Origin of the sequence: Pseudomonas sp. NPDC090592 (genome assembly GCF_044769185.1) — a bacterium.
Lineage (GTDB): Bacteria > Pseudomonadota > Gammaproteobacteria > Pseudomonadales > Pseudomonadaceae > Aquipseudomonas.
Genome location: NZ_JBIVXJ010000016.1, coordinates 1 through 55,840, shown reverse-complemented (window position 1 = coordinate 55,840; position 55,840 = coordinate 1). Strand labels below are relative to the sequence as shown.

The following is a 55,840-nucleotide window of genomic DNA, read 5'->3' as shown; positions in this document are numbered from 1 at the left end:
AGCAACGCAAAGGGAGGTCGACATGCCGGCCACACAAATCGACCGAATTTTCGGGGTGCTGGAATCTGCGGGCTACCCACGGGAATTTCAGCATTCCCTCCTCCCTGAATGGGTGACTCCTGACGTATTACAGGACTCCGGTGCGACTCTTGAGGTTGCATCCATTCTGGCCAAACGCTTGGGGCTTCGCGTCAGCCCTCTGGTCTCGGAGTCTCCTGGACTCGAAGATTTGCGCCGGCGCGACGTCAAGTACAAGCGGTCGATTCCAAATCGCTCCCGCAATCTGAGTGCTGCGACTTCTTTGGCGATGTTTGCGGCCGAGTCTGCCGCTTACGCCACGCCCGTCCCCTACACGCCGTTTCCTAAAGATCCTCTGGAACTACGGGCGGAGATACTCAAGCATGAGCCCGGTAAGTGGCTGGGGCTGCGGAATTTGCTTCAAGCTTGCTGGCGGCACGGTGTTCCAGTCATCTATCTCGATAATGTTGGTGACGGGCTTCCCAAGATGGATGGGATGGTCACTCACGTCGAGGGCCGTCCCGTCATCATTCTCTCGAAGAAAAGCACTTCTTGGGCCTGGCAATCGTTCATCATCTCTCATGAAATCGGTCACTGTGCTCTTGGGCATATTGAACCGGACGAAATCCTGGTCGACGAGACATTAGGCACCGAGTCCTACGCGCTGGACGACCCCGATGAAGATGAGCAAGCAGCTGATCGATTTGCGATCACAATGCTAAATGGTCGCGAAAACGCTACCTACGGTGCAGAGGGTAGACGCGCAAGCGCTGGCGGCCTCGTCGAAGCCGCCATGGCCTACGGGACCGCGAACCAGGTGGACCCAGGGCACATCGTGCTCAATTACGCCAAGCACAACGACGCATGGCCGATGGCGATTGCAGCGCTCAACATGATGCAAGCCGGACTGGAGCCAGCAGGCACAATCGTCAACCACCTTGCATGGCGTTGCCTCAGGGAAAACGTGCTTCCCAGCGACACAGCAGCGTTACTTCACCGCGTTATGCCAGGTTGAAAAGGATTTCGTAATGGCGCTCAAACTCTTCGTCGACAACGATGTGATCTTGAAGCTGGCTCAATACGGAATTCTGGAACACCTGATATCTCTCTTTCCAGGCCCGGCTGATTTGATCGCGCTGGACTCTGCAAGATACAAGCTGCTCCCTAAACGGAATCGCCTGGAGCTGTGCAAAACAGAAGAAGTCGCTGGCCGAGTCGAGGCATTTCTGGATGCCGCGGTGCCCGCCTCGACAGAGCCTGTTGACGTTGAACTCCTTGAGAGACTGAACGGCTCGCCCGGCATTGATACCGGGGAGGCTCTTCTCTTCGCGACAGCTGCCAGCGCGGACAACGCAAGAGTGCTTACCGGCGATAAACGAGCACTTGCCGGGCTTGGCGGGCTACAAGACGCCTACTGTTCTCAAGCTTTAGCGGGCAAGATCATCATGCTGGAGGCACTCTTGCAAGGGTTCACCCAGATAGACCCTGGACACACCCAGCACGCCGTTCGATCAAATCCAACGGTCGACAAGGCACTGACCAACGTTTTCGGCGTTTCTGCACCTGCCGCACCTGACAGTGTTCTCGCCGGGCTTGAATCGTATAAGGGGCATGTGAAGAAAACACTGGGTGATCTGCTGAACGATGGTCCACCGTTTTAGGGGGGCAATCGTTCAAGCTAGACCTGCAAGGAGCAATACCCATTCAGTGACTCACTCGCTAACAGTAAAGGCTTCATAGCCTCGACCAGATAAGCGTCGAAATCCTCTTTGTTTACCCCCGCGTGCAGCAGCTGCATCGCTGAGATGGGAGTCGGCCGGATTACAGCACCGATAATGACGCGGTGTCCTTTTCTCGCGGACGATATCTGCAAAATATGGATCGCGTATCAGATTCTCAAGGTGCGGCCAAGACCAGATGGCAACACCTTGAGAGTAATCTTCCTCAATAAAATGCTCCGCATATCGGAAGGCTTAGCAAGAGCCGGTATGGGAAATCTCACCGGCTCCTGCGACAGCTTTAATTCTCTCAAATTAGTCCACCATGTGTCCGGTTCACACCATCGGTAAAAGATACCATCATAATTTTTCTTGGGTTTTACACGATACATTCCTGTGATTTTTTAGAGGCCGATCCTTCGCTGTGACAACATTTATTAAACGAAAAACCCCGAGAATTTCTGAAGCACGATGCTTTGTGACAACCTTTATTATCGCTTTACCCGGAGGAACATCCCTGCTAAGCCGCGAAAATCAAGGGTATTTGTGACAAAGTTTATTAATCAGCAACAGCGGCTGCCGGCAGTGATGCCAGCAGCCGCTTTTTTGTTTCAGCGCATTATTGATCGCACATGCGCATCAATTGATGAGAATTCAACGATTATCCCCAGCGCGACTTTGCCCGATCATTCCAGCAACAAGCACTTACAAATTTCAAGAAACGCTGGAGATGCACCTATGAGTCTGCCGTCACATCCGCTGCCTGCGGGTAAGTCCAGGGCCGGGATGGTCTTTCGAGTCACATCCGGAAACTTCCTCGAACAGTTCGATTTCTTCCTGTTCGGCTTCTATGCCACCCATATCGCTGCCGCATTCTTCCCGGCATCCAACGAGTTCGCCTCGCTGATGATGACCTTCGCAGCCTTTGGCGCAGGCTTCCTCATGCGTCCGCTGGGGGCGGTGATCCTGGGTGCCTACATCGATGATGTCGGCCGCCGCAAAGGGCTGATCGTGACCTTGGCGATCATGGCCAGCGGCACACTGCTGATCGTGCTGGTGCCCGGCTACGCCAGCATTGGCCTATGGGCGCCGGCACTGGTACTGCTAGGGCGTTTGCTGCAGGGCTTTTCCGCCGGTGCCGAACTTGGCGGGGTTTCAGTTTACCTGGCCGAAATGGCAACGCCTGGGCATAAAGGTTTCTATGCCAGTTGGCAGTCCGCCAGTCAGCAGGTGGCGATTGTCGTCGCCGCAGCGCTCGGGTTTGCCCTCAACCAGTGGCTGAGTGCCGCCGAGATCGCCCAGTGGGGCTGGCGCGTACCGTTCGCCCTGGGCTGCCTGATCATCCCGATGATCTTCCTGTTGCGCCGTAATCTTCAGGAGACCGAAGAATTCACCGCCCGCAAGCATCGACCGAGCATGAAGCAAGTGCTGGCCACCCTGTTCGCCAACGCTAGCGTGGTGTTGCTCGGCATGCTGATGGTGGCGATGACCACCACTGCCTTCTACATGATCACCGTGTATGCCCCGACCTTCGGCAAGACCGTGCTGCAACTGAGCACCAGCGATGCGCTGATCGTGACCTTGCTGGTGGGGGTGTCGAATTTCGTCTGGTTGCCCATTGGTGGCATGCTCAGCGACCGCTTCGGGCGCAAGCCGCTGCTCGCTGCGATGTCGCTACTGACCGTGCTCACGGCGTATCCTGCGCTGTCGTTTCTGGCGCAGGCACCAAGCTTTGGGCATATGCTCGAAGTGCTGTTGTGGTTCTCGTTCCTTTATGGCCTGTACAACGGTGCGATGATTCCGGCGCTGACCGAAATCATGCCCGTGGAAGTACGGGTGGCCGGCTTCTCGCTGGCGTACAGCTTGGCAACTGCCATCTTCGGCGGCTTCACCCCTGCCATCTCGACCTGGATGATTCACGCAACCGGTGACAAGGCTGCCCCTGCTTACTGGCTCATGTTTGCCGCTTTCTGTGCGTTCGTCGCTACCTGGCTGCTGTACCATCGGTTGGCCACTCGTGCAGCGGTGGCCGCATGAAACGATCGATCGGTGCTTTGCTGTGTGTTGCCTTGCTGGCCGGCTGTGGCCTTGCCCAGGCGGCCGAGCTTACGGTGATGACTTCGGGTGGCTTCACGGCTGCCTACAAGCAGCTTGGGCCGCAGTACGCAGCCCGCAGCGGTGATACGTTGGTCACGGTTCTGGGCCCGTCCATGGGCAAGGCCGCCGAGGCCATTCCCAATCGACTGGCACGGGGTGAGCACGCTGATGTGGTCATCATGGTCGGCTACGCGCTGGATGAGCTGATTCGCCAGGGTAAGGTCGATCCGGTATCGCGTGTGGAACTGGCCGACTCGCGTATTGGCCTGGTGGTTCGGGAAGGGCAGGCGAAACCTGCGATCGGCACCGCCGCCGAGTTGAAGCAGACGTTGCTTGCAGCCACATCCGTGGCCTACTCGGACAGCGCCAGCGGTGTGTACATCGAGAACCAGCTTTACAAAAAGTTGGGTATCCACGACCAGTTGGCGGGCAAGAGCACCATGGTCGAGCGCGTACCCGTGGCGGCGCAGGTCGCCAAGGGCGACTACCAACTGGGCTTCCAGCAGGTTGCCGAATTGCTGCCGGTGCCGGGCGTTACATACGTTGGCAAGATTCCAGAAAGCTTGCAGTCGGTAACACGCTTCGCTGCTGGCATTCCGAAGAACGCACGGCACCCTGCCGAGGCCAGGCAGTTGCTGAACTACCTGGCTTCCCCCGACGTGCAACCCACCGTGCGTGCTACCGGGCTGGATTCAGTGGCCCGGTAGAACCCCGGGGAGTTCGCGAATCAGCCTTATCATTTCAAGTGCCGCGGGCGTCAATGTGCGGCCGCGGCGCTTGAGCAGGCCCATCTTGCGGGTTACCTCCGGCTCGACCAGTGCAACGCTGGCGAGTATCGGGTGCGGCGTCATCGGCAAGGCAATCGACGGAACCGCGGCGATACCCAGGCCGGCTTCGATAAGACCCAGCAGGGTCGTCACGTGCCTGGCCTCGCACACGCTGTTCTTGCTGACGGGCATCCCGGCCAGCGCCCGGTCCAGCACCAGGCGGTTCCCTGATGATTTACCCAATGTGATGTAGTCATGCGCATAGGCTTGCGCCCAGGTCACCTGCGTTTGCCCGGCCAGCGGGTGATCCTGCCGGCAGGCGATGACGTAGCGCTCTTCGAGCAAGACACTGAACTCGATTTCTGGGGCGAGGTTGCCGGTGAAGCTCAGGCCGAAGTCGGCTTCGCCTGAGGCCACGGCGGCGCTGACATCATTGGCGGAGGCGTCGTGCAGGTTGATGCGCACCTTCGGGTACTGCGAGTGAAAGGCGCGGATCGCGTGGGGCATGAAATAATAAGCAGCTGAAGGCACGCAGGCGATAGTCAGGGAACCGGTGCGCAGCGCACCCCCGTCGCCGACGCTGAGCAAGGCCAGGTCCAGGTCGTCGAGCAGGCGTTCGACCTGGGGCAGGAAGGCGCGCCCAAGGTTGGTCAGCGACACCTTGCGCGTGGTGCGTTCAAGCAGCTTCACGCCAAGCGCTGATTCCAGCTTTTCGATGCGCCGGCTCAAGGCCGACTGGGTGATGCGGATGGTATCCGCAGCGCGGCGGAAGCTGCCTTGTTCGACCACGGCGCGGAAGGCCTGCAAGTCGTTCAGGTCGAAATTGATGCTCACCCAAGGCTCCGCTGGTTTGATCGAAAGCGTGCATCAATGGTATTTCGAAAAAACCGGCGGAGCTAGCAGCATCAGATCTGCATCGCCATGCCATCCACATTCATCGCCGCCTGGCGCAGGGCCTCGGAGCGGGTGGGGTGCGGGTGGCAGGTGAGGGCGATGTCTTCTGCCGAGGCCGAGAACTCCATGGCCACGCAGAACTCGCCGATCATCTCGCTGACGCTTGGGCCCACCAGATGCACGCCGAGGACTTCATCGGTTTCGGCATCGGCGATGACCTTGGCGAAGCCTTCGGTCTCATGGTTGATCTTGGCACGGCTGTTGGCGGTGAAGGGGAACTTGCCTACTTTATAGGCACGCCCTTCGGCTTTGAGCTGCTCTTCGGTCTTGCCCACGGTGGCCAGCTCCGGGCGGGTATAGATCACCCCAGGGATGAGGTTGTAGTTGACCTCGTGCGGCTTGCCGGCAATCCGCTCGATGCAGGCTACCGCCTCGTCTTCGGCCTTGTGCGCCAGCATCGGGCCGGAAGTGACGTCACCAATCACCCATACACCTGGCACTGAGGTGCGGTGGTGCTGGTTGCCGAGCATGCCGCGCTTGTCGGTTTCCAGGCCCACGCTTTCAAGGTTCAGCCCTTTGGTATAAGGGCGGCGGCCGATAGCTACCAGCACGTAGTCGGCCTGCAGCGATTCTGCGCTGCCGCCGGCGGCAGGCTCCAGCGTCAGGCTAACCCCATCGGCAGTAGCAGTGGCTTGGGTGACTTTGCTACCCAGCTTGAACTCCATGCCTTGCTTGGCGAGTGCCTTTTGCAGGGTCTTGGCGGTTTCCGTGTCGGTACCTGGGCAGATGCGGTCGAGGTATTCGATAACGGTTACCTGGCTACCCAGGCGACGCCACACCGAACCCAGCTCCAGGCCGATCACGCCGGCACCTATCACTACCAGGTGCTTGGGCACTTGCGGCAGCGACAGCGCGCCGGTCGAATCGATGATGCGCTGGTTATCGATGGTCACGCCCGGCAGAGGGGTAGGCTCGGAGCCGGTGGCAATGACCACGTCCTTGGCTTGCAGCACCGTTTCGCTGCCATCTTCAGCTTTCACCACAACCTTGCCGACGCCATCCAGGCGGCCCCAGCCTTTGACCCAGTCGACCTTGTTCTTGCGGAACAGGTATTCGATGCCCTTGGTCAGGCCGGTCACGCTCTCGTCCTTCTGTTTCATCATCTGGGCGAGGTTGAGGGTGGGCTTTACTTCAATGCCGAGGTGGGCGAACTCTTCACCGCTGGCGGCCTCGTACAGTTCGGAGGCATGCAGCAGTGCCTTGGAGGGCATGCAGCCCACGTTCAGGCAGGTGCCGCCCAAGGTCGAGCGGCCTTCAACACAAGCGACGCTCAGGCCCAACTGGCCCGCTCGGATGGCTGCGTTGTAGCCGCCAGGGCCACCGCCGATGATCACCACGTCATAGGATTTCATGGGTTCAACTCCAGGATGAGAAAGCGAGAGGGGCACAAGGTTAAGCCGAGACGCAAGAATTGTATACAATCCACTGTGTGGATAAGATCAGTTGGTTCTAGACCATGGTCTTGTTTAGAGGAAAGCTCCCACGAATGAACTACTCTGATCCGGCGACGTTCGAAATATCAGGCGTCGTGGCCAATTTCGGACAGGAGGGTCGTTCATGCTTGCGCAACTTCCACCGGCACTTCAGAGCTTGCACCTGCCGCTGCGGCTGAAACTGTGGGACGGTAACCAGTTCGATCTGGGACCAAGCCCCCAGGTCACTATCCTGGTCAAGGAGCCACAGCTGATCGGCCAGCTGACCCACCCAAGCATGGAACAGCTGGGCACTGCATTCGTCGAAGGCAAGCTGGAGCTGGAAGGCGATATTGGTGAAGCCATCCGTGTATGCGACGAGCTGAGTGAAGCGCTGTTCACCGAGGAAGATGAACAGCTGCCGCAACGCCTGTCTCATGACAAGCACACTGACGCCGAAGCCATTTCCTATCACTACGATGTTTCCAACGCGTTCTACCAGCTATGGCTGGATCAGGACATGGCCTATTCGTGCGCCTACTTCCGTGAACCTGACAACACGCTGGATCAAGCGCAGCAGGATAAATTCGACCACCTTTGCCGCAAGCTGCGGTTGGACGCGGGTGACTACCTGCTCGATGTCGGTTGCGGTTGGGGTGGGCTGGCACGGTTCGCTGCACGCGAATATGGCGCCAAGGTATTCGGCATTACCTTGAGCAAGGAGCAATTAAAGCTCGGCCGCCAGCGAGTCAAAGCCGAAGGCCTGGCCGACAAGGTCGAGCTGCAGATTCTGGACTACCGCGACCTGCCACAGGATGGACGCTTCGACAAGGTTGTGAGTGTTGGCATGTTCGAACACGTCGGGCATGCCAACTTACCGTTGTATTGCCAAAAGCTGTTCGGGGCAGTGAGGGAAGGGGGGCTGGTAATGAACCATGGCATCACTGCCAAGCACGTTGATGGCAGGCCGGTTGGGCGCGGTGCGGGTGAGTTTATCGACCGCTATGTATTCCCCCATGGCGAGCTACCCCACTTGTCGATGATCACCGCCAGCATCTGTGAAGCAGGGCTGGAGGTGGTGGACGTGGAAAGCCTGCGTTTGCATTACGCCAAAACCCTGCACCACTGGAGCGAGAACCTGGAGAACCAGCTGCACAAGGCGGCGGCGCTGGTGCCGGAGAAGACCTTGCGAATCTGGCGGCTGTACCTGGCCGGGTGTGCTTATGCGTTCCAGAAGGGATGGATCAATCTGCATCAGATTCTGGCGGTCAAGCCGTATGCCGATGGGCATCATGACCTGCCCTGGACCCGCGAGGACCTGTATCGCGGATAACGCATCCCGCACTCATAGGACTGCACATCACTTACTGATTTAGCAGGGACCCTGTGGGAGCGGGCAAGCCCGCGAACACCGGCGCAGCCGGTGCCATGCACCGCGCTGGATTCTTCGCGGGCAAGCCCGCTCCCACAGGTATCTGCTTAAAACCTGGGCTTATCGATGCTTAAAGAATCGGCGAAATCAGCCGTGCAATCCGCATCCCCAATTGCTGCAGCCGATGAGTGTCGCGGCTATCCTCCGCCGTAATTTCCCGCGACTGCTCAAAGTCATTTATCAACATGTGCTCAACCTGGTCTGCAAAGCTGCGGTCGACGGTCAGCAGGGTGATCTCGAAATTCAGACGGAACGAGCGGTTGTCCAGGTTGGCACTGCCGATGGCGCTGACGTCATCATCCACCAGCACCACCTTCTGGTGCAGAAAGCCCGGCTGATAGCGGAACATACGCACCCCCGCGCGTACCGCTTCGAAGGCGAACAGGCTGGAGGCGGCATAGACAACACGATGGTCTGGCCGCGAAGGGATCAGTACCCGCACATCAACCCCACGCAGTACCGCCAGCCGCAGGGCGGCGAACACTGCCTCGTCTGGGATGAAATAGGGGCTGGTGATCCACACCCGTCGGGTAGCCGAATGGATCGCTTCGAGGAAGAACAGTGAGCAGGTTTCCTGTGGATCGGCCGGGCCGCTGGCCAAGGCCTGGCAAAGCACGCCGTTATCTGGGTAGGTATCCGGCAGGATCAGCGGCGGTAACTGGCGCGTGGCCCAGTACCAGTCTTCGGCGAATGACTCCTGCAGGCAGGCCAGCACTGGCCCGCTGATCTGCACATGGGTATCACGCCAGGGGGAAAGCTGTGGGTGCTCGCCGAGGTATTCGTCGCCCACGTTATGGCCACCGATGAAACCGAGCAGGCCGTCCACCACCACAATCTTGCGATGGTTACGGAAGTTCACCTGGAAGCGGTTGAACCAGCCGCGGCGAGTGGCGAAGGCATGGATTTGTACACCACCGTCACGCAGTTGCTGGCTGTAGTTGGCTGGCAATGCATGGCTGCCGACTCGGTCGTAAAGCACGAAGACTAGCACCCCTTCGGCAGCCTTGCGCAACAGCAGTTGCTGTAATGCCTTGCCGAGGTTGTCGTCATGGATGATGAAGAACTGCACCAGCACCACATCGCGGGCTTTGTCGATGGCGGCGAAGATGGCATCGAAAGTGGCTTTTCCATCAATCAGCAATTTCACTTCGTTGTTGGCCAGGCAAGGCATGCGCCCCAGTTTGGGCATGGCGCGCAAGGCTGCGTAGCTTTCTGATTCACGGGCGGTGAGGGCCTCTTCCACCCAAGGCCGCCAGTTGAGGTTGGCCATGGCCACGTGCATTTCCTGGTTGGCCTGGCGCCTGGCCTTGATGTAGGCATAGAACGAACGGGCGCCAAAAACCAGATAGGGGATCAACGTAAGGTAGGGGATGAAGAACAAGGGCATGGCCCAGGCGATGGCGCCTTGGGCGGTACGCACGGTAAAGATCGCGTGCAGTGCGGCGACGATACCCAGTAGGTGAATCAGGCCGAGTAGGTAACCAAAAAAGTAGGGGCTGTGGTAATCCATATGCATCCTGCTTGCCGAGTACACTTGAGCTAACAGAACACGTTCCCGGTCCGCCTTGCAACCTGAAGGTGGATTTGGCGTCCAAGGTTCAGCCCGGCCCGCTTGGCCGGCTTTTTCCAGGAGCGATCGTCCATGAAGATTCGTCTGCCAGTGTTGGCGTTGGCCCTAGCTGTGAGCAGCCCGCTGGTGCATGCCCAGATGCTGCAACCAGGTTTGTGGGAGCTGACTACCAGCAACATGCAGGTCGATGGCAAGCCGTTACCCGACATGCAGTTCATGCTCAGTCAGTTGAAAAACCTGCCGCCAGAGCAGCGCGCGATGATGGAGGGGGTGTTGGCCAAACAAGGGGTGGCTGTGGGTGGCAACGGCGTGCGTTCCTGCCTGACGCCCGAGCAGGTGGCGACCAACGATATCCCTTTGCAGGACCCGAAGTCAGGTTGTACCCAGAAGATCACCGACCGTACAGGTAATGTTTGGAAGTTTCAGTTCAGCTGCCCCAAGGCGCAGGGTACTGGCCAGGCTACCTTCCTGAGCGATCGGGAATTCACCACTCAGGTCAGTGGTACCTTCAACGCTTCGGGTGTGCAGCAGCAAGGCAGCATGAACACCCGTGCGGTGTGGCTGGGCAATGATTGTGGCACGGTCAAACCGCGCAGCTGACATCCCATTGCCATTGGCTGGTGGCGACGGCGTCGTGAGCATGCAGGCTTTCTGCATGCTCAACGCGCAGCTTGAAGGCCGTGCTCCATTCCATTTGCCGTAGTGCTTTGTGTAGCCTTCGTGCGGCGTCTTCACAGAACATCAGGTTCTGCCCGTTGGCCAAGGCGAAGGCTTGTTCGTCCGCTCGTTTCACCGCAGTCTGCACAGCGGTCCCCAAGCTTGCTTCAACGCAATTGATCAGTTCAGTGATAGGTAAAACGTGTTGGTTGCTGCGTAGCCGCATCTGGATTTGCGCGGTACTCCTTTGACTGTGGGGCGTCGCCACAATACCTTCGGCGCTACCAAGCCACCGCAATATTGCGGACTTTTCAACCTGCTCCTCGCTGAAGTCGTCCATGAATTGCTGCTGAATCAACTGCCGTGCAAGCGCAGCCGAGCATGGACAGGTAGAGGAATAGGGTACGGAAACAGATAGTTCCACGTGGAACATTTCATTTTCTATCCGTGCATCGACCGTTACGGCGTAGCTTTTCCAGCCTGCCAGTGGGCTGATCAAGGCCGGCCTTTTCAGCAGATGCTCAAAGCGCAGGCGCAGGTAGGCTGCCGAAGAAAGTCCTTCATGGCTGCTCAGGAAATCAGCCAGTAGCTGCCTGATTGTTAGCGGGGTGAGGGGCTGGTGCTCCAATGACTCCAGGGCAAGGTAAAGCCGCGACATATGGATGCCGCGTGAGCTGCCGTCTACCAGGCTTACCCCCGCATCGATTTTGGCGGCTGCGGTGCGCCCTTCGAAGTGCACAGGCAAGGCGATCCCGCACATGCCCACCCAGTCCAATGGCAAGGTGTACTCCAGGGTTTGTGCAGCGATGTCGGGGAGCTTGAGCTGAGTCATCTGGAATTCCAAACAAAAAGAGTCATCACTGGCAACCGCCTACCAAGCTGCAATGCAGCTTGAAGCGCTGCCCGCTGGAGCTGGATACGCGGTTCAGGGTTGTCCAGCCAACGCGACGGCTGTAACCCACCCAGGCTTCGCCATCGCTGGCCAGGCCGGTAAAAAAGGTCAACGTGCCATAGCGGCTGTTGGTTTGTGCCCACAGGCGCCGGCTGCCGAAGTCATAGCCGCGCAGGTAGAACGTGCTGCCATCGCTGCGTACGCTGTAGTAACTGCCCTTGCCATCCTGGCAGGCAAGCAATGTCGCACTGCGGGTACACATCGCCAACGGGCTGCTCTTTGGCATGGCGAACAGCGAAGTGGGCATGGTGAGCATCAGCAACACCATGGCGCGTGGCAGGTTCATTTTTCACCCCCGGTGAATACGCGTCCGTCGAGAACGGCTTGGCGAAATTGTATTGTTACTTTATAACATTGTGCAATGCATCGTTTCGAATGCGCTCGCCTGAAGAGGTTTCGCCATGTCCAATCGTCTCCCCGTCACCGTGCTGTCCGGCTTTCTTGGCGCCGGCAAGAGCACTTTGCTCAACCATGTGCTGCGTAATCGCGACAACCTGCGGGTTGCGGTGATCGTCAACGACATGAGTGAAATCAACATCGACGCCAGCGAGGTGCAGCGCAACGTCAGCCTTAACCGCGCTGAAGAGAAACTGGTCGAGATGAGCAACGGCTGCATCTGCTGCACACTGCGTGAAGACCTGCTCGAAGAGGTGGCACGGCTGGCAGAAGAAGGCCGTTTCGATTATTTGCTCATCGAGTCCACCGGGATCTCGGAGCCGTTGCCGGTTGCCGAGACGTTCACGTTTCGCGACGAGCAGGGCCGCAGCCTGTCCGACATGGCACGCCTGGACACCATGGTCACTGTGGTCGATGGCCTGAATTTCATGCGCGATTACCAGGCAGCAGACAGCCTGGCCAGCCGTGGCGAAACGTTAGGTGAGGAAGACGAGCGCTCGATCAGCGACCTGCTGATCGAACAAGTCGAGTTCGCCGACGTGCTGCTGCTGAGCAAGATCGACCTGATCAGCCAGCACGAGCGCGATGAGCTCATGGCCATTTTGCGCAGCCTCAATGCCCGGGCGCAGATCGTGCCCATGGTCATGGGCCAGGTGCCGTTGGCACGCATCCTGGACACTGGCCTGTTCGACTTCGATCAGGCTGCCCAGGCGCCTGGCTGGTTGCAAGAATTGCGCGGCGAGCATGTACCGGAGACTGAGGAGTACGGCATTGCGGCCACCACCTGGCAGGCCCGGCGACCGCTTCATCCACAACGCTTTTTCGACTTTATCCACAAGCCCTGGAGCAATGGTCGGCTGCTGCGTTCAAAGGGCTTTTTCTGGCTGGCCAGCAAGTATCAGGAAGCCGGTAGCTGGTCCCAGGCGGGTGGCATGATGCGCCATGGCCTGGCGGGTCGCTGGTGGCGATTTGTACCGCGAGAGCAGTGGCCCCAGGATGTGGATAACACCACTGAGATCTTGAAACACTGGACCGCAGAGACCGGTGACTGCCGGCAGGAACTGGTGTTCATCGGGCAGAATATCGACTTCGAAAAGTTATCCACAATGCTTGATGCATGCCTGTTGACGGATGAAGAAATGGGCTTGGGCCACATGGGTTGGTTGCGCCTGGACGATCCATTTGGCCCTTGGCACCAGGAGCAAGCTGCATGAACCCGGCGCTACGGCCTGTGGACATCTTTCAGGTGTTCGGTGAAACGCCTCAGGTGCTTACCGAAGTATTACGAGATGGCGTGAACCTGGCGGTTTGGCGCCGGCGCTTGCCGCCACAGCTGGAGGATTTTGCCGAATTGGTGGTCAGCCTTGGCCAACCGCTTGCAGATCAGCGCGTAATCGATGTGGACGAGCAACGGATGCCGGTTTTGCCAGACCTTCTGCGTGAAGCGGCCGACTTGCAGGGCTACGAAGCCTTCGTAGCCGATGTGACCTGGCTGGTGGCTGCCTACGCCTGCCTGGTGGGTGCGCGGCGGGTCGGTTTGCGCTTGCGGGTACTGGCCGGCCCCATGTGCCCGCGTTTCCATGTGGATAACGTGCCTGTGCGGCTGCTCACCACTTACATAGGGCCGGGTAGCGAGTGGCTGCGAGAGCAGGAGAGCCCACGGGGTGAGTTACACACAGCACTTTCGCCTGTGGATAACATTCAGCATCTGCACGCTGGCGAGGTGGCTGTGCTTAAAGGCGAGAAGTGGCAGGGCAATGAGGGCGCGGGCCTGGTACACCGCTCACCCTCGGGCCAGCAGGGGCGCCTGCTGCTCAGCCTTGACTGGCTAGCCTGACGGCGCATAGTGAGCTACCACCCCGCCTGAAGCCATCCCATGCTGCAGAACATTCCCACCCATGTGATTGCCGGCCCACTGGGGGCCGGCAAGACCACCCTGATCCGCCACTTGCTGGCCCAGCGCCCGGACAACGAACGCTGGGCGGTATTGATCAACGAATTCGGCCTGGTTGGGCTGGATGCGGCTTTGCTCAGGCGTGACGAAGATGGCATCGCCATCGGAGAGGTTGCAGGCGGCTGCCTGTGTTGCGTCAACGGTATGCCGTTCCAGGTGGGCCTGGGCCGGTTGTTGCGCAAAGCCCGGCCTGACCGGCTGTTTATCGAGCCGTCCGGGCTGGGTCACCCGCTGCAGTTACTTGCTCAATTACAGCAGGCCCCTTGGGCTGGAGTGCTGACAATCCAGCCATTGCTGATGGTTGTCGATGCGCAATCCATGGCGCGAAATGAGCCGCTTCCGGAGGCCCAGCAAGAGGCTTTCAACGCGTCCCCAAGCGTGGTTTTCAATAAGTCAGAGGCTGTGGATGAAATATCTAAGTTGTTGATAACTAATAAATTTAATGACAAGCACATACTCTGGTCCGTACAAGGTCAGGTGCCTTTATCAAGCCTTCCAGGTGGGTGCGCAAAGATTGTCGACAGCCCATTTGATGAAAACAGGATTGTCGACAATCTTGGGCGAGCCCCATCAATAGTGTGGACAGACCCCGGCCAGCCGATCTGTCTTGCCCAGGAGGGGGAGGGAGGTTGGAGCATTGGCTGGCGCTGGCACCCTGCGCAGCGTTTTTATCCACAGCGCCTACAGGCGTTTTTGCGCGCTTGGCCATGGCGCCGCGCAAAGGGTGTTATCCACAGCAAGGAAGGCTGGCAATCATTCAACGGGCTGAACGGAACCATGCCTGACTGGCAGCCTAGCGACTGGCGCAGGGATACACGTATCGAGCTGATTTTTGATCAGCCGCAATCGCAACCCGCATTGCAGGCCGGGTTGAGCGAATGCCGCGTCAACTGATCAGTTGCGCCAGCGATTGTGTTCCTGTCGCCACTGCTGCATCTCGATGACGTTGTCGGTACGTGGCGGGGTCTTGATTTCGAACGGGTAGGGCGCCAGCTCAATCTGCACGCTGTGCGCGCCGAACTGGGTCACGGTACCGGGGTGGCGTTGCTCGCCGGTGACGGTGAACTCGAAGGCATAGATGCGTGCCAGGCGCTTGCGGCCATTGGCATCACGGACAAAGCCGATGCGCTTCAGCGCGACGGCGTCGTCGAGCAGCTCAAGGTCGAGCTTGGCGCAATGCTGTTTGACCCGGTCCAGGGCTTTTTCGCGCAACCCATGGTTGTGCCACAACCAGGCGCCTGCCGTGGCTACCAGCATCAGGACGAAGAGGTTCTCCAGGGTCAACATTTGCATATGCTCCAAACAGGTAGATCCAGCTTAACTGCGTCCCTGGCCTGTCGTACAGGTGGCAATCGAGTTCATACTGCGTTGCGCACAATCCTTTGAAACAGCTTTGGAAACCTCCCGCATGAAACGTACCCCGCACCTGCTCGCCATCCAGTCTCATGTGGTGTTCGGCCACGCCGGCAACAGCGCCGCGGTGTTCCCCATGCAGCGTATCGGGGTCAATGTCTGGCCGCTCAATACCGTGCAGTTCTCCAATCACACTCAGTATGGCCAGTGGGCGGGCGAAGTGCTTGCCCCGGCGCAAATTCCTGCGTTGGTAGAAGGTATTTCCAACATCGGCGAGCTGGGGCACTGCGATGCGGTGCTTTCCGGCTACCTGGGCAGTGCCGAGCAGGGGCGGGCGATCCTGGCCGGGGTCGAGCGGATCAGGGCGGTGAACCCGAAGGCTTTGTACTTGTGTGACCCGGTCATGGGGCACCCGGAGAAGGGCTGCATCGTGCCACAGGAAGTCAGCGAGTTCCTGCTCGACGAGGCGGCGGCCCGGGCCGATATCCTGTGCCCCAACCAGCTGGAGCTGGACAGCTTCTGTGGGCGCCGCGCGCAGTCGCTGGAGGATTGCGTGGGCATGGCGCGCAGCCTGCTGCAGCGTGGGCCGCAGGTGGTGCTGGTCAAGCACCTGGCTTACCCCGGGCGGGGCGAAGACCAGTTCGAGATGCTGCTGGTGACCGCCGAGCAAAGCTGGCACCTGCGCCGTCCGCTGTTGGCGTTCCCACGGCAGCCGGTGGGGGTGGGCGACCTTACCTCGGGCCTGTTCCTGGCGCGCGTGCTGCTCGGCGACAGCTGGGTACAGGCATTCGAGTACACCGCTGCCGCAGTGCATGAGGTTTTGCTGGAAACCCAGGCCTGCGCCAGCTACGAACTGCAGCTGGTGCGGGCCCAGGACCGCATCGCCCATCCACGGGTACGCTTCGAGGCGCAGTTGCTGGCGTTTTAAATAGCGTCGGTTTTCAGGTCCTGGTAGCGCTTCTCCAGTTCCTGGCGGATCTGGCGGCGCTGCTGGCCTTGCAGGAAGCGGCGCTTTTCTTCGCTGCTGTGCGGCTGGCGCGGCGGTACCGGAACCGGGCGGCGGTTGTCGTCGACCGCGACCATGGTAAAGAAGCAGCTGTTGGAATGGCGCACCGAGCGCTCGCGGATGTTCTCGGTCACCACCTTGATGCCGACCTCCATCGAGGTGTTGCCGGTGTAGTTGACCGACGCCAGGAAGGTCACCAGTTCACCCACGTGCACGGGCTCGCGGAAGATTACCTGGTCGACCGACAAGGTCACCACATAGCTGCCGGCATAGCGGCTGGCGCACGCATAGGCCACTTCGTCGAGGTACTTGAGCAGGGTGCCGCCATGTACGTTGCCAGAAAAGTTGGCCATGTCCGGGGTCATCAGGACGGTCATGCTCAGCTGGGCGTTTCCAGGTTCCATAGTGTGCTCACGGTGAGGTTGCGCTGAATCGGGCGAATGGAGGGCGTTATCTGCTGACACTTCTGTTCCCCTCTTTTGAATTTGCCTTGCTGATACGGGACGTTGGCTGACGCGCCATCGTCACGCTGATCATGCCATCAGCGGCGCGTTTCCAGCCGATCTGTTTCTGCATATTGCACCGGCTTTTTGCGGCGGGGTGCGATGTTAACCTGAGTACGCCCATGCAACATGGGGTTTCCTGCATTCAATACAGTATGTACTTGCTGCTCGCTCGGGTTTGCCTTGGCAGAGGAGCGGTCTGCCCAGGCATCCAGAAAAAGACGAGAAAAGGAGTATCACGCCATGCATGCCATCAGCTTCATCCAGGACCTGGCAGTCATCATGCTGGTCGCTGGCGTGGTCACCATTCTTTTTCACCGGCTCAAGCAGCCCGTGGTGCTGGGTTACATCGTCGCCGGCTTCATCATTGGCCCGCACACCCCGCCGTTCGGCTTGATCCATGACGAGGACACCATCAAGACCCTCGCCGAGCTGGGGGTGATCTTCCTGATGTTCTGCCTGGGGCTCGAGTTCAGCCTGCGCAAGTTGTTCAAGGTGGGCGCTACCGCGTTTATCGCGGCGTTCCTGGAAATCGTGCTGATGATCTGGATCGGCTTCGAGATCGGCCGCTGGTTCGGCTGGAACACCATGGATTCACTGTTCCTCGGTGCCATCCTGGCCATTTCCTCGACCACCATCATCGTCAAGGCGCTGAATGACCTGAAGATGAAGAACGAGCGCTTTGCCCAGCTGATCTTCGGCGTACTGATTGTCGAGGACATCCTGGGTATCGGTATCATCGCGCTGTTGTCGGGCATCGCCGTCAGCGGCACGGTCAGCTCGGGCGAGGTGTTTTCCACCGTCGGCAAGCTGTCACTGTTCATGATCGTCGCCTTGGTCATTGGCATCCTGCTGGTGCCGCGCCTGCTGGCCTATGTGGCCAAGTTCGAAAGCAACGAAATGTTGCTGATTACCGTGCTGGGCCTGTGCTTCGGCTTCTGCCTGCTGGTGGTGAAGCTTGAATACAGCATGGTGCTGGGCGCCTTCCTGATTGGCGCGATCATGGCCGAGTCGCGTCAGCTGCTGAAAATCGAGCGCCTGATCGAGCCGGTGCGCGACATGTTCAGCGCCATCTTCTTCGTTGCCATCGGCCTGATGATCGACCCTCAGGTGCTGGTCGATTACGCCTGGCCGATCGTGGTCATCACCTTGGCGGTAGTGCTGGGCAAGATGCTGTCCTGCGGCATGGGGGCGTTTATTGCCGGCAATGATGGGCGTACCTCGTTGCGGGTCGGCATGGGGCTTTCGCAGATTGGCGAGTTCTCGTTCATCATCGCCGCGCTGGGCATGACCTTGCAGGTGACCAGCGACTTCCTTTACCCCGTGGCGGTGGCCGTATCGGCTATCACCACGCTGTTGACGCCGTACCTGATCCGCGCGGCCGACCCGTTGTCGCAAAAGCTTGGCAATATAGTGCCCAGCCGCCTGGCGCGGGTGCTCTCGTTGTATGGCGAGTGGCTGCGCAACATCCAGCCACAGGGCGAGGGTGCCATGCTGGCGGCGATGATCCGGCGCATCCTGTTGCAAGTGGGCGTGAACCTGGCGCTGGTGGTCGCCATCTTCTTCAGTGGTGGCTACTTCGCAGGGCGTATCGGCAACTGGCTCAGTCAGTGGGTTGGCGATGTCAGCCAGCAGAAGGCGATGATCTGGGGGGCGGCGCTGTTGCTGTCGCTGCCCTTCCTGATTGCCGCCTATCGCAAGCTCAAGGCACTGTCGATGCTGCTGGCGGAGATGGGCGTGAAGCCGGAAATGGCCGGGCGGCATACCCAGCGTGTGCGCCGTGTGATTGCCGAGGTCATCCCGCTATTGTCGCTGCTGGTGATTTTCCTGCTGCTTTCGGCATTGTCGGCGAGCATTCTGCCGACCAGTGAGTTGCTGTTGGTGATTGCCGTGGTGGCTGCGGTGGTGGTGGCGTTGTTGTGGCGCTGGTTCATCCGCGTGCATACGCGCATGCAGATTGCCTTGCTGGAGACACTGGAGAACAGTCGCGAGAACACGCACTGAGGGGGCAATGCTCCCTGCGCAAGATTTCATCGTCGTCCGAGGGGATGGAGCGGTAGCAATGTCGCCAGGCGCAGAAAGCCTGGCGATTCTAGCTTCATTGATGGCATTGGGCCATGAGTTTTCCTGCGCCTGTACCGGCCCTATCGCTGGCAAGCCAGCTCCCACAGGTTTACCACTTGCCTGAACTTTGTGGGGTCCCTGTGGGAGCCGGCTTGCCGGCGATAGGGCCAGTACAGGCAACGGCTCAATAGAGGGTGAAGATCAGCTCTCCAGCCAAACATCTCGCGCCCAGTGCCACACCGATTCCCAGCTGTCTTCGCCAACAATTTCCTCTTCCGCTTCCCACAACACCACGGTGCCGTCTTCCTCGACGCAGTAGTAGTTGTCGCCGTCCTGGCACAGCGGGATCAGCTCACGTGGCACGCCGGCATCCCAGGCGTTGGCGGCGACGTCCGGCAGGTAGGTATGCGACTGCGGGTCGGTGACAGTCACCGGCTCCAGCGAGCCATACACCACGTCACTGACGGTCAGTAGGAACTCTTTGAACACGAACGGAATGTTGATGAACAGCTCTTCTTCGATCTCGACCAGCTGGTCCTCGTCGGGAAGCTCCAGGGGCACCGGTACCGGTTCATTGGCTTCACGGAGTTGTTCGATCACTTCTTCCACGGTTCACTTCCTCTGACCTAGATGAAAACGCTGCGCGTTATACCCTAGTAGGCCACTCTGGCAAAAGCAAAAACCCCGGGACAGGCCCGGGGTTTTTTGTGCAGCACGCAGCAGTTAGCCGTTTTGACGGATACCGGCCACCAGCCAAGGCTGGTTCTCGCCTGGGGCGCGAACCATGTGCCAGCTTTCGCTGAACGCTTCGCCCTGGTCGAAGCGCGAGTTCTTCGACACACCACGGAAGGTCAGGGTGGCGTCGGTGCGGTCAGCGCGGTCGTCGACACCGTCGAGTTGTACTTCGAGGTTGTCGATGTAGGTGGACTGGAAGCCGTCACCCAGTTCAGCGCGCTCGCGCTTGAGGAACTCGAGCATTTGCGGTGTAACGAACTCGGCGATCTTATCCATTTCGTTGGCATCCCAGTGCTGCTGCAGCGACTGGAAGTGGTTACGGGCGGCAGCCAGGAAGCTTTGCTCGTTGAACCATGCCGGGGCGTTGATCACCGGAGCGGCTGCGGCGGCAGGCGCAGCGGAACCACCAAAGATCGACGGCTGGGCAGGCTGCGCGTGAGTCTCACGCTGCATCGGCGCATGGCCTGGCATGGCCATTTGTGGCTGTTGCTGGCGACGACGTGCGGCGATGAAGCGGAACACCAGGAAGGCGATGAGCGCCACGATCAGGAAGTCCATGATCTGGAAGCCTTCGAAACCGTCGCCCATGAACATGGACGCCAGCAGACCACCGGCGGCCAGGCCGGCCAGTGGGCCCAACCACCGCGAAGCACCGCTGGCGGCCGGGGCTGCACGACCAGGTGCGGTCGGCGCGGCGGCAGGCGCGGTTGGCGTAGCCTGACGGGTCTGGTGGATAGGCGCGGAGCCCGAGCTCTTGCCGCCGCCGAAACGCTTGGCGTTGGCGTCCAGGCTCAGCGTCAGGCCGACGCAGAGCGCCAGTGCGATGCTAAGAAAACGTTGCATAGTTGGGATATCCCCTGTTGTGGATTGCACGCGCGTCATGGTGCACAGGTTCCCGTGCACATGACCAGCGACATAATGTTTCGAGCTTTTGCCTGGATGTTACCAAGTGAGCAGGACTGGCACTCTGAATGTTGGCGCAATCCCTGTGGGAGCGGGCAAGCCCGCGAAGCAGGCAACTCGGTGTATGGCACCGGCTTCGCCGGTGTTCGCGGGCATGCCCGCTCCCACAAGAGGTCGGTGCGGGAGCTTACAAGGCCTCGAGCTTGGCATACCCCAGCATCAGCCACTTGCTGCCTTCGGCAAAGTTCACCTGCACCCGCGCTTGGGCTCCGGAGCCCTCGAAGTTGAGGATCACACCCTCGCCAAACACCGCATGCTGAACACGCTGGCCAAGGTTGAAAGCCGTCTGCGGAATGTTGGCATTGGCGAACAGGTTGCTGTTGGTGGCTGTCTTGGCCCCACCGAACGGGCGACTGACACTGTTGGACAGGCGCACTTCCTGGATCAGGCCTGCGGGGATTTCACGTACGAAACGCGACACCTTGTTGTAGGTCTCGCTGCCATAGAGGCGACGTGTCTCGGCATAGGTCATGATCAGCTGACGCATGGCGCGGGTAATCCCGACATAGGCCAGGCGGCGTTCCTCTTCCAGGCGGCCGGGTTCTTCCAGGCTCATCTTGTGCGGGAACAGGCCTTCTTCCATGCCCACCAGGAACACGTAGGGGAATTCCAGGCCCTTGGCGCTGTGCAAGGTCATCAGCTGGATGCTGTCTTCGTGCTCGTCTGCCTGGGCGTCGCCAGCCTCCAGCGAGGCATGGCCGAGGAAGGCCGAAAGCGGCGAGAGATCGGCGTCTTCGTCGGAAGGCTCGAAGTTGCGCGCCGCGCTGACCAGTTCCTCAAGGTTTTCTACCCGTGCCTGGCCCTTTTCACCCTTTTCTTCCTGATGGTAGATGATCAGCCCGGACTGTTCGATGGTGGTCTGGGTCATGGTATGCAGTGGCATGTCCACAACCTTGGCAGCCAGCCCCTCGATCAGTTCGATGAACGCACCCAGGGCGCTGGCGGCGCGGCCTTTGAGGGCCTTGGCAGCGAGCAACTGGCACATGGCCTCCCACATTGATGCCTGGCTGTGGCGGGCGTGCTCGCGGATGGCTTCGACGGTTTTTTCGCCAATGCCACGTGGCGGCACATTGATCACCCGCTCCAGGGCGGCATCGTTGCCACGCCCTTCGATCAGCCGCAGGTAGGCCATGGCGTTCTTGATTTCGGCGCGTTCGAAGAAGCGCTGGCCACCATAGATACGGTAGGGGACACGCTCGCGCAGCAGGGCTTCTTCCAGCACCCGCGACTGGGCGTTGGAACGGTACAGGATGGCGATTTCGTTACGCGCATTGCCCTGCTTGACCAGGCTTTCGATGGTTTCCACCACGTAGCGCGCTTCGTCGTGCTCGTTGTAGGCCGCGTACAGGGTCAGCGGCTCGCCTTCGCCCATGTCGGTCCACAATTCTTTGCCCAGGCGCCCGGTGTTGTTGACGATCAGCGCGTTGGCGGCCTTGAGGATGCCGCCGGTGGAGCGGTAGTTCTGCTCCAGGCGGATCATTTCGGCGTCGGGGAAGTCGGCGGTGTACTGGTGAATGTTCTCGATCTTGGCCCCGCGCCAGCCGTAGATCGACTGGTCGTCGTCGCCCACCGCCATCAGGCTGTGGCCACCGCGCGCCAGCAGGCGCAGCCAGGCGTACTGCACGGCGTTGGTGTCCTGGAACTCGTCCACCAGCACGTGGCTGAAGCGGCGCTGGTAATGCTCCAGCAGGCCTGGGTGGTCGCGCCACAGGTCCAGGGCACGCAGCAGCAGCTCGGAGAAGTCGATGACCCCGGCGCGCTCACAGGCCTGCTCGTAGGCGGTATAGACCTCACGCATGGTCGCCAGGAACAGGTCGCCGCCAGCCTGGATATGCTGCGGGCGCAGGCCTTCGTCCTTTTGCCCGTTGATGAACCACTGTGCCTGGCGTGCAGGCCACTTCTGCTCGTCCAGCCCCAGCTCGCGCATCACCCGCTTGATCAGGCGTTGCTGGTCGTCGCTGTCGAGAATCTGGAAGTTCTGCGCCAGCCGCGCTTCCTGCCAGTGTGCCCGCAGCAGGCGATGGGCCAGGCCGTGGAAGGTGCCGACCCACATGCCTGCCGGGTTGATCCCCAGCAGTTGCTCGATGCGGTGGCGCATTTCTGCCGCCGCCTTGTTGGTGAAGGTCACCGACAGGATCGAGTGTGGCGATGCCTGCTCCACCTGGATCAGCCAGGCAATGCGGTGCACCAGCACGCGGGTTTTTCCGGAGCCGGCGCCAGCAAGCACCAGTTGACGCCCGAGCTTGGCCGCGACGGCCTGGCGTTGAGCATCGTTGAGGGAGTTCAGCAGGAGGGAGAGGTCATCTGTGTGCATCGGGCCATTCTAGGGCGCAGCAGGGGCAGGGTAAATGGCACTGTATGAATATTCACCCTCTGATGGGGCGATCGGTAGCTCGCGCTTGTTACAAAGCGGTCACGGCAGGCTGTTCGCCTGCCGTGACCGCCAGTCGGCATCAGTGGGTTTCGATGATGTCGGTGATGGTGGCGATCAATTTACCGTCGTGGATAATATCCACTTTCGGGATTGGGCCATGGTCGCTCGGCAGTTCAATGTGCACTTGCTTGTCGCAGACGACCTGATTGAACATGCCTTCTTCTTGTTTCAACTGAAGCTCCAGGGCCAGTGCAAAGGATTTGTCCTGGATGCGGCGCTTGACCAGTACCGGTACTATGCCTGGATGACTTACGGTGATTGTGCCGTGCACCCGCAGGCGAGCGCCTGGTGGCATCTTGTCGTGCTGGGCTTTCCAGTCTTTGCATTCGATGATCATGTCGATACTCCTGTCTTGGGAAGGGCGGAATGCACCTTCCGGGCGACAGATTGCTTGCAGCGCCTACCCGCAAAGCAGAGCGAAGCGCTTCAGCTGTGCCAATGCCTGCCATGCCTGGCCAGCAGGCTGACGGCCTGTTCCGGGCCATTGCTCCCGGCGGCATAGTGGCGTGGCGCCTGAAAGTGCTCCTGCCAGCCCTTTATCACCGGGTCGACCCAGTGCCAGGCCGCCTCCACTTCATCGCGGCGCATGAACAGTGTCGAATCACCCTCAACGATGTCCAGCAGCAGGCGTTCGTAAGCTTCCCAACGGCGCGTCTGGCTGAACACCTGGGCCAGGTTCAGGTCCAGGTCTACCGGTTCCAGGCGCATGCCTTTGCCTGGGCTCTTGGTCATCATGCGCAGGCTGATGCGTTCATCCGGTTGCAGCTGGATAAGCAGCTGGTTTACCTGGCCGCCGTTGAACAGCTCATGGGGTACCGGTTTGAACTGGATGACGATCTGTGAAGACCGTCGCGCCATGCGCTTGCCGGTACGCAGGTAGAAGGGCACACCTGCCCAGCGCCAGTTGTCGATGTGCGCCTCGATGGCAACGAAGGTTTCAGTATCGCTGTCGTTGTCGACGTCCTTTTCAAAGTAATACGCCGGTACTTCCTGGCCGCCGATATGCCCGGCGCCATACTGGCCACGCACGGTCTTGTCCTGCACGTCCTGGCCAGTAATCGGCTTGAGGGCCCGCAGGATCTTCACTTTTTCGTCGCGTACCGCCTCGGCGTCGAACTGGGCGGGTGGTTCCATGGCCACCAGGCACAGCAGCTGCAACAGGTGGTTCTGCAGCATGTCGCGTGTTGCCCCGGCGCGGTCGTAGTACGCGCCGCGGTTTTCTACCCCCAGGGTCTCGCAAACGCTGATCTGCACATGGTCGACCTGGCTGTTGCGCCACACCGGTTCCAGCAGGGCGTTGGCGAAGCGCAGCGCCATCAGGTTCTGTACGGTTTCCTTGCCCAGGTAGTGGTCGATGCGAAATACCTGGTTCTCGTCGAACACCGCGCCGATGGCTTCGTTGATGGCGGTGGCCGAGGCCAGCGAGTGGCCGATCGGCTTTTCCAGCACGATGCGCGCTTCGGGGTCGGCCAGGCCGGCGTTACGCAGGTGGTTGGCAATCGGCACGAACAGGTTGGGAGCGGTGGCCAGGTAAAAGATGCGGGTCAGCCCGCCGGGTTCGCCCAGGTAGCGTGCCAGGCGGCCAAAATCGCCGCTTTGCGAAGCATCCATGGCGAAGTAGTCGACCCGGGCAGAAAACCGCTGCCAGACCTCTTCATCGAAGTCGTTGCGGGCAATCTGAGCCCTGCAGTGGCGCTCGGCGAGCTTGAGGTAGTCGTTGCGGGGCAGGTTGCGCCGCGCCAGCGCGATGATGCGCACGGCATTGTTCAGACGAGCCTCGCGAAACAGGTGATAGAGCGCCGGAAGCAGTTTGTGCAAGGCCAGATCGCCGGTGCCGCCGAACACCAGAATGTCGCAAGGAATAGTCAAACCGCCACTCTCCACGTTCGTTTAACTGGGCGGGTTGGCGTCCATGTAGTATAACTACAAGAAAGCTACAACCCGGCCAGCCGATCATAACCGAGTCCAGCCCGTGAATCTGTTGCAACATATCGCCCAATCGCGCCACCTGCTGCGCAAATCGGAACTCAAAGTGGCCGACCACGTGCTGCTCGACCCGGCTGCCGTCATGCACAGCTCCATGGCCGACCTGGCGCATAACGTGGGCATCAGTGAACCGACCATCGTGCGTTTCTGCCGGGCCATCGGTTGTTCGGGCTTTCAGGACCTCAAGCTGAAACTGGCGCAGAGCCTGGCCGCCGGGGCCAGTTTTGGCCAGTTCGCCATTCATGAAGACGACTCGGTTGCCGACTACAGCCTGAAGATTTTCGACACTACCCTGCACACCCTGATGGAAGTGCGCGAGCACCTCGACCCGCATGCGTTGCAACAGGCAGTGAGCGCCATGGCCCAGGCCCAGCGTGTCGAGTTCTATGGCTTTGGCGCATCGGGTGCGGTGGCGGCGGACGCCCAGCACAAGTTCTTCCGCCTGTTGCTCAGTGCGGCCGCGTATTCCGACCCGCACATGCAGGCGATGTCGGCGGTTACCCTGAAGCCGGGTGATGTGGCGGTGTGCATTTCCCAGTCGGGCCGCTCCAAGGACCTGCTGATTACCGCCAATCTGGTGCGTGAGAGTGGCGCCAACCTGATTACCCTGTGCCCCAGCCAGACACCGCTGGCCGAGTTGTCGACGGTCAACCTGGCGATCGATGTGCATGAGGACACCGAAATCTACACACCGCTGACCTCACGTATTGCTCACCTGGTGGTGATCGACGTGTTGGCCATGGGCGTGGCCATGGCGCGTGGGCCGAGCCTGGTCAACCACCTTAAAAGCGTTAAGCGCAGTTTGCGCAGCCTGCGTTTGTCGCCCAAGTCGATCAAGGCTACAGACGACTGAGTTCTTCCTGCACCGGCCTCTTCGCGGGCGCGCCCGCTCCCACAGGTACATCACCGCCCTTGAGGGCAGTGCTATCAATGTGGGAGCGGGCGAGCCCGCGAAGAGGCCGGCACAGGCAGCGAAAATTCACGATTCTGTCACCATTCCACAGCCAAACCGTAAACCGCACAGGCCAGTCTGAAACTCCCGCATCCTATCTGGGAGACAGGCAATGGCACGTGACCACGAAGGTAATTACCAACCCAACGCCAAGGCTCGCAAACAGCAGGAAAAGGATCAGCGCCGCATGGAATACCGCCGCGCGATCGAGATCTATTGCGACCAACGTCAATTGCTGCGCGACTTGGTGGATTATCCCGAGTTGCAAGCACTCACAGTGTGGCAGTCTTCAGCGTCAGCTTCCCCGAAAAACGCTCAACAAGCGCGCTGATCAACGCACGTTCGCTGCGAATGAACGCGAGAAACGCCAAGGCCACCGGCGATTGCCGCTTGGCCTTGGACTGCACCACGCACCAGCTGCGGTACAGCGGCAGCTCCTCCACCGGTAGCTCCTTCAGCGTCCCGGTGGCCAGCTCCAGGTTGACTGCATGGCGGGTCAGCAGGGCGATACCCAGGCCGGCGATCACGCACTCGCGTTGGGCATCGGCCGAGGCCACTTCGAGGGTTTGGGTGAAGTGCACGCGTTTGTCCTTGAAGTACTCCTCGCAAGCCTTGCGTGTGCCCGAGCCTTGTTCGCGGACCAGCAGGGTATGAGGTTCCAGGTCCTGCAGGCGCAACTGCTCAAGCTTGCACAGCGGGTGCTCCGGCGGGGCCACCGCCACGATCGGATTGTTGAGAAACGGCAGAAACTCCAGGCCCATGTCCTGCGGCACCATCGACATGATGATCAGGTCGTCACGGTTGTCGGAAAGGCGGCGGATGGCCTGGGCGCGGTTGACCACCGTCAGGGTCAGGTTGACCTCCGGGTGGCGCTGCTTGAAGGCGGCGAACAGGTGTGGCACGAAGTACTTGGCACTGGACTCGATCGCCAGCTTCAGCTGCCCTTGCAGTGAGCCCTGCATGTCCGACAGTTGCATGTCCAGGCTCTCCAGCCGGCCGAAAATGTCGCGGCTTGCGCGCTGCAGCGCTTCGGCCGCCTCGGTCAGGTAGAGCTTCTTGCCCACGTACTCGAACAGCGGCTGGCCGATCAGCTCTTCAAGCTGGCGGATCTGTAGACTAACGGCGGGTTGCGTCAGCGCCATCTCCTCCGCTGCACGGCTGTACGAGCGCAAATCGCACACCTCATTGAAGATCTGCAATTGACGCAAAGTCATACGCATCAAGGACTTACGCATTTTTATCGGCTCTTCGGCAATACCTTGTTACCGCACTATAAGCTTTTGCTAATGCTGCCTCTAACAAATATTGATTTTTGTTTATCGACCTACAGCGCTAGGGTGAATACGCGACTGGCCAGCAACGACTGGTCACGCGCCGACCGGTAGAACCGGCTCGACTGTTCCTACGGCTTTGGGAAGACTCCAGTGATAAAAAAAATCCTGATCGCCAACCGAGGTGAAATCGCAGTTCGGATCGTGCGTGCTTGCGCCGAGATGGGCATACGCTCGGTAGCGATCTATTCCGACGCCGATCGGCACGCCTTGCATGTCAAGCGCGCCGATGAAGCCCACAGCATTGGTGCCGAGCCGCTGGCCGGTTACCTGAACCCGCGCAAGCTGGTGAACCTGGCTGTGGAAACCGGCTGCGATGCCCTGCACCCGGGCTATGGCTTCCTTTCGGAAAACGCTGAACTGGCAGAGATCTGCGCCGAGCGCGGGATCAAGTTCATCGGCCCGGCCGCCGACGTGATTCGCCGCATGGGCGACAAGACCGAAGCGCGCCGCACCATGATCGCCGCCGGTGTGCCGGTAACCCCCGGTACCGAAGGCAACGTTGCCGATATCCATGAAGCCCTGAGCGAAGGTGAGCGCATCGGTTACCCGGTGATGCTCAAGGCCACTTCCGGTGGTGGCGGCCGCGGTATTCGCCGTTGCAACAGCCGCGAAGAACTGGAACAGAACTTCCCACGGGTGATTTCCGAGGCCACCAAGGCCTTTGGCTCGGCCGAAGTGTTCCTGGAAAAGTGCATCGTCAACCCCAAGCACATCGAGGCGCAGATCCTCGGTGACAGCTTCGGCAACGTGGTGCACCTGTTCGAGCGCGACTGCTCGATCCAGCGTCGTAACCAGAAGCTCATCGAAATTGCGCCAAGCCCACAGCTCACACCCGAGCAGCGCGCCTACATCGGCGACCTGGCGGTGCGTGCGGCCAAGGCCGTGAACTACGAGAACGCCGGTACCGTGGAGTTCCTGCTCGCCGATGGCGAGGTGTACTTCATGGAAATGAACACCCGGGTGCAGGTGGAGCACACCATCACCGAGGAAATCACCGGTATCGACATTGTCCGTGAGCAGATTCGCATCGCCTCGGGCCTGCCGCTGTCGGTCAAGCAGGAAGACATCCAGCACCGCGGTTACGCGCTGCAGTTCCGTATCAACGCCGAAGACCCGAAGAACAACTTCCTGCCCAGCTTCGGCAAGATCACCCGTTACTACGCCCCCGGCGGCCCGGGCGTGCGTACCGACACGGCGATCTACACCGGCTACACCATTCCGCCATTTTACGACTCCATGTGCCTGAAACTGGTGGTGTGGGCGTTGACCTGGGAAGAAGCCATGGACCGCGGCCTGCGGGCCCTGGACGACATGCGCGTGCAAGGGGTCAAGACCACCGCCGCGTATTACCAGGAAATCCTGCGCAACCCGGAATTCCGTAGCGGCCAGTTCAATACCAGCTTCGTCGAAAGCCACCCTGAACTGACCAACTACTCGATCAAGCGCAAACCCGAAGAGCTGGCCCTGGCCATCGCCGCCGCCATCGCCGCCCACGCAGGCCTATGAATGCAGCTGCAAGCTGTAAGCGGCAAGCTACAAGTAGAAGCAGATCAGCTTTTTCTTGCAGCTTGTAGCTTGAAGCTTGCCGCTACGAGGAGATAACAATGTCCAAGAAAATTCACGTAACCGACACGATCCTGCGCGACGCCCACCAGTCCCTGCTGGCCACCCGCATGCGTACCGAAGACATGCTGCCGATCTGCGACAAGCTCGACAAGGTCGGCTACTGGTCGCTGGAAGTCTGGGGCGGCGCCACCTTCGACGCCTGCGTGCGCTTCCTCAAGGAAGACCCGTGGGAGCGCCTGCGCAAGCTGCGCGCAGCCCTGCCCAATACCCGCCTGCAGATGCTCCTGCGCGGCCAGAACCTGCTGGGCTACCGCCACTACAGTGACGATGTGGTCAAAGCCTTCGTGGCCAAGGCTGCAGTCAACGGCATCGACGTGTTCCGCATCTTCGACGCCATGAACGACGTGCGTAACCTGCGCGTGGCCATCGAAGCGGTCAAGGCCGCCGGCAAGCACGCCCAAGGCACCATCGCCTACACCGTCAGCCCAGTGCACACCATCGACGCTTTTGTAGCCCAGGCCAAACAGATGGAAGCCATGGGTTGCGACTCGATCGCGATCAAGGACATGGCCGGCCTGCTGACGCCGTTCGCTACCGGCGAACTGGTCAGGGCGCTGAAGGCCGAGCAGTCGCTGCCGGTGTTCATCCACTCCCATGACACCGCCGGCCTGGCTGCCATGTGCCAGCTCAAGGCTGTTGAAAACGGCGCCGACCACATCGACACCGCCATCTCCAGCTTTGCCTGGGGCACCAGCCACCCGGGTACCGAGTCGATGGTTGCTGCGCTCAAGGGCAGCGAATTCGACACCGGCCTGGACCTGGAGCTGCTGCAGGAAATCGGCCTGTACTTCTACGCGGTGCGCAAGAAGTACCACCAGTTCGAAAGCGAATTCACCGCCGTCGACACCCGTGTGCAGGTCAACCAGGTGCCGGGCGGCATGATTTCCAACCTGGCCAACCAGCTCAAGGAGCAGGGCGCCCTCAACCGCATGAACGAAGTGCTGGCCGAGATCCCGCGTGTGCGTGAAGACCTTGGCTTCCCGCCGCTGGTGACGCCAACCTCGCAGATTGTCGGCACCCAGGCGTTCTTCAACGTGTTGGCCGGTGAGCGTTACAAGACCATCACCAACGAAGTGAAACTGTACCTGCAAGGCGGTTATGGCAAGGCCCCAGGCGTGGTCAACGAGCAACTGCGCCGTCAGGCGATCGGCAGCGAAGAAGTGATCGACGTGCGCCCGGCTGACCTGCTGAAGCCAGAGATGGCCAAGCTGCGTACCGACATCGGCGCGCTGGCCCGTTGCGAAGAAGACGTGTTGACCTTCGCCATGTTCCCGGACATTGGCCGCAAGTTCCTCGAAGAACGTGAAGCCGGCACTCTGACTCCAGAAGCCCTGCTGCCGATTCCAGAAGCCGGCGCCGTGTCTGCCCCAGGCGGTGAAGGCGTTCCGACCGAGTTCGTCATCGACGTGCACGGCGAAACCTACCGCGTCGACATTACCGGCGTGGGCGTGAAGGCCGAAGGCAAGCGCCACTTCTACCTGTCGATCGACGGCATGCCGGAAGAAGTGGTGTTCGAGCCACTGAACGAGTTCGTGGGCGGTGGCGGCAGCAAGCGCAAGCAGGCCAGTGAGCCGGGCCACGTCAGCACCAACATGCCAGGCAACATCGTTGATGTGCTGGTCAAGGAAGGCGACATGGTCAAGGCCGGCCAGGCCGTGCTGATCACCGAAGCCATGAAGATGGAGACCGAAGTGCAGGCCGCCATCGCCGGCAAGGTCGTGGCCATCCACGTGGCCAAGGGCGATCGCGTGACACCGGGCGAGATCCTGATCGAGATCGAGGGCTGATTTAAGCCCTCATCTAAGCGGTTAACCTCTGGGGAGCGAATGCTCCCCTTTTTTGTGCTGAATTCATCGGCCCCTTCGCGGGTAAACCCGCTCCCACAGTATTTCCACAAGCCTTGAGGTCAGTGGTGTACCTGTGGGAGCGGGTTTACCCGCGAAGAGGCCGGCTGATCAGACACATTCGTCAGCTTTTGCGGCATTCCTCAAGCGTTTCTACCTGCCCCTCGGGCCGCTGATTCGCCTCGCTTAACCACCGCTCGAACCCGGCAGCCACCTGCGGCCACTCATCATCGGTAATCGAGTACCACGCCGTATCACGGTTGTGGTCCTTCACCACCAGGTGCTTGCGGAAGACCCCTTCAAAGACGAACCCGAACCGCTGCGCAGCGCGCTTGGAACGGGCATTGGCGTTATTGCATTTCCATTCCAGCCGGCGGTTTCCCAGTTCGAAGCTCAGCTTGCCCAGCAGGTAGACGGCCTCGGTACTCTTGGGTGTGCGCTGCATGGGAGCGCCGAAGGCGATGTGGCCGATCTCGATGCGGCCATGGTCAGGCACGATCGACATCAGGGTGAGGATGCCCTGAGCCTCGCCGCTGGCGAGGTCGATCACGGTGAAATACAGCGGGTCGTGACCGGCGGCGTTGCCTTGCAGCCAGCGGTCGAAGGCAGCGCGTTCGGTAAACGGGCCATAGGGCAGGTAGTCCCACAGCAGCGGGTCGGAATCCGGCCCTTGCAGGGCGGCCCAGAGGTCGTCGCCGTGGCGCGCCGGGTCGAGTTTTTCCAGGCGGATGAAGCGCCCGTCGATGGGCTCGGCCTTGGGCGATGCGGCGGGTTTCCAGTGCAGTGCGTCAGTCATGTGGCCTACAACCCTTTGCGGAATTGGATGAAGCCCGGGCGCTCGGCAACCTGTTCGTACAGGCTGATGGCGGTGGCGTTGGTTTCGTGGGTCAGCCAGTGCACCTTGATGCAGCCGTCGGTCTTGGCCGTGGCGTACACGTGCTCGATCAGCTGGCGGCCGACCCCCAGGCCACGTTGGGCACTGTCGACGTAGAGGTCCTGCAGGTAGCAGGAGTTCTCGATGCTCCAGTTGGATCGATGGTAGATGAAGTTGACCATCCCCACCGCTTTGCCATCGACCCAAGCCAGGGTCGAGTGGGTGGGCTCGTTCGGGTCGAGCAGGCGTTGCCAGGTGCTGAGGCTTACGTCCTCGGCCAGTTCGGTCTGGTAGAAGCGCAAGTAGGCCTGCCACAGGGCGAGCCAGGCGGCGTGGTCCTGGGCGGTGACGGGGCGCAGGGTGACGTTGGGCATGGGGCGTTTCCTCAGAGGTGGCGCATCTGCGCCGCCAGTTGGTTGTCCAGGTAGTCGGTGCTGGCGCCCAGCCCTTCGCGCACGCCGGCGATGTCCTCGGCTGAGCGGTTCTGGCTGAGCTTGCGCGCACCTTGCAGGCGGGCGATGGGCAGGCGGATGCCGACGATGGCGCGGAGCATGCCGTCGATGTAGTCAGCCGGGGCGTCGTCGACCTTCCACGGTTCGTTGCGCCCCTGTTCGTGGCGCTCGGTCAGGCGGGTGACGATATTCAGCAGTTTTGCTGCGTCGTGGACCACCTCGGCCGGGCCATAGGCGTGCACGGCCAGGTAGTTCCAGGTTGGCACTACCTTCGGGTTATCAGCTTTGCTCGGGTAGTAGCTGGGGCTGACATAGGCGTCCGCGCCGGGAAACACCAGCAGGGCTTCTGCGCCTTGCTCCAGGTCCTGCCATTGGCGGTTGGCCCGTGCCAGGTGGGCATAGACGGTACCGAACTCGCCTTCGCCAGTATCGACCAGCACCGGCAGGTGTGTGGCCAGCAGGCCCTGTTCGCCATGGCTGACCAGCACGGCCAGGCGGGTATCGAGCATGTGCTGGTGCAGGCGGTCGAGGTCATGTTCCTGGTGGGGTTTGCTGTTGTACATGCTCGGTATCCTTGTGCAATGGTGCCATCCTAGGCAGGCTATTGGTTCTGCGTAAGAGCCATTACAGCCTGTTTTTATAGGTCCAATACCATGAGCGAACGCCCCCTCGTCTTGCCTTTCGACCCTTCCGGCATCGCCCTGGATCGCCGTCGCGGGCTTAGCCAGCAGTTGTACCAGGCGCTGCGTGCGCGAGTGCTGGATGGGCGTTTGAGCAGCGGCACCCGGCTGCCGGCCTCCCGCGAGCTGGCCGCGATGCTGGAGCTGTCACGCAACAGTGTGGTGCGGGCCTATGACCAGCTGTACGCCGAGGGCTACATCGAAAGCCGGGTAGGCGATGGCACCTATGTAAGCCGGCTACCGAAATTATCCACACAAGTATCCACAGGGTTATCCCATGGGTTATCAACAGGTTTATCCACATTTTTTGGAAAAGATACTGAGGATTTATCCAGCAGCCGCCGTTCCAGCGACGCTTTGCAGCGTCTGAAAACTAACCACTTGCCGCCGCCAAGGAGCGGCCAGCCGCGTGCTTTTCGCGTTGGCATTCCAGCATTCGATCTGTTCCCGTTTGACGTCTGGGTCAAGCTGCAGGCGGGTTTCTGGCGTAACCCGAGCCCGGCGCAACTAGGCTATGGCGACCCGGCGGGCGAGCTGATGCTGCGCGAGCTGATCGCTGCCTACTTGCGTCGGTCGCGTGGGCTTGGTTGCACGGCTGAACAAATTGTGATCACCAGTGGAGCGCAGCAGGCCATCAGCCTTTGTGCACAGTTGCTGTTGCAGCCTGGCGACGGTGTGGCTGTGGAAAACCCGGGCTATCGGGCGGCCGGTCATGCCTTCGCGCTGGCGGGTGGCCGGGTGCTTGGCGTACCAGTGGATGAGGAGGGGATGGACTGCGATCGGCTCGCGCAGTTGCAGGACTGCCGGCTGGCCTACGTGACGCCTGCTCACCAGTACCCGACCGGCGTGACCATGAGCCTGGCGCGTCGCCTGGAACTGCTGGCATGGGCTGACCGTAACGATGGCTGGATCATCGAGGACGACTATGACGGCGAGTACCGCTACAGCGGCGCGCCCTTGGCCCCGCTTGCAGCGCTCGATCAGCACGGCCGGGTGCTGTACGTCGGCACCTTTGGCAAGATCGCTTTCCCGGCGCTGCGCCTGGGTTACCTGGTGTTGCCTTCGCAGTTGGCCAAGGCGTTCAGCCAGAGCAAGGCGCTGGCGGTACGGCATTCGGAGGTCAGCAGCCAGTGCGTGATGGCCGAGTTCATGGCCCGTGGGCACTTTCAGCGGCATATCCGGCGCATGCGCAAGGCGGCGTTGAGCCGCCGTAACGTGCTCAAGGCCGGCTGGCCTGTGGATATTCCAGGGCTGGGCGCCATGCCGGAAGTGGCGGCGGGGCTGCACGTGAAGGTTGATGTGGATAACTTTGCGCGGGAGCAGGAGCTGGTGGCCAAGGCTGAAGCGGTGGGGATAGAGGTGACGCCGCTGAGCAATTTCTGGCTGGCGGACAGCGACGTGCCTGTGGATAAGCGCGCGGGGCTGGTGCTGGGGTTTGCGGCAGTGCCGGAGGGGGAGATTGCCGAGGCGCTGATGAAACTGCGCAAGGTCTGGAGAAAGTGAACGGGGCCGCTGTGCGGCCCTTCGCGGGCTCGCCCGCTCCCACAGAGTTCGGCGGTTACACGATCAATGTGGGAGCGGGCGAGCCCGCGAAGAATCCAACTCAGGTGCCGGATTTGATCCGCGTCCAGGCCCTGGTCCGTGCCCGCTCTGCATCCCTCGCCAGCGGCTTGAGCGTGTAAAGGTTGGCCATCGCCTCTGCCGTCGGGTACAGGTTGGGGTTGTTGCGAATCGCCGGGTTTACCTTTTCAGTCGCATCCTTGTTCGGGTTCGGGTAGCCGACAAAGTCGCTGATCGGTGCAATCACCTCAGGCCGCAGCAGGTAATTGATGAACGTGTGCGCATCTTCCGGGTTGGCTGCATTCTTCGGTATCGCCAGCATGTCGAACCAGATTGGCGCCCCTTCCTTGGGCAGGCGCATGTCCACCACCACGCCGTTCTTCGCTTCGCGGGCCCGGTTGGCGGCCTGCGAGAAGCTGCCGCTGTAACCCACTGCCACGCAGATATCGCCGTTGGCGATGTCTGCCATGTACTTCGAGGAATGGAAGTAAGTGATGTGCGGGCGAATCTTCAGCAGCAAGGCCTCGGCCTTCTTGTAGTCCTCCGGATTGTCGCTGTTGGGGTCCAGGCCCAGGTACTTCAAAGCCAGCGGCAGAATCTCCGAAGGTGAGTCGAGCAGGGCCACGCCGCACTGCTTGAGCTTGGTGATGTTCTCTTCCTTGAAGATCAGGTCCCAGCTGTCCACCGGCGCGTTGTCGCCGAGCGCGGCCTTGACCTTGGCAGGGTTGAAGCCGATCAGCACGGTGCCGTACATGTACGGCACGGCAAACTTGTTGCCCGGGTCATTGGCCTCGATCAGCTTCATCAGTGCCGGGTCCAGGTGTTGCCAGTTCGGCAGCTTGCTGCGGTCCAGCGGCTGGAACACCCCGGCTTCGATCTGTTTGGCGAGGAACACGTTGGACGGCACCACTACGTCATAGCCGGAGTTGCCGGTCAGCAGCTTCGCCTCCAGTGCCTCGTTGGTGTCGAAGATGTCGTAGATCAGTTTGACGCCGCTGTCCTTCTGGAAGTCGGTCAAGGTCTGCGGGGTGATGTAATCGAACCAGTTATATACACGCAAGGTGCGCTGCTCGGCTTGCGCGTGCAGGGCACCGGTGAACAGGGTGGCAGCGATGAACGGGGCGAGCAGACGCTTGAGTCGGACCATTACCGGGCTCCTGGCTGGGCGCGCTGGAAGCCTTCCAGCACATTGACCGCGTTGATACCGATTTCTTCCACAGCGTAGCCGCCTTCCATCACGAACAGGGTCGGCTTGCCGAGTTGGCCGATGCGCTCACCCATTGCCAGGTAGTCCGGGCTGTCCAGCTTGAACTGGGAAATCGGGTCGTCCTTGAAGGTATCCACACCCAGCGAAACCACCAGTACATCGGCGTCATAGTGGGCGATGCGCTGGCAGGCGTCTTCCAGGGCGGCGCTCCAGGCTGCCCAGTCGCTGCCGGCCGGCAATGGGTAGTTGATGTTGCAGCCCTCGCCAGCACCCTCGCCGGTTTCATCGGCATAGCCGAGGAAGAACGGGAATTCGTCCTGCGGGTCACCGTGGATCGAAGCGAAGAACACGTCGTTGCGGCTGTAGAAGATGTCCTGGGTGCCGTTGCCGTGGTGGTAATCGACGTCGAGGATGGCGACTTTGTGCTTGCCTTGGTCCAGGAAGGCCTGGGCGGCGATGGCGGCGTTGTTCAGGTAGCAATAACCGCCCATGACTTCGCCGGCAGCATGGTGCCCTGGCGGCCGGCACAGGGCAAAGGCCGAATGGGCGCCTTGCTGGATTGCGGCCTGGGCGGTAAGGGCAACTTGCGCGGCGCTGTAGGCGGCTTGCCAGGTACCCGCGGTAATCGGTGCACCGGCATCGAAACTGTAATAGCCCAGTTCACCGTGCAGGCCGGTCGGCTTTACCTGGCGCAGTGTGCGTGCCGGCCAGGTGAACGGCAGCAGGTCGCCTTCCTGGCCCATCGCGGCCCAGCGGGCCCACGCGCCCTCGAAGAAGGTCAGGTAGTCGGCGCTGTGGATGCGTTGCAGCGGGGCACGGCCGAAGTCGGTGGGGCCCTGGATGTCACCGAGGTTGCGCTTCTTGACCTGGTCCAGAACGTGGTCGGCACGTGAAGGCATCTCGAAGCAGGGCATCAGCTTGCCGTCGATCAGCTCGCAGCGGCCGTGGTGCAGGCGGTGGTCATCGGAATAGATCGTCAGCATTGTTGTTCTCCGGTGGGTACTGGCGTGGGTCCATTGTCATGGGCAGGTCAGTCACGGAGAACGACGCAAACGGCCAAAAGGGGATCGATATGGCCAAGCTCTTTGGCCGGGTTTTCCTGTGCTGGCCTCTTCGCGGGCTCGCCCGCTCCCACAGGTACCCCACAGTATTCGGGCCTTGCGCGGTCCCTGTGGGAGCGGGCAAGCCCGCGAAGAGGCCAGAACAGGTCAACCGCGGAAGTGGCTGGGCGCCACGCCACTCCAACGCTGGAAGGCATGCCGGAAGCTCGCGGTTTCGCTGAACCCCAAGGTTTCGGCAATCCGGTAGATCGGCATCTGCTCATCAGCCAGCAATTGCTTGGCCCGCTCAAAGCGCAATTCATCCAGCAATTGTTGATAACTGCTACCAAGCGCCTGCAAATGCCGGCGCAAGGTGCGCGACGAGCAATTCATCTGCCGCGCCAAGCCTTCCAGCCCAGGTGCGGCATCCAGTTGCTGCGCCAGCAACTGGCGAATCCGCCCCAGCCAGGCCTGCCGGCCCGTAAACTCCAGGTTCAGGCGCCGGCAGCGTTCGCTCATGGCCTTGCGGGTAATCGGGTCGGCCAGGGGCAGCGGCATGTCCAGCCAGCGCCGCTCGAAAGCAAAGGCATTGTCATGGGCATCGAAACCGACCGGGCACTGGAATGCACCGGCATAGAGCGCATGGTAGCCGGGCCGGTTATGTTCGAAGCGCGCGCCAAGCAGCGGCAGCGGGCGACCGAGCAGGTCATCGCAGATGACTTTCAGCGACACCATGCAGAACTCGGCATTGAAGGCGCTCAGCGCCGGGCTGTCGTGGTAATCACTGGCGCTGAACCAGACGCGCTGGCCGTCGTCGATCAAACGCAGCTTGAACACTGTTCCCAGCAGTGCCGGATACTCCAGCGCCAGGCGCAAGGCGTCACCCAAAGTGGCACTGGAGAGCAGGGCGTAACCGAGCATGCCGTAGCACGACACATGCATGCGCCGGCCCAGTTCCAGGCCGATATCCTCGCGCCGGGCCACGGCATTGGCGCACACCTGCAGTTCTTGTTGGGTAGTGATGCGTGCATCAGCATGCCCCAGGTCTGCCGGGCCAATGCCGCTGCCGGCCAGCAGGTCCGCAGCGTCACAACCGTCTGCCTGGAAGACGTTGAGAATCAGCGAAACCGCGTTGAGGGTGGTGAGGTGGCTGTGCAGCATGCTGGGTGATCCCGTTGGGCCTGGGACCCATTATGGAGCAAGTTGTGTGCCGTTATCCGGGGGCCGCTTTGCGGCCCAATCGCGACGCAAGGCCGCTCCCACATTGATCGGTGTACGCAGGCCTTTTGTAGGAGCGACCTTGTGTCGCGAAAGGGCTGCGCAGCAGCCCCAAAATCCATCAGGCAAAAAAAGGCCCGAAGCATTCGCTCGGGCCTTGAAAGGTTGAGAGGTGTCTAGTCCCTTAACCTGGTGAGACTGTTTGCAGCGGTCGGGTTACGCCTTCAGCGGAACCAGACGGGGAGCGATCATGTTTTCCGGGCGCAGGATGTCGTTAAGCATCTCTTCGTCCAGCAGCTTCTCTTCACGCACCAGTTCCAGTACGCCGCGGCCGGTTTCCAGGGCAACGCGGGCGATACGGGTGGCGTTTTCGTAGCCGATGTACGGGTTCAGGGCGGTGACCAGGCCGATCGAGTGCTCGACCAGTTCACGGCAGCGCTGTTCGTTGGCAGTGATGCCGACGATGCAGTGCTCGCGCAGCATGTCCATGGCGCGTTGCAGCAGGCGGATCGAGTCGAAGATCTTGTAGGCGATCAGCGGTTCCATCACGTTCAGCTGCAGCTGGCCACCTTCGGCGGCGACGGTCAGGGCCAGGTCGTTGCCCATGATGGCGAAGGCCACCTGGTTGACGGCTTCCGGGATAACCGGGTTGACCTTGCCTGGCATGATCGAGCTGCCTGGTTGACGTGCTGGCAGGTTGATTTCGTTGATGCCGGTGCGCGGGCCGCTGGACAGCAGACGCAGGTCGTTGCAGATCTTCGACAGCTTGACTGCGGTACGCTTGAGCATGCCGGAGAACAGCACGAAGGCACCCATGTCGGAAGTGGCTTCGATCAGGTCGGCGGCCGGTACCAGCGGCTGGCCGCTGATGAGTGCCAGGCGCTGTACAGCGAGCATCTGGTAGCCCGGATCGGCGTTGATGCCGGTACCGATGGCAGTACCACCCAGGTTGATTTCGGTCAGCAGCTCAGGCGCCAGCGAACGCAGACGGTTGAGGTCTTCGGTCATGGTGGTGGCGAAGGCGCGGAATTCCTGGCCCAGGGTCATCGGCACGGCGTCCTGCAGCTGGGTACGGCCCATCTTCAGTACGTGGTCGAACTCTTTACCTTTGGCAGCGAAGGCCTGGATCAGGCTGTCGAGGCTGGCCAGCAGGGCGTCGTGACCCAGCAGCAGGCCCAGGCGGATAGCGGTCGGGTAGGCGTCGTTGGTCGACTGCGCCATGTTCACATCGTTGTTCGGGTGCAGGTACTGGTACTCACCCTTCTGGTGGCCCATGGCCTCCAGCGCGATGTTGGCGATGACTTCGTTGGCGTTCATGTTGGTAGAGGTACCAGCACCGCCTTGAATCATGTCCACCACGAACTGCTCGTGGTAGTCGCCTTTGATCAGTCGGCCGCAAGCGGCGCTGATGGCGGCGTGCTTGGCATCGCTCAGGTGCCCCAACTCACGGTTGGCGTCAGCAGCTGCCTGCTTGACCATCGCCAGGCCGACTACCAGTTTCGGGTAGTGCGACAGCGGAACGCCGGAGAGGTGGAAGTTGTTGGCAGCGCGCAGGGTCTGGATGCCGTAGTAGGCATCAGCAGGAACTTCAAGGGTACCCAACAGATCTTTTTCGACGCGGAACGATGCAGCGGAGGACATGATGTATATCATCTCGATTTTGACCCGGCACATGCCGGAATGGCGCCAATCCTAGGCCTGAAGGGGATTTTGCGGCCAATGCTGTTGCACGCTAACCTATGCACAAACGGCATAGTGTTTCATGTGACGCCAATTGACATTCGAGCGTGTTCCATTTTGGTGCACGCCGGGAGATGTGCTTCGTGAACCTTGAAAGCAAATGGCTGGAAGATTTCAGCGCACTGGCCGCCACCCGCAGTTTTTCCCAGGCGGCAGAGCGGCGTTTCGTCACCCAGCCGGCCTTCAGCCGGCGCATTCGCAGCCTTGAAGCGGCATTGGGCCTGCAACTGGTGAACCGTTCCCGCACGCCCATCGAACTGACCGAGGCCGGCCAGCTGTTTCTCGTTACCGCGCGTACTGTTGTCGACCAGTTGAGCGAAATTCTCCGCCATTTGCATCATCTTGAAGGCGGGCAGGGCGAGGTGGTGCAGGTGGCCGCGGCGCACTCCCTGGCGTCGGGCTTTTTCCCCCGGTGGGTGGCCCAGTTGCGCAATGACGGCTTGAACATCGCTACCCGCCTGGTTGCGACTAACGTCGGAGATGCCGTGCATGCATTGCGTGAAGGTGGCTGCGACCTGATGCTGGCCTTCTATGACCCGGACGCGGCCCTACAGATGGATGCCGAGATCTTCCCGTCGCTGCACATGGGCACCACCGAAATGTTGCCGGTGTGCGCTGTGGATGCCGAGGGCAAGCCGTTGTTCGACCTGGAAGGCGAGGGCAGTGTGCCGCTGCTGGCCTATACCGCTGGTGCCTTCCTGGGCCGTTCGGTCAATTTGCTACTGCGCCAGCGCAACCTGCGCTATACCACCGTTTACGAAACCGCCATGGCCGACAGCCTCAAGAGCATGGCGCTGGAGGGCATGGGCATTGCCTGGGTACCGCGCCTGTCGATGCGTGGCGAGCTGGAGCGGGGCGAGCTGGCCGTGTGCGGCGGCAGCCAGTGGCACGTACCGCTGGAGATCCGCCTGTACCGTTGCGCCCTGGTACGCAAGGCCAACGTACGGCTGTTGTGGCGCAAGCTGGAAGGTGCGGCGGCGGTTGACCCAAAAGTCAGCCAAAGCCCCGAAAAATAAGGGGCGACAGTTGGTCGCCGGGGTGCCTTAAACGCACCTCCTTACGCTATACTGCGCGGCCTTTCGACCGGATGCGTCCGGTCCTGATCAGCAAACAAGCCACGCCGGTCGTCCCGCGTGGCTTGTTGTTTTTTGACGCGCCCAAGGGCGCACAAGCGAAGAGGCTCGACGATGAGTGCACTGGTTGGCGTGATCATGGGCTCCAAGTCCGATTGGTCCACCCTTAGCCACACCGCCGATATGCTGGAAAAACTCGGCATTCCCTACGAAGTGAAGGTGGTCTCCGCCCACCGCACCCCGGATCTGCTGTTCCAGTATGCCGAGGAGGCCGAAGGCCGTGGCATCGAGGTGATCATCGCCGGTGCCGGTGGCGCAGCCCACCTGCCAGGCATGTGCGCCGCCAAGACCCACCTGCCGGTGCTGGGTGTGCCGGTGCAGTCGTCGATGCTGTCAGGCGTCGATTCGCTGCTGTCGATCGTGCAGATGCCAGCCGGCGTGCCGGTTGCCACCCTGGCCATCGGCCGTGCCGGTGCCGTCAACGCTGCGCTGCTGTCGGCCAGTATCCTGGGCGCCAAGTACCCGCAGTTCCACGCGGCGTTGAAGCAGTTCCGCACGGAACAGACCGACACCGTGCTGGACAACCCAGACCCGCGCCAGGCTTGAGGCTCAACCCATGAAGATCGGTGTAATCGGTGGCGGCCAGCTGGGCCGCATGCTGGCTCTGGCGGGCACCCCGCTGGGCATGAACTTCGCCTTCCTCGACCCGGCACCGGACGCCTGCGCCGCGCCGTTGGGCGAGCACCTGCGTGCCGACTACGGTGACCAGGACCACCTGCGCCAACTGGCCGACGAAGTCGACCTGGTCACCTTCGAGTTCGAAAGCGTCCCGGCCGAGACCGTGGCCTTCCTCTCGCAATTCGTGCCGGTCTACCCAAGCGCCGAAGCGCTGCGCATCGCCCGCGACCGCCTGTTCGAAAAAAGCATGTTCCGCGACCTGGGTATCCCGACCCCGGCCTTCGCCGACATCCTCTCGCAGGCAGACCTGGACGCCGCAGTAGCCAGCATCGGCCTGCCGGCCGTGCTGAAAACCCGCACCCTGGGTTACGACGGCAAAGGCCAGAAAGTGCTGCGCACGCCAGAAGACGTGGTAGATACCTTCGCCGAGCTGGGCAGCGTGCCATGCCTGCTGGAAGGCTTCGTGCCGTTCACCGGTGAAGTGTCGCTGGTGGCCGTGCGTGCCCGTGATGGCGAAACCCGCTTCTACCCGCTGGTGCACAACACCCACGAAAGCGGCATCCTGCGCCTGTCGGTAGCCAGCCAGGCGCATCCGCTGCAGGCCCTGGCCGAAGACTATGTTGGCCGCGTACTGCAGAAGCTGGACTATGTAGGCGTAATGGCCTTCGAGTTTTTCGAAGTCGACGGTGGCCTGAAGGCCAACGAAATCGCCCCGCGTGTGCACAACTCCGGGCACTGGACCATTGAAGGCGCCGAGTGCAGCCAGTTCGAGAACCACCTGCGCGCTGTCGCCGGCCTGCCGCTGGGCTCCACGGCCAAGGTGGGCGAGAGCGCGATGCTCAACTTCATTGGTGAAGTGCCGGCTGTGGACAAGGTTGTCGCCATCGGTGACTGCCACCTGCACCACTACGGCAAGGCCTTCAAGGTAGGCCGCAAGGTTGGCCATGCCACCCTGCGCTGCCATGACATGGCTACCCTCGAGCGCAAGATTGCCGAAGTAGAAGCCCTGATCAGCAACTGATCGAACTTCTGCCACCGGCTTGCCCTCTGAAAATGGCAACAAGCCAAAGCGCTGACTAGGCTTTGGCTTGTTCCATCTTCGAACTGCAGAGGGATTGCCATGGGCATCATTGGAACCATCTTCATCGGCCTCATCGTCGGCTTGCTGGCCCGCTTCATCAAGCCGGGTGACGACAGCATGGGCTGGATCATGACCATCTTGCTGGGTATTGCCGGCTCCTTGCTTGCCACTTATGGCGGCCAGGCACTGGGTATCTACCAGGCTGGGCAGGCGGCGGGCTTCTTTGGCGCGCTGGTCGGTGCCGTGATACTTCTGGTGATCTACGGATTCATCAAGAAACGCTGAATACTGGTTAGAATGCCCGGCAATTCATTCGAGTTGCCGAGCATTTCCATGCGTGCCTTTTTCCTTGTCCCCCTGCTGTTGGCCAGCGCCCTGGCCCATGCCGAACTGCCCGAAACCGACTGGCTGGAGCTGATGCCCAAGTCGGACCAGAAGGCGCTCGAGCAAATGCCTGAAATCGACCACAACTCGCCGGAAGCCATGGGCACCTTTACCGACAAGGGCGGCTTGAAGCAGAGCAAGGGTTTGCCGGCGGTGATGTACTCCACCAAAACCGTGGCAGCCATGAACGGCAAGGACATCCGTTTGGGCGGCTACCCGGTACCGCTGGAAAGTGATGCCAAGGGCAACAGCACGCTGTTCTTCCTGGTGCCATACCCGGGCGCGTGCATCCACGTACCGCCACCGCCGCCGAACCAGCTGGTGCTGGTGCGCTACCCGAAAGGCCTGAAGATCGATGACATCTACACGCCGCTGTGGGTCAGCGGCAGGTTGAAGGTGGAAAAAGTCAGCAATGACCTGGCCGATGCGGCCTATGCGCTGGATGCAGGGAAGGTGAGGGTGGTGGAGGACGCCGACCTCTGATTGCCTGTACCGGCCTCTTCGCGGGCATGCCCGCTCCCACAGGTACTGCACCCATTTCGAATGCGGTGCAGTACCTGTGGGAGCGGGCGTGCCCGCGAAGAGGCCCACCAAATCACTGCAAGATTCAGATCATTTCACACCCGATCCTGACCCCCAGCGAACTGCTGGCCCCAGGCTTCAACTCCACCAGGTCATCCCACACATTCGCCGTCTCGATGCACAGCATCCGCTGCCAGCCATCATCGGCCATGTCCGGCAACTCCCTGGCCCGCTCGGTCCACGGGTTCCAGATCACTGCCGAGCGTGACCCGCTGCTGGTCAAGGTAATCCGCCGACTCCAGTGCGGGTCGACAATGCTCAGTTGCGATGGGGTGTCTAGGTAGATCCGGTCCGTCTCCCCGGCAAACTCAAGCGCCCCTTGCTGCTCACGCTGTTCCCAGTCCGCCAACGTCTCGATATAGCCCAGCCCCTCGACCCCTTCGACCCGCGCCTGGCGTACATCGCTGACTGCAAAGTAGCTGTGCAGGGCCTGGCTGATGGTCACCGGGGTATTACCCATGTTGCGGCTGGTCAGCTCAAGTGCCAGTTCTTCTCCCAGATGCACCACAAGCTTCAGCTCGACGTCATGGGGCCAATCCGGCAGGTCACCCTGTGCTTCAGGCAGTTCGAATTCAATGCGCAGGCCGTCGCCTGCTTCTTCTATACCCAGCAACTGCCAGTCACGCGAGCGCGCCAGGCCATGGGCAGGGGCCTGCTCGCCGTGGTACATGGCCTGCACGGCCTGGGGGTTGCGCTGCAAGTTGCCGAACCACGGCCAGCACACCGGTACCCCGGCCCGTACCGACTTGCCCTTGCGGAAGATGGCCTGGTCGCTCAGCCACAGCAGCGGTGGCTCGCCCACCCGCTGGTAGCTGAGGATCTGCGCGCCCTGCTGGGCGATCAGGAGTTCGGCGCGGTCGCTGCTGATACGCCAGCAGTTCAGTTCGCCATGTTGCTCGGTTACGACCTGATAGGTAGCCATTGCATTCATCCCATTGATTGCCAGTGGGCCTTGGACCCGGGCACATGCAATGAGTTTACCGCCGGCGTTGCTCAGCGACGAGGCACAGAGCGGGTGCGGCCACTGCCGTCGATGGCGACGAAGACGAATACCGCCTCGGTGACCTTGCGCCATTCGCTGGAAAGCGGATCGTCGCTCCATACTTCGACCATCATGCGGATCGAGCTGCGGCCAATTTCCAGGGTCTGGGTGTAGAACGACAATTGCGCGCCCACCGCGACCGGTACCAGGAAGGCCATGCGGTCAATGGCCACGGTTGCCACGCGGCCACCGGCGACGCGGCTGGCCATGGCGGTGCCGGCCAGGTCCATCTGGGCGACCAGCCAGCCGCCAAAGATGTCGCCAAACCCGTTGGTCTCGCGCGGGAGTGCGGTAATTTGCAGGGCCAGGTCGCCCTGCGGGATGGGATCTTCTTGTTCGAGCTCAATCATGCGATGGGGCCTCTGACCCGTGACGCTTTTCGTTGGTGTGGCGCAAAGGCCGGGTAAACGATTCAGCTGGAAACATACTACGCCGATTTCGTTTCACTTGGCGGCCGTAGGGAAACTCTGCGAAACCGTCTGACATAAAGACCGGCGTTTTCGCACAACATCCCACGCGAGCAGCAACCTTTTCCTACGAATTGCCAGTATATAGAGCATAACGGCCAGCGACGACCGCGCATTCATGAATATCTGTATGGATTTTGTATCGCTTTCGGCGCAGCTCGGCAATTTGCTATCTTCGCCTGTCCCCTAATCCAGAAGCCGCGTGCCAAGCGGCCTGCATGCCCTACAAAGAGAACAACCAGCGATGACTTCCGTGCCCAGCAGTATCGAGCAGCCCTCGCGGCCGCTGACCCGCAGTGACTACAAGACCCTCTCACTGTCCGCCCTGGGCGGCGCGCTGGAGTTCTACGACTTCATCATCTTCGTGTTCTTTGCCACGGTGGTCGGCAAGCTGTTCTTCCCGGCCGACATGCCTGAGTGGCTGCGCCTGATGCAAACCTTCGGTATCTTCGCCGCCGGCTACCTGGCGCGGCCGCTGGGTGGCATCATCATGGCCCACTTCGGTGACCTGCTCGGGCGCAAGAAGATGTTCACCCTGAGCATTTTCATGATGGCCTTGCCAACCCTGATCATGGGCCTGCTGCCCACTTATGCGCAGATCGGCATGTGGGCGCCGATCCTGCTGCTGCTGATGCGCGTGATTCAGGGCGCCGCAATTGGCGGCGAGGTCCCGGGTGCCTGGGTGTTCGTGTCCGAACACGTGCCGGCGCGCAACACCGGCTACGCCTGCGGGACCCTGACTGCGGGGCTGACCTCGGGCATCCTGCTGGGGTCACTGGTCGCTACGTTGATCAACACTGTCTATACCCCCGAAGAAGTGGCCGATTACGCCTGGCGTGTACCGTTCCTGCTCGGTGGTGTATTCGGCCTGTTCTCGGTTTACCTGCGCCGCTGGCTGCACGAGACTCCGGTATTCGCCGAGATGCAGCAGCGCAAAGCCTTGGCAGAAGAACTTCCGCTGCGCGCGGTGCTGCGTGATCACCGTGGCGCGATCGTGCTTTCGATGCTGCTGACCTGGCTGCTTTCGGCTGGCATCGTGGTGGTCATCCTGATGACCCCTGCACTGTTGCAGACGTTCTATCACGTCAGCCCCACCGACTCGCTCAAGGCCAATAGCCTGGCAATCGTCCTGCTCAGCGTTGGTTGCATCGGCGCCGGCAGGATGGCCGACCGTTTTGGTGCGGGGCGCGTATTCATCGTCGGCAGCCTGTTGCTGCTGGCGAGCTCATGGACCTTCTACCATAGCCTGCCCACTCGGCCAGACCTGCTGTTCCCGCTTTATGCTCTCACCGGATTGTGCGTCGGTATCGTTGGTGCAGTCCCGTATGTGATGGTAAAGGCCTTCCCGCCGGTGGTGCGCTTCAGCGGGTTGTCGTTCTCCTACAACATGGCTTACGCGATCTTTGGCGGGTTGACGCCGATGGTGGTGACTGCACTGCTGAAAGTAAGCCCGATGGCGCCTGCCTATTATGTGGCGGGGCTGTGTGCTGTTGGTCTGGCTGTGGGCCTGTACCTGCTCGCCAACAAGCGCTGACCTGCGTTCGGGCTGCTGGCCTCTTCGCGGGCATGCCCGCTCCCACAGGGACCCCATAGGCTTCGAAACCTGTGCAATACCTGTGGGAGCGGGCGCGCCCGCGAAGGGGCCAGACCTGCCTTCAGTGATGGCCTTTCATCCATTTGTCACAATTAGGTCATATCGTGTTCATGCGGCCTACCGATACTTGGGCCCGTTCCATCCAACACCCCAATATTCCTGCTAGGAGCAAGGCATGAAACTGAAGCGTTTGATGGCGGCCCTTACCTTCGCCGCCGCTGGCGTTGCAACCGCCAACGCGGTAGCCGCCGTCGATCCGTCGATCCCGACCTACACCAAGACCACCGGTGTTTCGGGCAACCTCTCCAGCGTTGGCTCCGACACCCTGGCGAACCTGATGACGCTGTGGGCCGAGGCCTACAAGAAGGAATACCCGAACGTAAACATCCAGATCCAGGCTGCCGGCTCCTCCACCGCGCCACCCGCGCTGACCGAAGGCACCGCCAACCTCGGCCCGATGAGCCGCAAGATGAAGGACGTCGAACTGCAGGCTTTCGAGCAGAAGTACGGCTACAAGCCAACCGCCATCCCTGTCGCTGTCGACGCCCTGGCTGTGTTCGTGCACAAGGACAACCCGATCAAAGGCCTGACCATGGCCCAGGTTGACGCCATCTTCTCCTCCACCCGCCTGTGCGGTGGCAAGGCCGAGATCAAGACCTGGGGCGACGTGGGTGTGACCGGCGACCTGGCCAACAAGCCAGTCCAGCTGTTCGGCCGCAACTCGGTATCGGGCACCTACGGCTACTTCAAGGAAGAAGCCCTGTGCAAAGGCGACTTCAAGCCTAACGTCAACGAACAACCTGGCTCGGCTTCGGTCGTGCAGTCGATCAGCTCCTCGCTGAACGGCATCGGCTACTCGGGCATCGGTTACAAGACCGCCAGCGTCAAAACCGTAGCCCTGGCCAAGAAAGAAGGCGGCGAGTTCGTTGAAGACAACGAAGCCAACGCCCTGAACGGCAGCTACCCGCTGTCGCGCTTCCTGTACGTGTACGTCAACAAGGCCCCGAACAAGCCTCTGGCCCCGCTGGAAGCCGAGTTCGTCAAGCTGGTGCTGTCGCAAGCTGGCCAGCAGGTCGTGGTGAAGGATGGCTACATCCCGCTGCCGGCCAAAGTCGTCGACAAAACCCTGGCTGACCTGGGCCTGTCGCACGCCGGTAACGTTGCAAAGAAGTAAGTAACTGAAGAAGAGGCCGGCGCCACTGCCCGGCCTCTTTCACGAAATTCCAGTCCGAAGCCAGGCTCCCTGTGCGGCGGGCTTTCGCGCGTCACCACTTTGTAATGTTTTTGTCACACGGGACCGCTAGGGTGTGCGCATGAATGATCTGGCCAATTCCAACATGACCCAAAACTCCCAGCCCGTGCGCATTGATTTCAATACGCCCGAGTTGCAACGCAAGCGCCGCATGCGTGCGCTCAAGGACCGCCTGACCCGCTGGTATGTACTGGTGGGCGGGCTTGCCGTATTGGCGGCCATCACCCTGATCTTCTTCTACCTGGCCTATGTGGTACTGCCACTGTTCCAGGGCGCCCACCTGACCAGCAAGCAGGCCCTGGCGCCGACCTGGCTGCAGCAGGATGCCGGCAAGCCCCTGATGATCGCGCTTGAAGAGCAGAACCTGGTGGGCATGCGGGTTTCGGACAAGGGCCAGGCATTGTTCTTCGATACCAAGACCGGTAACGAACTCAAGCGTGTCGACCTGCCCGTGCCGGCAGGCACCCAGGTTAGTTCGATCAGTGCTGACCAGCCGGGCAGCCCGCTGGTGGTGCTGGGCTTGTCCAATGGCCAGGCGTTGGTGTTCCACCACACCTACAAGATCACCTACCCGGACAACAAGAAGACCATCACCGCCAACATCGACTACCCGTATGGCGAGCAGCCGTTCGCGCTCGATGAACAAGGCCGTGCGCTGGATCACGTCAGCGTCAACGTCAACGGCGACACGTTGGTACTGGCCGGTTCCACCGGCGCGCAATTGCAAGTGCTGGAGCTGACCCGCAGCGAAAACATGATGACCGAAGAGGTCACCACCGAGCAGAATCGCATCGTCCTGCCGCAGATGACCGAGGTCGTGAAGAACATCTTCATCGACCCGCGTCAGCAGTGGCTGTACGTGATCAACGGCCGCGCCACGGCCGATGTGTTCAGCCTGCGCGACAAGAGCCTCAATGGCCGCTACAAATTGTCCGAAAGTGCCGACACCGAAGTAACCGCCACTGGCCAGTTGGTCGGTGGCATCTCGCTGATCATCGGTGATTCCAAGGGCGGCCTGGCCCAATGGTTCATGGCCCGCGACCCGGACGGCGAATCGCGCTTCAAGCAAATTCGCACCTTCCAGATGGGCAAGGCGCCTATCGTGCAGATCGACGCCGAAGAGCGCCGCAAAGGCTTTATCGCGCTGGACGCCGAAGGCAAGTTGGGCGTGTTCCACAGCACCGCGCACCGTACCCTGCTGGTCGAGCCGGCTGCCGAAGGCCCAGGCATCCTGGCCCTGTCGCCACGCGCCAACCGCATCATCATCGAACAAGGCGGCAAGCTGCTGCCGCTGAGCCTGCGCAACCCGCACCCGGAAATCTCCTTCAGCGCGCTGTGGGGCAAGGTGTGGTACGAGAACTACGACGAGCCGAAATACGTCTGGCAATCGACCGCCTCGAACACTGACTTCGAGCCCAAGCTGAGCCTGTCGCCGCTCACCTTCGGTACCTTGAAGGCCGCGTTCTACGCGATGATCCTGGCCGCCCCGCTGGCCATTGCCGCTGCCATCTACACCGCCTACTTCATGGCCCCGGGCATGCGCCGCAAGGTCAAGCCGGTGATCGAGCTGATGGAGGCAATGCCGACGGTGATCCTCGGCTTCTTCGCCGGCCTGTTCCTGGCCCCGTACCTGGAAGGCCACCTGCCGGGTGTGTTCAGCCTGTTCCTGCTGATGCCGTTCGGCATCCTGCTGGCCGGCTTCACCTGGACCCGCCTGCCAGAGTCGATCCGCCTGCGGGTGCCGGATGGCTGGGAAGCGGCGATCCTGATTCCGGTCATCCTGTTCACCGGCTGGTTTGCCCTGACCATGAGCCCGCACCTGGAAAGCTGGTTCTTCGGCGGTGACATGCGCCTGTGGATCACCAATGACCTTGGCATCACCTACGATCAGCGCAACGCCCTTGTCGTTGGTATCGCCATGGGCTTCGCGGTTATCCCGAACATCTACTCCATTGCCGAAGACGCCGTGTTCAGCGTGCCACGCAGCCTGACCCTGGGCTCCCTGGCCCTGGGTGCGACGCCCTGGCAGACCCTGACCCGCGTGGTCATCCTCACCGCCAGCCCGGGTATCTTCTCGGCGCTGATGATCGGCATGGGCCGTGCGGTGGGTGAAACGATGATCGTGCTGATGGCTACCGGCAACACCCCGGTGATGGAGATGAACCTGTTCGAGGGCATGCGCACCCTGGCCGCCAACGTGGCCGTGGAAATGCCGGAATCGGAAGTCGGCGGCAGCCACTATCGCGTGCTGTTCCTGGCCGCCCTGGTACTGCTGATGTTCACGTTCGTGATGAACACCTTGGCCGAGCTGATTCGCCAGCGTCTGCGCAAGAAATACTCGTCGCTTTGATAGAAAGGTAGCGATCCGTGAAAAAGGATTCACTCAAAGGCTGGTTCAAGAGCGGTGCCCCAGGCGTCTGGATGAGCGGCGGCGCGGTGGCCATGGCGGTGATCATGACCGTCGGCCTGCTGGCCGTGATTGCTGTGCGCGGCCTGGGCCACTTCTGGCCGGCTGATCTGGTGCAGGCCACCTACAAGGTGCCGGGCCAGGCTGACCACGTCGTCATTGGCGAAGTGGTGCAAAAGGAAGAAGTACCCCGGGCCCGCCTGAAGGGCGCCGGCCTGCCGGTACCGGACCAAGGCCCGGAGTTCATGACCCGCGAGCTGATCAAGGTCGGTAACCGCGACCTCAACGGCAGCGACTTCACCTGGGTGGTCGGCGACTGGCTGGTTGACGAAAAACGCCCGGCCGAGCTGATGGCCCTGGAGCGCCGCGAGTGGGGCAATTTCTACGGCTACCTGGTCAGCGTCAAGGAAGAAGGCCGCGTGGTTGCCGAAGGCCCGGCTGCCTGGCACGAACTGCAGGCCCGCCTCAAGCGTGCCAACCAGCTCAACGGTGAGTTGCAGCAGCTGGAGAAGAAAGACATCGGTGCCATCAACCATGGCCTTGAGCGCCTGCGCCTGCAGGCCCGCAAGCTGGAGTTGCATGGCCAGCTGGACGCCGCTGCCCAGGCCGACATGGACGCCGACCGCGCCGAGTTGAACAGCCGCTACAAAGCCATCGAAGACCGCCTTGCCGGCCTGCACCAGGCCTTCGCCCGCGACAGCCTGGTGGCCCGCGATGGCAATGGCCGTGAGGTTGAAATCAACCTGAGCAAGATTGTGCACGCCATCCAGCCGAACGGCATGTCCGGCTTCACCAAGCTGGGCACCTACTTTGCCAAGGTTTGGGAGTTCCTCAGCGACGACCCGCGTGAAGCCAACACCGAAGGTGGTATTTTCCCGGCCATCTTCGGCACCGTGATGATGACCCTGATCATGGCTGTTATCGTCACCCCGTTTGGCGTGCTGGCGGCTGTCTACCTGCGTGAATACGCCAGGCAAGGCCCGGTCACACGCCTGATCCGCATTGCGGTGAACAACCTGGCCGGCGTGCCCGCGATTGTCTACGGCGTGTTCGGCCTGGGCTTCTTCGTCTACGTGCTGGGTGGCTCGATCGACCGGCTGTTCTTCCCCGAAGCATTGCCGGCGCCGACGTTGGGCACCCCGGGCCTGCTGTGGGCGTCGCTGACCCTGGCACTGCTGGCCGTACCGGTGGTGATCGTGGCCACCGAAGAAGGCCTGGCGCGCATTCCGCGTACCGTGCGCGAGGGCTCGCTGGCCCTGGGCGCGACCAAGGCTGAGACGCTGTGGAAGATTGTCCTGCCCATGGCCAGCCCGGCCATGATGACCGGCATGATCCTCGCCGTGGCCCGCGCCGCCGGTGAAGTGGCGCCGCTGATGCTGGTGGGTGTAGTGAAGCTGGCGCCGTCGCTGCCGGTGGACGGCAACTACCCGTACCTGCACCTGGACCAGAAGATCATGCACCTGGGCTTCCACATCTATGACGTCGGCTTCCAGAGCCCGAACGTCGAAGCCGCACGGCCGCTGGTGTACGCGACCGCGCTGTTGCTGGTGCTGGTGATTGCTGCCCTCAACCTTTCGGCGGTGTGGATCCGTAACCACCTGCGCGAGAAGTACAAGGCGCTGGACAGCTGATTGAAGCTTTAAGCCACAAGCGGCAAGCTTCAAGCAGATTGCCGCTTTGCCCAAACTTGCAGCTTGCAGCTCGAAGCTTGCAGCTACAAACGGAGTCAACCATGCAGAACGAATCCCATACCCACGGCATCGACATGTCTGCCTTGGGTCGCAACAAGCAGAGCCTGCAACTGGCCGAAGAAACCGTGGCCATCGAAGTGCCGGGCCTGAGCCTGTTCTACGGCGACAAGCAAGCGCTGTTCGACGTCAGCATGAACATTCCCAAGCAGCGCGTGACTGCCTTCATCGGCCCCTCCGGCTGTGGCAAGTCGACCCTGCTGCGCACCTTCAACCGCATGAACGACCTGGTTGACGGCTGCCGCGTGGAAGGCGCCATCAACCTCTACGGCAACAACATCTACCGCAAGGGCGAGGACGTGGCCGAGCTGCGCCGCCGTGTGGGCATGGTGTTCCAGAAGCCCAACCCGTTCCCCAAGACCATTTACGAGAATGTGGTCTATGGCCTGCGTATCCAGGGCATCAACAAGAAGCGCGTGCTGGACGAAGCGGTGGAGTGGGCGCTGAAGGGTGCGGCACTGTGGGACGAGGTCAAGGACCGCCTGCACGAATCGGCGCTGGGCTTGTCCGGTGGCCAGCAGCAGCGTCTGGTCATTGCCCGCACCATCGCCGTCGAGCCGGAAGTGCTGCTGCTCGACGAGCCGTGCTCGGCACTGGACCCGATCTCGACCTTGAAGGTCGAAGAACTGATCTACGAATTGAAATCCAAGTACACCATCGTCATCGTGACCCACAACATGCAACAGGCGGCCCGTGTTTCGGACTACACCGCGTTCATGTACATGGGCAAACTGGTCGAATTCGGGGATACCGACACCCTGTTCACCAACCCGGCGAAGAAGCAGACCGAAGACTACATCACCGGTCGCTACGGCTAAGAGCGCCTTTGGCGCAGCTGCAAGCTTTGAGCTGCAAGCTGCAAGATAAAGCGGTTAGCGCGGAGCCAGGGAACGACACGAACCACTTGAAGCTTGCAGCTTATAGCTAGCAACTTCGCGGAGCGACAGCATGATCAACAAAGAAAGCCTTACCCACCATATTTCCCAGCAGTTCAACGCCGAGCTGGAAGAGGTGCGCAGCCATCTGCTGGCCATGGGCGGGCTGGTGGAAAAGCAGGTCAATGACGCGGTCACCGCGTTGATCGAAGCCGACTCGGGCCTGGCCCAGCAAGTGCGCGAAGTTGACGAGCAGATCAACCAGATGGAGCGCAACATCGACGAGGAATGCCTGCGCATCCTCGCCCGTCGCCAGCCGGCAGCCTCCGACCTGCGCCTGATCATCAGCATTTCCAAGTCGGTGATCGACCTGGAGCGCATCGGCGACGAGGCTACCAAGATTGCCCGCCGCGCCATCCAGTTGTGCGAAGAAGGTGAGTCGCCGCGCGGCTACGTCGAGGTGCGCCACATTGGCGACCAGGTACGCAACATGGTTCGCGATGCGCTGGACGCCTTTGCCCGCTTCGACGCCGACCTGGCATTGTCGGTGGCCCAGTACGACAAGACCATCGACCGCGAGTACAAGACCGCCCTGCGCGAGCTGGTGACTTACATGATGGAAGACCCGCGCTCGATCTCGCGGGTACTGAGCGTGATCTGGGTGCTGCGCTCGCTGGAGCGTATCGGTGACCACGCACGCAACATCTCCGAACTGGTGATCTACCTGGTGCGCGGCACCGACGTGCGCCACATGGGCCTCAAGCGCATGACGGCAGAAGTGCAGGGTACCGCTGTCGCCGACGCCGAAAAGGCTAATGTTCCGGGCGAATCTGACGATAAATAAGGTTGCTCCCGAGCATCCACGCCCGGCCTTGGCCGGGCGTTTTCGTTTGCGGTCGAGGAGCCGGCAGGCACCCGCGAACGATGCGAAGAAGTCCCGGCGTGACCAGGTTGTAGCAAGTGGCCACTATTTGGCAGTAGGCTAGTCGGGATCAAAAGGAGTATCGATGAGTAAAGTGAATGTGCTGGTCGTGGATGACGCCCCGTTTATCCGTGACCTGGTCCGCAAGTGCCTGCGCAATGCCTTCCCGGGCATGGCCATCGACGACGCCGTCAACGGTCGCAAGGCCATGGCGATGCTGGACAAGGAAGCATTCGACCTGGTCCTGTGCGACTGGGAAATGCCGGAAATGTCTGGGCTGGAACTGCTCACCTGGTGCCGTCAGCAGCCTGCGCTGAAAAACCTGCAGTTCATCATGGTGACCAGCCGTGGCGACAAGGAAAACGTTATCCAGGCGATCCAGGCGGGTGTTTCCGACTTTGTCGGCAAGCCGTTCACCAACGAGCAGCTGCTGACCAAGGTGAAAAAGGCACTGGCCAAGATCGGCAAGCTCGACAGCCTGACGGCCATCGGCCCGGCGCGGGTGAACTCGGCCTTCGCCAACGATTCGCTCAGTGCGCTGACAGGTGGCAAGCCGGACGCAGCCAAGGTGGCAGCACCGGCACCCGTGCCCGCTGCGGCCAAGCCCTTGGTCAGCGCAGCCACACCGCCAGCGCCTGCTCCGACCGGCCGTGGCCAGGGCCAGTTGCGCCTGGCCAGCGGCACGCAACCCTGCGTAATCAAGGCGCTGAGCCTGAAAGAAGCCCTGCTGGTAGTGCGCCGCAGCGCGGCGTTGCCGCAGGTGCTGGAGGGGGCTGTGCTGGACCTGGAACAAGGTGAGAGCGCCGAAGTCGCGCGTTTGAACGGCTACCTGCATGCCGTTGCTGCCTTGGAGCCCAAACCCGACAGCGACTGGCTGCAATTGACGTTCAAGTTCGTCGATCAGGATGCCCAGAAGCTCGATTACCTGTCGCGGCTGATTGCCCGCGGGACTGCGCAGAAGCACTTCACCCCAGGCGCCTGAGTATCGGCTACTGGCCTCATCGCCGGCAAGCCAGCTCCCACAGGATGCGCACGGCCTGAGGCTGGCGCTGTACCTGTGGGAGCTGGCTTGCCGGCGATGAGGCCAGGCCTGCGGTCGCCATCCGACCAACTGCAATACCCACCACAGAACCCGCTGCTAGGCTTCGACAAATCAAAACTGTCAAAAAGCCACTATCATGCCCACGCGCCTGCTGCTGTTCTGTGCATTGCTCATGGTCTCGGCGTCGAGCCTGGGTGTGACCCTCTACAAGATCACTGACGATTACGGTGTGGTCTCCTATTCCGACCGGCCAGGCCCTGGCGCCAAGCCCTTGGTGCTGCGCGACCCTATGGTCGAAACGCTGGAGGGCCAGGTGCTGCTGAACGCCAAGGTCTTCGACGGTGGCGTGGGTTTTTCGGCACGCAACGAGCTGCATGTACCCGTTGAGGTCGAGTTGCGATTGGACAACCTGGTGAACGCACAAGGCGGCGATGCCCCGCGTATCGTGCGTCGGTTGCTGCCGCCGCGTACCACGCAAATGCTCAGCGTGCTCCGGGGGCGGCCCGGGCTGCTGCTGAACTACCGTTCGACCTTGCTGCAGGCCATGGGTGACCCGGGTATGCGCCCCCAAGGCTTCCGTTATGCGTTCCCATGGGTTGGCGGGCCGTTTCGCGTCACCCAGGGGCCTAACGGGCGGGTCAGCCATTTTGGGCCCAAAGGGCGCTACGCCATGGATATCGCCATGCCCGAAGGCACCACCATCATTGCTGCGCGCGAGGGCGTGGTGGTGAAGACAGAGAACAGCCAGAGCGGGCGGGCACCCAACCCTTCGGGCAACTTTGTCAGGATTCTGCACGCCGATGGCACCATGGGCGTGTACCTGCACCTGATGCGTGGTTCGGTGGTGGTGGCAGAGGGGCAGCGGGTGCGCCAGGGGCAGGTGCTGGCGAAGTCGGGCAATACCGGCAACAGCACCGGGCCGCACCTGCATTTTGTGGTGCAGCGCAATGTGGGGTTGGCGCTGGAGTCGATACCTTACCGGTTCGACAAGCCGATCAGCGGGTTGCCGGATTTTACTGCGGGTAACCCTTGAGATTGCCGGGCCTGCTGCGCAGGCCATCGCGACACAAGGCCGCTCCTACAGGAGTACGCAATTCCTGTGTAATCGATGGACTCGCCCCCGCCGAGGCATCACAGTGCCACGGTGGCGTTCAAAGAAGCCAACGGCAGCGAGGGCGAGACCATGAAAAAGCAT

Annotated in this window: 51 protein-coding genes; 29 read left to right on the top strand and 22 right to left on the bottom strand. The window is 61.1% G+C overall.

Annotated features, from left to right (window positions below; all coding sequences use genetic code 11):
* Positions 1-22 precede the first annotated feature (22 nt).
* The 4 genes from ACIQUI_RS16170 to ACIQUI_RS16155 all read left to right on the top strand — a co-directional run bounded on the left by ACIQUI_RS16170 (position 23) and on the right by ACIQUI_RS16155 (position 4,540).
* Positions 23-1,033, top strand: a complete 1,011-nt coding sequence (locus tag ACIQUI_RS16170; protein WP_403200313.1) for a hypothetical protein — start codon at positions 23-25, stop codon at positions 1,031-1,033.
* A 13-nt stretch (positions 1,034-1,046) separates the two neighbouring features.
* A complete protein-coding gene (locus ACIQUI_RS16165; protein ID WP_403200310.1) occupies positions 1,047-1,679 on the top strand; it encodes a hypothetical protein in 633 nt (210 codons plus the stop codon).
* A gap of 795 nt (positions 1,680-2,474) precedes the next feature.
* The gene (locus ACIQUI_RS16160; protein WP_403200307.1) at positions 2,475-3,773 is read left to right on the top strand and encodes an MFS transporter; all 1,299 of its coding nucleotides are present in this window, start codon (positions 2,475-2,477) and stop codon (positions 3,771-3,773) included.
* Positions 3,770-4,540: a substrate-binding domain-containing protein gene (locus ACIQUI_RS16155; protein ID WP_403200305.1), complete on the top strand. Its 771-nt coding sequence runs from the start codon at positions 3,770-3,772 to the stop codon at positions 4,538-4,540. The genes ACIQUI_RS16160 and ACIQUI_RS16155 overlap by 4 nt, the downstream gene beginning before the upstream one ends.
* Here ACIQUI_RS16155 and ACIQUI_RS16150 read toward each other — a convergent pair.
* The gene (locus ACIQUI_RS16150) at positions 4,526-5,434 is read right to left on the bottom strand and encodes a LysR family transcriptional regulator (RefSeq protein WP_403200301.1); all 909 of its coding nucleotides are present in this window, start codon (positions 5,432-5,434) and stop codon (positions 4,526-4,528) included. The two genes, ACIQUI_RS16155 and ACIQUI_RS16150, sit on opposite strands and share 15 nt — an antisense overlap.
* A gap of 71 nt (positions 5,435-5,505) precedes the next feature.
* Positions 5,506-6,906: a dihydrolipoyl dehydrogenase gene (lpdA, locus tag ACIQUI_RS16145; protein ID WP_403200299.1), complete on the bottom strand. Its 1,401-nt coding sequence runs from the start codon at positions 6,904-6,906 to the stop codon at positions 5,506-5,508.
* Between the two features lie 205 nt (positions 6,907-7,111).
* Between lpdA and cfaB the strand changes: the two genes are divergently transcribed.
* Positions 7,112-8,299 (top strand): C17 cyclopropane fatty acid synthase CfaB, encoded by a 1,188-nt coding sequence (cfaB, locus tag ACIQUI_RS16140; RefSeq protein WP_403200296.1) that lies wholly within the window; start codon positions 7,112-7,114, stop codon positions 8,297-8,299.
* Positions 8,300-8,468: 169 nt separating this feature from the next.
* Here the strand turns inward: cfaB and cls are convergent, their stop codons facing one another.
* Positions 8,469-9,908, bottom strand: coding sequence for a cardiolipin synthase (gene cls / locus ACIQUI_RS16135; protein WP_403200293.1), 1,440 nt, complete (start codon positions 9,906-9,908; stop codon positions 8,469-8,471).
* Positions 9,909-10,040: 132 nt separating this feature from the next.
* On the opposite strand from cls, the gene ACIQUI_RS16130 reads away from it, so the two are divergent.
* Entirely contained in the window at positions 10,041-10,568 is a 528-nt protein-coding gene (locus ACIQUI_RS16130; RefSeq protein WP_403200290.1) for a DUF3617 domain-containing protein, read from the top strand.
* On the opposite strand, the gene folE2 is transcribed toward ACIQUI_RS16130, so the two are convergent.
* Entirely contained in the window at positions 10,552-11,457 is a 906-nt protein-coding gene (gene folE2, locus ACIQUI_RS16125) for a GTP cyclohydrolase FolE2 (protein ID WP_403200287.1), read from the bottom strand. The genes ACIQUI_RS16130 and folE2 overlap by 17 nt on opposite strands.
* 25 nt (positions 11,458-11,482) lie before the next feature.
* The gene (locus tag ACIQUI_RS16120) at positions 11,483-11,863 is read right to left on the bottom strand and encodes a glutamine synthetase (RefSeq protein WP_403200284.1); all 381 of its coding nucleotides are present in this window, start codon (positions 11,861-11,863) and stop codon (positions 11,483-11,485) included.
* A gap of 115 nt (positions 11,864-11,978) precedes the next feature.
* On the opposite strand from ACIQUI_RS16120, the gene zigA reads away from it, so the two are divergent.
* The 3 genes from zigA to ACIQUI_RS16105 are packed head-to-tail and all read left to right on the top strand — an operon-like array spanning position 11,979 to position 14,821.
* The gene (gene zigA, locus ACIQUI_RS16115) at positions 11,979-13,187 is read left to right on the top strand and encodes a zinc metallochaperone GTPase ZigA (protein ID WP_403200282.1); all 1,209 of its coding nucleotides are present in this window, start codon (positions 11,979-11,981) and stop codon (positions 13,185-13,187) included.
* Positions 13,184-13,810: a DUF1826 domain-containing protein gene (locus tag ACIQUI_RS16110; RefSeq protein ID WP_403200279.1), complete on the top strand. Its 627-nt coding sequence runs from the start codon at positions 13,184-13,186 to the stop codon at positions 13,808-13,810. The genes zigA and ACIQUI_RS16110 overlap by 4 nt, the downstream gene beginning before the upstream one ends.
* 39 nt (positions 13,811-13,849) lie before the next feature.
* Positions 13,850-14,821, top strand: a complete 972-nt coding sequence (locus ACIQUI_RS16105) for a CobW family GTP-binding protein (protein ID WP_403200277.1) — start codon at positions 13,850-13,852, stop codon at positions 14,819-14,821.
* Here ACIQUI_RS16105 and ACIQUI_RS16100 read toward each other — a convergent pair whose 3' ends face one another.
* On the bottom strand, positions 14,822-15,214 hold the full coding sequence (locus ACIQUI_RS16100) for a DUF3301 domain-containing protein (protein ID WP_403200274.1): 393 nt from the start codon (positions 15,212-15,214) through the stop codon (positions 14,822-14,824). It abuts the gene before it with no gap.
* Between the two features lie 121 nt (positions 15,215-15,335).
* On the opposite strand from ACIQUI_RS16100, the gene pdxY reads away from it, so the two are divergent.
* Positions 15,336-16,208, top strand: a complete 873-nt coding sequence (gene pdxY / locus ACIQUI_RS16095; RefSeq protein WP_403200271.1) for a pyridoxal kinase PdxY — start codon at positions 15,336-15,338, stop codon at positions 16,206-16,208.
* Here pdxY and ACIQUI_RS16090 read toward each other — a convergent pair.
* Positions 16,205-16,690 (bottom strand): acyl-CoA thioesterase, encoded by a 486-nt coding sequence (locus tag ACIQUI_RS16090; RefSeq protein ID WP_003253263.1) that lies wholly within the window; start codon positions 16,688-16,690, stop codon positions 16,205-16,207. The two genes, pdxY and ACIQUI_RS16090, sit on opposite strands and share 4 nt — an antisense overlap.
* Before the next feature lie 342 nt (positions 16,691-17,032).
* Between ACIQUI_RS16090 and ACIQUI_RS16085 the strand changes: the two genes are divergently transcribed.
* Positions 17,033-18,793, top strand: a complete 1,761-nt coding sequence (locus ACIQUI_RS16085; protein WP_403200268.1) for a cation:proton antiporter — start codon at positions 17,033-17,035, stop codon at positions 18,791-18,793.
* A 261-nt stretch (positions 18,794-19,054) separates the two neighbouring features.
* Here ACIQUI_RS16085 and ACIQUI_RS16080 read toward each other — a convergent pair whose 3' ends face one another.
* The 5 genes from ACIQUI_RS16080 to zwf form a co-directional block, all read right to left on the bottom strand.
* Positions 19,055-19,462, bottom strand: coding sequence for an SMI1/KNR4 family protein (locus ACIQUI_RS16080; RefSeq protein ID WP_403200266.1), 408 nt, complete (start codon positions 19,460-19,462; stop codon positions 19,055-19,057).
* A gap of 114 nt (positions 19,463-19,576) precedes the next feature.
* Positions 19,577-20,431 (bottom strand): Tim44 domain-containing protein, encoded by an 855-nt coding sequence (locus ACIQUI_RS16075; protein WP_403200262.1) that lies wholly within the window; start codon positions 20,429-20,431, stop codon positions 19,577-19,579.
* A gap of 247 nt (positions 20,432-20,678) precedes the next feature.
* Positions 20,679-22,865, bottom strand: coding sequence for a DNA helicase II (gene uvrD / locus ACIQUI_RS16070; RefSeq protein ID WP_403200260.1), 2,187 nt, complete (start codon positions 22,863-22,865; stop codon positions 20,679-20,681).
* 139 nt (positions 22,866-23,004) lie between these two features.
* A complete protein-coding gene (locus ACIQUI_RS16065; RefSeq protein WP_403200257.1) occupies positions 23,005-23,322 on the bottom strand; it encodes a hypothetical protein in 318 nt (105 codons plus the stop codon).
* An 89-nt stretch (positions 23,323-23,411) separates the two neighbouring features.
* Positions 23,412-24,854, bottom strand: coding sequence for a glucose-6-phosphate dehydrogenase (gene zwf / locus ACIQUI_RS16060; RefSeq protein ID WP_403200255.1), 1,443 nt, complete (start codon positions 24,852-24,854; stop codon positions 23,412-23,414).
* A gap of 103 nt (positions 24,855-24,957) precedes the next feature.
* Between zwf and hexR the strand changes: the two genes are divergently transcribed.
* Together hexR and ACIQUI_RS16050 are read left to right on the top strand one after the other, a co-directional pair.
* Positions 24,958-25,824 (top strand): transcriptional regulator HexR, encoded by an 867-nt coding sequence (gene hexR, locus ACIQUI_RS16055; protein WP_391131303.1) that lies wholly within the window; start codon positions 24,958-24,960, stop codon positions 25,822-25,824.
* A gap of 211 nt (positions 25,825-26,035) precedes the next feature.
* Complete coding sequence (locus ACIQUI_RS16050; RefSeq protein WP_391131305.1) at positions 26,036-26,254, top strand: PA3496 family putative envelope integrity protein; 219 nt, start codon at positions 26,036-26,038, stop codon at positions 26,252-26,254.
* On the opposite strand, the gene ACIQUI_RS16045 is transcribed toward ACIQUI_RS16050, so the two are convergent.
* Positions 26,196-27,158 carry a LysR family transcriptional regulator gene (locus tag ACIQUI_RS16045; protein WP_403200251.1) on the bottom strand — a complete coding sequence of 321 codons (963 nt, stop codon included), beginning with the start codon at positions 27,156-27,158 and terminating at the stop codon, positions 26,196-26,198. The genes ACIQUI_RS16050 and ACIQUI_RS16045 overlap by 59 nt on opposite strands.
* A gap of 189 nt (positions 27,159-27,347) precedes the next feature.
* On the opposite strand from ACIQUI_RS16045, the gene ACIQUI_RS16040 reads away from it, so the two are divergent.
* Entirely contained in the window at positions 27,348-28,763 is a 1,416-nt protein-coding gene (locus ACIQUI_RS16040) for an acetyl-CoA carboxylase biotin carboxylase subunit (RefSeq protein WP_016489867.1), read from the top strand.
* Positions 28,764-28,861: 98 nt separating this feature from the next.
* Positions 28,862-30,670, top strand: a complete 1,809-nt coding sequence (oadA, locus tag ACIQUI_RS16035) for a sodium-extruding oxaloacetate decarboxylase subunit alpha (protein WP_403200248.1) — start codon at positions 28,862-28,864, stop codon at positions 30,668-30,670.
* Positions 30,671-30,851: 181 nt separating this feature from the next.
* Here oadA and ACIQUI_RS16030 read toward each other — a convergent pair whose 3' ends face one another.
* Genes ACIQUI_RS16030 through ACIQUI_RS16020 form a run of 3 tightly spaced genes read right to left on the bottom strand, consistent with a single transcriptional unit; the run spans position 30,852 to position 32,616 of the window.
* Positions 30,852-31,523, bottom strand: a complete 672-nt coding sequence (locus ACIQUI_RS16030) for a GNAT family N-acetyltransferase (protein WP_403200245.1) — start codon at positions 31,521-31,523, stop codon at positions 30,852-30,854.
* A gap of 5 nt (positions 31,524-31,528) precedes the next feature.
* Positions 31,529-31,975 carry a GNAT family N-acetyltransferase gene (locus ACIQUI_RS16025; protein ID WP_403200242.1) on the bottom strand — a complete coding sequence of 149 codons (447 nt, stop codon included), beginning with the start codon at positions 31,973-31,975 and terminating at the stop codon, positions 31,529-31,531.
* Between the two features lie 11 nt (positions 31,976-31,986).
* Positions 31,987-32,616, bottom strand: a complete 630-nt coding sequence (locus ACIQUI_RS16020) for an FMN-binding negative transcriptional regulator (protein ID WP_403200239.1) — start codon at positions 32,614-32,616, stop codon at positions 31,987-31,989.
* Positions 32,617-32,706: 90 nt separating this feature from the next.
* Here ACIQUI_RS16020 and ACIQUI_RS16015 point away from each other — a divergent pair, with 90 nt between their 5' ends.
* Entirely contained in the window at positions 32,707-34,236 is a 1,530-nt protein-coding gene (locus ACIQUI_RS16015; RefSeq protein ID WP_403200236.1) for a PLP-dependent aminotransferase family protein, read from the top strand.
* A 100-nt stretch (positions 34,237-34,336) separates the two neighbouring features.
* Here the strand turns inward: ACIQUI_RS16015 and ACIQUI_RS16010 are convergent, their stop codons facing one another.
* The 4 genes from ACIQUI_RS16010 to aspA all read right to left on the bottom strand — a co-directional run bounded on the left by ACIQUI_RS16010 (position 34,337) and on the right by aspA (position 39,399).
* Positions 34,337-35,440 (bottom strand): polyamine ABC transporter substrate-binding protein, encoded by a 1,104-nt coding sequence (locus tag ACIQUI_RS16010; protein WP_403200233.1) that lies wholly within the window; start codon positions 35,438-35,440, stop codon positions 34,337-34,339.
* The gene (locus tag ACIQUI_RS16005; RefSeq protein ID WP_403200231.1) at positions 35,440-36,483 is read right to left on the bottom strand and encodes a histone deacetylase family protein; all 1,044 of its coding nucleotides are present in this window, start codon (positions 36,481-36,483) and stop codon (positions 35,440-35,442) included. Before ACIQUI_RS16005 ends, ACIQUI_RS16010 begins: the two co-directional genes overlap by 1 nt.
* Positions 36,484-36,708: 225 nt before the next feature.
* Positions 36,709-37,701 (bottom strand): AraC family transcriptional regulator, encoded by a 993-nt coding sequence (locus ACIQUI_RS16000; RefSeq protein WP_403200228.1) that lies wholly within the window; start codon positions 37,699-37,701, stop codon positions 36,709-36,711.
* Between the two features lie 273 nt (positions 37,702-37,974).
* A complete protein-coding gene (gene aspA, locus ACIQUI_RS15995) occupies positions 37,975-39,399 on the bottom strand; it encodes an aspartate ammonia-lyase (RefSeq protein WP_403200226.1) in 1,425 nt (474 codons plus the stop codon).
* A gap of 182 nt (positions 39,400-39,581) precedes the next feature.
* On the opposite strand from aspA, the gene ACIQUI_RS15990 reads away from it, so the two are divergent.
* The 5 genes from ACIQUI_RS15990 (at position 39,582) to ACIQUI_RS15970 (ending at position 43,197) form a co-directional block, all read left to right on the top strand.
* Positions 39,582-40,514: a LysR substrate-binding domain-containing protein gene (locus tag ACIQUI_RS15990; RefSeq protein WP_161775561.1), complete on the top strand. Its 933-nt coding sequence runs from the start codon at positions 39,582-39,584 to the stop codon at positions 40,512-40,514.
* 171 nt (positions 40,515-40,685) lie between these two features.
* Positions 40,686-41,177: a 5-(carboxyamino)imidazole ribonucleotide mutase gene (gene purE / locus ACIQUI_RS15985; RefSeq protein WP_009684500.1), complete on the top strand. Its 492-nt coding sequence runs from the start codon at positions 40,686-40,688 to the stop codon at positions 41,175-41,177.
* Positions 41,178-41,187: 10 nt separating this feature from the next.
* Complete coding sequence (locus tag ACIQUI_RS15980; protein ID WP_403200221.1) at positions 41,188-42,270, top strand: 5-(carboxyamino)imidazole ribonucleotide synthase; 1,083 nt, start codon at positions 41,188-41,190, stop codon at positions 42,268-42,270.
* Positions 42,271-42,369: 99 nt separating this feature from the next.
* Positions 42,370-42,615, top strand: coding sequence for a GlsB/YeaQ/YmgE family stress response membrane protein (locus tag ACIQUI_RS15975; protein WP_314478685.1), 246 nt, complete (start codon positions 42,370-42,372; stop codon positions 42,613-42,615).
* A 48-nt stretch (positions 42,616-42,663) separates the two neighbouring features.
* Positions 42,664-43,197 carry a DUF3299 domain-containing protein gene (locus tag ACIQUI_RS15970; protein ID WP_403200219.1) on the top strand — a complete coding sequence of 178 codons (534 nt, stop codon included), beginning with the start codon at positions 42,664-42,666 and terminating at the stop codon, positions 43,195-43,197.
* A 124-nt stretch (positions 43,198-43,321) separates the two neighbouring features.
* Here the strand turns inward: ACIQUI_RS15970 and ACIQUI_RS15965 are convergent, their stop codons facing one another.
* Positions 43,322-44,218 carry a D-hexose-6-phosphate mutarotase gene (locus ACIQUI_RS15965; RefSeq protein ID WP_403200216.1) on the bottom strand — a complete coding sequence of 299 codons (897 nt, stop codon included), beginning with the start codon at positions 44,216-44,218 and terminating at the stop codon, positions 43,322-43,324.
* A 71-nt stretch (positions 44,219-44,289) separates the two neighbouring features.
* On the bottom strand, positions 44,290-44,688 hold the full coding sequence (locus ACIQUI_RS15960) for an acyl-CoA thioesterase (RefSeq protein WP_016712731.1): 399 nt from the start codon (positions 44,686-44,688) through the stop codon (positions 44,290-44,292).
* A gap of 361 nt (positions 44,689-45,049) precedes the next feature.
* Between ACIQUI_RS15960 and ACIQUI_RS15955 the strand changes: the two genes are divergently transcribed.
* The 8 genes from ACIQUI_RS15955 (at position 45,050) to ACIQUI_RS15920 (ending at position 55,678) form a co-directional block, all read left to right on the top strand.
* A complete protein-coding gene (locus ACIQUI_RS15955; RefSeq protein ID WP_403200214.1) occupies positions 45,050-46,339 on the top strand; it encodes an MFS transporter in 1,290 nt (429 codons plus the stop codon).
* Positions 46,340-46,574: 235 nt separating this feature from the next.
* Complete coding sequence (locus ACIQUI_RS15950) at positions 46,575-47,573, top strand: phosphate ABC transporter substrate-binding protein PstS (RefSeq protein ID WP_403200211.1); 999 nt, start codon at positions 46,575-46,577, stop codon at positions 47,571-47,573.
* 139 nt (positions 47,574-47,712) lie between these two features.
* Positions 47,713-50,001, top strand: coding sequence for a phosphate ABC transporter permease (locus ACIQUI_RS15945; RefSeq protein WP_403200209.1), 2,289 nt, complete (start codon positions 47,713-47,715; stop codon positions 49,999-50,001).
* Between the two features lie 71 nt (positions 50,002-50,072).
* A complete protein-coding gene (gene pstA, locus ACIQUI_RS15940) occupies positions 50,073-51,689 on the top strand; it encodes a phosphate ABC transporter permease PstA (protein WP_403200464.1) in 1,617 nt (538 codons plus the stop codon).
* Between the two features lie 101 nt (positions 51,690-51,790).
* Entirely contained in the window at positions 51,791-52,624 is an 834-nt protein-coding gene (pstB, locus tag ACIQUI_RS15935) for a phosphate ABC transporter ATP-binding protein PstB (RefSeq protein WP_403200207.1), read from the top strand.
* 130 nt (positions 52,625-52,754) lie between these two features.
* Positions 52,755-53,525 carry a phosphate signaling complex protein PhoU gene (phoU, locus tag ACIQUI_RS15930; RefSeq protein WP_391131346.1) on the top strand — a complete coding sequence of 257 codons (771 nt, stop codon included), beginning with the start codon at positions 52,755-52,757 and terminating at the stop codon, positions 53,523-53,525.
* Between the two features lie 163 nt (positions 53,526-53,688).
* The gene (locus tag ACIQUI_RS15925) at positions 53,689-54,585 is read left to right on the top strand and encodes a response regulator (RefSeq protein ID WP_403200204.1); all 897 of its coding nucleotides are present in this window, start codon (positions 53,689-53,691) and stop codon (positions 54,583-54,585) included.
* A 196-nt stretch (positions 54,586-54,781) separates the two neighbouring features.
* Positions 54,782-55,678: a peptidoglycan DD-metalloendopeptidase family protein gene (locus tag ACIQUI_RS15920; protein WP_403200201.1), complete on the top strand. Its 897-nt coding sequence runs from the start codon at positions 54,782-54,784 to the stop codon at positions 55,676-55,678.
* Positions 55,679-55,840: the final 162 nt, after the last annotated feature.

Excerpts from the sequence above, each read along its gene's own strand:
- ACIQUI_RS16045 (WP_403200251.1), bottom strand. The coding sequence starts at position 27,158 with ATGCGTAAGTCCTTGATGCGTATGACTTTGCGTCAATTGCAGATCTTC.
- ACIQUI_RS15920 (WP_403200201.1), top strand. The coding sequence starts at position 54,782 with ATGCCCACGCGCCTGCTGCTGTTCTGTGCATTGCTCATGGTCTCGGCG.
- ACIQUI_RS16110 (WP_403200279.1), top strand. The coding sequence starts at position 13,184 with ATGAACCCGGCGCTACGGCCTGTGGACATCTTTCAGGTGTTCGGTGAA.
- ACIQUI_RS16005 (WP_403200231.1), bottom strand. The coding sequence starts at position 36,483 with ATGCTGACGATCTATTCCGATGACCACCGCCTGCACCACGGCCGCTGC.
- ACIQUI_RS15980 (WP_403200221.1), top strand. The coding sequence starts at position 41,188 with ATGAAGATCGGTGTAATCGGTGGCGGCCAGCTGGGCCGCATGCTGGCT.
- ACIQUI_RS16075 (WP_403200262.1), bottom strand. The coding sequence starts at position 20,431 with ATGCAACGTTTTCTTAGCATCGCACTGGCGCTCTGCGTCGGCCTGACG.
- ACIQUI_RS15975 (WP_314478685.1), top strand. The coding sequence starts at position 42,370 with ATGGGCATCATTGGAACCATCTTCATCGGCCTCATCGTCGGCTTGCTG.
- pstB (WP_403200207.1), top strand. The coding sequence starts at position 51,791 with ATGCAGAACGAATCCCATACCCACGGCATCGACATGTCTGCCTTGGGT.
- ACIQUI_RS16065 (WP_403200257.1), bottom strand. The coding sequence starts at position 23,322 with ATGATCATCGAATGCAAAGACTGGAAAGCCCAGCACGACAAGATGCCA.
- cls (WP_403200293.1), bottom strand. The coding sequence starts at position 9,908 with ATGGATTACCACAGCCCCTACTTTTTTGGTTACCTACTCGGCCTGATT.
- aspA (WP_403200226.1), bottom strand. The coding sequence starts at position 39,399 with ATGTCCTCCGCTGCATCGTTCCGCGTCGAAAAAGATCTGTTGGGTACC.
- ACIQUI_RS15965 (WP_403200216.1), bottom strand. The coding sequence starts at position 44,218 with ATGGCTACCTATCAGGTCGTAACCGAGCAACATGGCGAACTGAACTGC.
- purE (WP_009684500.1), top strand. The coding sequence starts at position 40,686 with ATGAGTGCACTGGTTGGCGTGATCATGGGCTCCAAGTCCGATTGGTCC.
- ACIQUI_RS16100 (WP_403200274.1), bottom strand. The coding sequence starts at position 15,214 with ATGTTGACCCTGGAGAACCTCTTCGTCCTGATGCTGGTAGCCACGGCA.
- ACIQUI_RS16050 (WP_391131305.1), top strand. The coding sequence starts at position 26,036 with ATGGCACGTGACCACGAAGGTAATTACCAACCCAACGCCAAGGCTCGC.
- ACIQUI_RS15945 (WP_403200209.1), top strand. The coding sequence starts at position 47,713 with ATGAATGATCTGGCCAATTCCAACATGACCCAAAACTCCCAGCCCGTG.
- ACIQUI_RS15970 (WP_403200219.1), top strand. The coding sequence starts at position 42,664 with ATGCGTGCCTTTTTCCTTGTCCCCCTGCTGTTGGCCAGCGCCCTGGCC.
- ACIQUI_RS15925 (WP_403200204.1), top strand. The coding sequence starts at position 53,689 with ATGAGTAAAGTGAATGTGCTGGTCGTGGATGACGCCCCGTTTATCCGT.
- oadA (WP_403200248.1), top strand. The coding sequence starts at position 28,862 with ATGTCCAAGAAAATTCACGTAACCGACACGATCCTGCGCGACGCCCAC.
- ACIQUI_RS16015 (WP_403200236.1), top strand. The coding sequence starts at position 32,707 with ATGAGCGAACGCCCCCTCGTCTTGCCTTTCGACCCTTCCGGCATCGCC.
- ACIQUI_RS16155 (WP_403200305.1), top strand. The coding sequence starts at position 3,770 with ATGAAACGATCGATCGGTGCTTTGCTGTGTGTTGCCTTGCTGGCCGGC.
- ACIQUI_RS16165 (WP_403200310.1), top strand. The coding sequence starts at position 1,047 with ATGGCGCTCAAACTCTTCGTCGACAACGATGTGATCTTGAAGCTGGCT.
- lpdA (WP_403200299.1), bottom strand. The coding sequence starts at position 6,906 with ATGAAATCCTATGACGTGGTGATCATCGGCGGTGGCCCTGGCGGCTAC.
- ACIQUI_RS16170 (WP_403200313.1), top strand. The coding sequence starts at position 23 with ATGCCGGCCACACAAATCGACCGAATTTTCGGGGTGCTGGAATCTGCG.
- phoU (WP_391131346.1), top strand. The coding sequence starts at position 52,755 with ATGATCAACAAAGAAAGCCTTACCCACCATATTTCCCAGCAGTTCAAC.
- cfaB (WP_403200296.1), top strand. The coding sequence starts at position 7,112 with ATGCTTGCGCAACTTCCACCGGCACTTCAGAGCTTGCACCTGCCGCTG.
- pstA (WP_403200464.1), top strand. The coding sequence starts at position 50,073 with ATGAGCGGCGGCGCGGTGGCCATGGCGGTGATCATGACCGTCGGCCTG.
- ACIQUI_RS16130 (WP_403200290.1), top strand. The coding sequence starts at position 10,041 with ATGAAGATTCGTCTGCCAGTGTTGGCGTTGGCCCTAGCTGTGAGCAGC.
- folE2 (WP_403200287.1), bottom strand. The coding sequence starts at position 11,457 with ATGACTCAGCTCAAGCTCCCCGACATCGCTGCACAAACCCTGGAGTAC.
- ACIQUI_RS16090 (WP_003253263.1), bottom strand. The coding sequence starts at position 16,690 with ATGGAACCTGGAAACGCCCAGCTGAGCATGACCGTCCTGATGACCCCG.
- ACIQUI_RS16000 (WP_403200228.1), bottom strand. The coding sequence starts at position 37,701 with ATGCTGCACAGCCACCTCACCACCCTCAACGCGGTTTCGCTGATTCTC.
- ACIQUI_RS16010 (WP_403200233.1), bottom strand. The coding sequence starts at position 35,440 with ATGGTCCGACTCAAGCGTCTGCTCGCCCCGTTCATCGCTGCCACCCTG.
- pdxY (WP_403200271.1), top strand. The coding sequence starts at position 15,336 with ATGAAACGTACCCCGCACCTGCTCGCCATCCAGTCTCATGTGGTGTTC.
- ACIQUI_RS15960 (WP_016712731.1), bottom strand. The coding sequence starts at position 44,688 with ATGATTGAGCTCGAACAAGAAGATCCCATCCCGCAGGGCGACCTGGCC.
- ACIQUI_RS16105 (WP_403200277.1), top strand. The coding sequence starts at position 13,850 with ATGCTGCAGAACATTCCCACCCATGTGATTGCCGGCCCACTGGGGGCC.
- ACIQUI_RS16020 (WP_403200239.1), bottom strand. The coding sequence starts at position 32,616 with ATGTACAACAGCAAACCCCACCAGGAACATGACCTCGACCGCCTGCAC.
- ACIQUI_RS15955 (WP_403200214.1), top strand. The coding sequence starts at position 45,050 with ATGACTTCCGTGCCCAGCAGTATCGAGCAGCCCTCGCGGCCGCTGACC.
- ACIQUI_RS16085 (WP_403200268.1), top strand. The coding sequence starts at position 17,033 with ATGCATGCCATCAGCTTCATCCAGGACCTGGCAGTCATCATGCTGGTC.
- ACIQUI_RS16030 (WP_403200245.1), bottom strand. The coding sequence starts at position 31,523 with ATGACTGACGCACTGCACTGGAAACCCGCCGCATCGCCCAAGGCCGAG.
- ACIQUI_RS15950 (WP_403200211.1), top strand. The coding sequence starts at position 46,575 with ATGAAACTGAAGCGTTTGATGGCGGCCCTTACCTTCGCCGCCGCTGGC.
- ACIQUI_RS16160 (WP_403200307.1), top strand. The coding sequence starts at position 2,475 with ATGAGTCTGCCGTCACATCCGCTGCCTGCGGGTAAGTCCAGGGCCGGG.
- uvrD (WP_403200260.1), bottom strand. The coding sequence starts at position 22,865 with ATGCACACAGATGACCTCTCCCTCCTGCTGAACTCCCTCAACGATGCT.
- ACIQUI_RS16120 (WP_403200284.1), bottom strand. The coding sequence starts at position 11,863 with ATGAACCTGCCACGCGCCATGGTGTTGCTGATGCTCACCATGCCCACT.
- zigA (WP_403200282.1), top strand. The coding sequence starts at position 11,979 with ATGTCCAATCGTCTCCCCGTCACCGTGCTGTCCGGCTTTCTTGGCGCC.
- ACIQUI_RS16025 (WP_403200242.1), bottom strand. The coding sequence starts at position 31,975 with ATGCCCAACGTCACCCTGCGCCCCGTCACCGCCCAGGACCACGCCGCC.